Below are 57,263 nucleotides of genomic sequence, written 5' to 3'. Positions count from 1 at the left end.
CCGGCCGATCCGTACCTGCCAACCGGCCGTCCTTGCCCGTCACCCATCACCCGTCTCACCGTCTCACCGCCCGAGGAGAACCAGCAGATGTCCGCAGAGCACCCGATCCTGCCGCCGGTGCGGCTGCACTCCGACGCGGAACTCGCGCGCGACGCGCTCGCCACGCCGCTGCTGGCCCGTGCGGTGCGGCTCGCGCGCTGGGCGGGTCCCGGCACGCGGGTCGGAGCGGGTGGCGAACTCGTCGAGGAGCAACTGCAGGCCGCCGCCGAGGAGATCGGGCTCGGCGCGGACGAGGACGGCCGGGCGTACGCGAGCGAGGCGTGGCGCCTGGCGGTGGACACCGGGCTCGTGGAGGTCGGTGACGGCGGGGACGGTGCAGCCGGGGGCGGTCACGCCGAGAACGGTCACGGCGAGGGCGACGGCGTGGACGGCTTCGTCACGGCGGGCTCCGTCACGACGGGCGAGGACCTGGCTCTGGTCACCGCCGGCAGCCCGCAGGACATCCTCGACCTGTGGCTCACCGGACTGGACGCCGTACTCGCCGACGCGACCGTCCCCCCGCTCGACGACCTCGTCGACGCGATGGAGGACGGCGGTGAGGTCGACTTCAGCACACTCAACTGGGACCCGCAGGGAGAGGCCGACTTCCTGGACGGGGTGCTCGGCAACCTCTATCTGCTGACCGTCACCGAGGGCGGATCGGGGGAAGGGCCCGTACCGCTGCCCGTCCTCGCCGCGTCGATGATCATCCCCGACGACATGGGCGAGCCCACCGACGACGTCCTGGAGCAGGTCTCGGACGCGATGATGCGGCTCGACGACCAGTTCCGGCTGCTGGAACCGATCGGGCTCGTCGAGTACCGCCCCGTCGACGAGGAGTTGATGACCGAGGCGGACGAGGACTACGCCGAACCCGTCGACGAGGACGACGTCGCCCGGTACGGGATGGTCCGGCTGACCCCGCTCGGTCTGTTCGGCATCCGGGCACGCATGCTCGACGCGGGCTTCGAGGCGCCCGCCGTGGGCGACCTGGTGGACAAGGGCGCCGATGTTCTCCTCGACTCCGTCGCCCGGTTCCCGGAGACCTCCGCCCAGGCCGAGATCGAGCAGTGGCTCGCCCGCCGGGAAGTACCCGGATCGGCACGTGAGTTGCTGGCCGCCGCGCGTGGTACGGACCGGGGCGCGCCGCTGCGCCGGCTCCGCTGCCAGCAGGCACTCTCCCTGGCCGGACCGGCGGCCGAGCCCGCGCTGCGCGAGGTCCTCGACGACGCGGAGCTGGGCGGACTGGCCCGGGTCTGGCTGACCGAGCGGGGCGCGGCGGACGTACCGGCGCCGCCGGAGGCCATGGTCTTCTGGCTGACGATCGACACGATCGCGGCGCAGCTCGGCGCCGAGGGCGACTCGGCTGAGCTGCAGGGCCTGGTCGAAGGCCTGGTCGGGCAGCACAGCGGCTTCTTCGACGCGGCCTGGCGGGTGGACCACCCGGCGACGGCGGACGTCCTGGAGGCGATGGGCCGGCTGCACCCGGACAGGAAGGCGGCGAAGGAGGCCCGCAAGGCGGCCTTCAAGGCCCGCTCCAAGCGATAGGCGCGCGAACTACTGTTGGTTCGAGGACCCGGCGAAGGCGCTGTGTCGCAAGCTCGCCGGCGCGAAGGCCGCAGCAGGCCCGCTGAGCGGGCTCTGCGACAGCGCCCGCTGCCCGCAGGCCACCCACCACCTCATCCACCGGCCCGTCTGGAAGCCCGCGGCCGACAACGGCGCCGGTCCTGCTGGCCAGCGCCCGTGTCCCCGCGGGGGAGAAGAAGCGGCTACAGGCTGAGCACGAGCGCTTGATGCGCGCCCTCGAAGAGATCGACAAGGCAGCCGGAAAGGCCGGATGACATGGCACTCAGCCAGACGCCCTCGAGACCGGGATCTCCCGCGCGGCCCTCTACCGGACCCGGCCACCCAGCAAACTCGCCCGCACCAACACCGAGTTCACCCTGCTCAAGGAGCGGCATCGACTACTGCTGCCGGTGATCGCGGCCGAGGACGACGAGCTGGAACGTCTCCGCCGTGAGCGGAGTACGTTCGCCGGTACGCACGCCGCCCCGGCTCGCAACAACGGGCAGGGGGACAACGGTTAGGAGATCTTACTGACGCCGCTGGCCAAGGACACAGAACTCGTTACCTTCGGGGTCTGCCAATACAACCCACGATTGATCACCCTGGCCAATATCAACACGCTGTGCGCCATGAGCCACCAGACGAGCCACCTCGGCGTCCTGGTCATCAGGCCTGAAGTCGAGATGCAGTCGGCTCTTGGCCTTCTTGCTCTCGTCAAGCCGGACGAAGTCCAACCCCGGCAGGCGATCCGGCTCCGGGCGGATCTCGAACTCCTCATCAGAGGAGTGGACCACAACCCAACCAAGAGCCGTAGCCCACCACTGCCCCAAGGCCACCGGATCTACCGAGTGAACAACTACCTGTTCCCATTCCAAGGTCATCCGCCGAGCTTAGACCTGCCAAGGCTTCGAAAACAGGTGCGTGGGTCACGGCCGACACGACAAGGCCCGCCACCAGGCCGGACCAGGGCATCTGGAGCGGCAGAACGGCCCAGACCATCGTCAGCATCACGGCCATCACCAGGTGGTACTGGGCGACGTTCCCTTGGGTTTCAGGGGGCGTCGTGCACTGTCGCGTCACCCTGGGCGGTGAACCTGTGGCCGACAGTTCCTGAACCGGTGTCGTGGACGTCGCAGGTGTTGCTGAGATGCACCCGTTATGGAGAACAGGAAGGTGCAGTTGCGGCCGTTCGTGGTGCGGATGCCGTCGGGTGACCGGTGCTGGACGAAGACGAACTCGCGCCGATTGCCGAGGTGGATGAGTTCCTGCGGCATGTGCGGTTCGGCCGGGACCAGGCCGAGTCGACGACCGCGACGTACGCGGGCGCGATGAAGCTGTTCCTGACCTGGTGTGCCCGGTCGGGTCTCGACTGGCGGGAGTGTGCGGGTCGCCTCGGGTCGTTCATGTTCTGGCTGCGGCACGCCCGGCTGGACGGGGATCCGGTGGTCCCTGGCCCGGGGCAACAGCCGGTTCGAGGGCCCCGCCGGGTGAACACGGTCCTGGCCGGGGTGCGGGAGTTCTTCAAGCACCAGGTCGCTGTGGGCAACGCTCCGGTGGCGGTGCTGGGCATGCTCTACGAACGAGCCGGTTCACCACTTCCCTGCTCGGCAGTCCGGGCCGTCGGCGGGTCCGGGTGTCGGTCGACGACGCGCGGGGATGGGCTCGCGCCGTTGACATCGTCATCAGTGCCGAGACGGTGTGACGGAGCTGTTCTCCGTCGCTGAGCGTCGCCTCAGCACACCTCGCGCGTTCGGCCGCGTACTGATCGATTGCCTGAACAACCTGGGAGCCCACCGGTACCGACCGAGCCCGACGCGAGGGGTGTCCGGGCTGGCGAAGTGGAAGGGAACTGAGAGGTGGTCAGCCAGGGCACGACCAGCCCGCTCGGCCGCTACGGCTACGGGGTGGCGCGGGTGGCGATCCTCTTCCTCTGAGGAATTGTCAAGACTTGTGGATGAGGAGTGGTTGGCTGCTGGCAGGCGAAGGGACTTGAGTCTCCAGTAGGGGGAGACACAAAGGTGGGGGCATGGACGGCGACACGCTCTACTCGATCGGCGAGCTCGCTCGGCGGACCGGTCTCACGGTCAAGACCATTCGGTTCTACTCCGATCGCGGAATCGTGGCGCCGACGAACCGCAGCCCGGCCGGCTACCGCCTCTACAACATCGACGCCGTCGCACGCCTGGACCTTGTGCGGACCCTGCGCGAGCTGGGACTGGACCTTCCCACGATCCGCAAGGTCCTGGACCGCGAGCTCTCGCTTCCCGAGGTCGCCGCGGCGCATGCCGAAGCACTGGCAGTGCAGATCCGCGTCCTGGGCCTGCGGCGCGCGGTGCTGACGGCGGTGGCCGAGCGCGGGTCCACACCTGAGGAGACGGAATTCATGCACCGGCTGGCCCAGCTCTCCGAGGACGAACGCCGACGTCTGATCGGCGATTTCCTCGACGCCGTCTTCGGCGGTCTTGACGCCGCCCCCGCATTCGCGGGGGTCATGCGCTCGATGACCCCCGAGCTGCCCGACAACCCGGAGGCGGAGCAGGTCCAGGCGTGGGTGGAGTTGGCCGAAATGTCCCTGGACCCGGATTTCCGCGCCGTCGTGCGGCGGATGGCCGAGGACCAGGCAGCCGAGCAGGCCCGAAGCGACACGATGGGCCCGCGCCGCGACATTGCCGCAGCCGTCCGTGACCAGGCCGGCCCGGCCTTGACCGCCGGCCTCGACCCGGCCTCGCCCCAGGCCGATCCGATCGTCGCGGCGTTCACGGCGCACTACGCGCACCTCCTCGGCCGCCCCGACGACGTCGAGCTTCGCCGCCGGCTGGCGACTCGGCTGGAGAGCGTGAACGACCCTCGCAGGGAGCGATACCTCCAGCTGCTCGCAGTGGTCAACGGGTGGCCGGCCCCGGAGAGTCTGGCTCCAGTGTTCGACTGGTCCGTCCAGGCTCTACGCGTCCGGACACAGCAATGACGGGGCGGTCGCAAGGCGGCATGGGCAGGACACGGCTGGCGTCGGGTGAAAATGCCGCCGCACATGATCGGTTTATGAATGCCCCCGCCGTACTTCAGGTTGCCGCGACGCGGGCCTCTCCCGCTCTCGTTCTTCGCCCCTGGCGCATGGAGGACGTTGCCGCATTGGTCGAGGTGAGCCGGGATCCCGCATTGCGCCAGTGGGCGAGCTCTGTCGTGGACAACGATGCTGACGGGGCACGGTGGGTGCAGGCCCAGCAGCGGGGCTGGGCAGCGGGGGACCGGTTCGGCTTCGCCGTCCTTGAGGCACAACCCGGTTCAGTTCGCGAACAGTTGGTGGGCAACGTGGTCCTCAAGGAAGTCATCTCCGGCAAACCGGCGGCCGAGGTGGGCTACTGGACCGCGGCGCACGCGCGGGGGCGGGGAGTGGCCCCCCGCGCTCTGGAGGCACTCACCAGCTGGGCCTTCGACACCTTCGAAGCCGACGGGCTGGAGCGTCTCGAACTCCTGCACCAGGTAGACAACCTGGCATCGTGCCGGGTTGCGCAGAAGAGCCGGTACAACTTCGACAGCATCCTGCCCGCGGCGCCGCCCTCCTTCCCCCGCGATGGCCACCTGCACATACGGCGCACGAATGCCTGAGATCCTCCCGGCTTCTGCGGATCGGCTGAGGCTGCTCACGCCGCGAGGGTCTCGGGGCGTTCGACGAGGTGGCCGCGTTCGAAGCGGGCCCCGGCACGGACCAGAGCGACGAGGTGGGGTGCGTTCACAGCCCGCCAGCGGGCCTGGGCGGACTCGACCAGCTTGAAAACCATCGCCAGCCCGGCGGCCCGGCCGGCGGCACTGTCGCGCGGCGGTCCGACCGATCGCAGCGGTTCTCATCAGGGACGACACTCGCTGACCGATAGCTCGATCCGCCACTAACCAGATAGAAGCCACGTGTCGCAGGCACGCACCCCAGCCCCCCGCGGACTGACACCACCGGCGATCTCGGCCGCCGACGGCGCCGCCTTCCCCGCGGCCTGGCGATCGGTCTGCCCGATCACGTGGTCCGCGCGGTTGTGGCCGACAGAGAGCACGGCCCACACCGAGCCGAACCTCGCCAGGGCGGTCCTTGCTGCGATAACGCAGGAGTCCGCCACCTGATGGGCAGGCTGTTCGGGCTACCAACGTCACCTGTGGACCGGCTTCATTTGGCGAGTCTGCGGTAGCAGATGAGGCTTCAAGGCGCTTTGCTTTCGTACCGTCGGGGGAGGCTCGTGCTCCACGAACCAAGATCGCATTGACGACAGACCTAGGGAACAGGAACCCAATACGTGACGCAGAAGAACACGTCCTGGGCCAGATGGCTGCCCTCATGCGTGCACTTCGTCGGCCTCGCCTGCTTCCTCGTCGCCGAGGCGGTGCAACTGGCAGGTCACGGCTATTCACATCGATCCCTGCTTCTCAACTTCATTACCTACCTGATCGGGGTGAACGGCATCGTCACGGGAACAGGCCATCTTCTCCTGGCCAACACCGTGGCAGACTCGATCGGGTGGCCCGCCCGGACGCCGTGGCAGTGGGAAGTCGGCTGCGCCAACTTCTGCTTCGGGGTCCCGGGTGTCATGGCAGGCGGCCAGGAACGAGGATTCTGGCTTGCTGTCATCATCGCATCGAGCGTGTTCCTGCTCGGGGCGGCGGTCGGCCACGTCCGCGAGCTCATCGCATCGCGCAACATCTCGCCGGGAAACGCCGGTTTCATCCTGTACTCCGACATCGCGATTCCGGTGACTGCCATCGCGCTCTACCTCTCCTACTGACGGTGAGGGAAGAGGGCGCCGTCACGGGCGACGGCCTTGGCCGTAAAAACCCTTGGCGCACCGAACAGTTGCTCTCCTAGAGTGATCCACGTCCAGGTGCGAAGGCAGGACCTACTTCCACTCATAATGGGGCGGTCGCGGGTTCGAGTCCCGTCACCGGCTTCGGGCCGGTGTAGCTCAGTTGGTCAGAGCACCTTGTCGGTTCCGCCGAATTCGATCTCTGGACACCACAACGTCACGCACCTCCCGGTGCGCAGGCTGCGGCTACTTCCTCTAAAGAAATCACGCCGCCGCCACCTTTGATCTCGGGAGGCTCAGCACGGTGGTGCCCATCGCGGGGCACGCCTCTTTTCCGGCTGCGCCTCCCCCTGTCGAATTCGGGGGAATTCACATGGCGCGCTTCAATCTCCGTACGACCAAGGCCCAGGCCACCTCGCCCGTGAAGACGACCGGGCGCACCACCTCCACCCATCAGGGCGGCCGTGGATTCCTCCGGGACGCCCGATCCGGGCTTTTTCTGCTCGCCGTCGCCAATTTCGTCTCGCAGGACACCTTTTACGAGTCGGGCGGCGCCCGCGACGAGCGTTTCGCGGCGCTCGTGCGCACGCTCGCGGTAGAGGACCCGGAGTGGACCGCGGGGCTGCTCGGCTGGCTGCGCGGCGACGGGAACATGCGGACCGCGTCGATCGTCGGCGCCGCCGAGTACGTCAAGGCCCGCCTGGGCGCGTCCGCGGAATCGGGACCGACGAACCGTCAGGTCGTCGCGTCCGTGCTGCGGCGCGCCGATGAGCCCGGTGAGCTGCTCGCCTACTGGACCTCGCAGTACGGGCGCAACGTGCCCAAGCCGGTCAAGCGCGGTATCGCGGACGCCGTCCGGCGGCTTTACCACGGCAAGTCGCTGCTCAAGTACGACACCGCGTCCAAGGGCTACCGCTTCGGTGACATCCTCAACCTCGTCCATGCCTCGCCGGACCCGGCGAAGCCGTGGCAGGGCGAGCTGTTCCGCTACGCGCTCGACCGCCGGTACCACCCGGACACGGCCGAGCCGCCCGCTTCGGACCGGACGCTGACCGCCCACCGGGCGCTGATGGCGCTGCCGGTCGAGGAGCGGCGGGCGGTCGTCACCGCACCGGACGGCGCGCGGCGTCTCGCCGAGGCGGGCATGACGTGGGAGGCGCTGGCCGGCTGGCTGCAGGGCCCGATGGACGCCGCGGCGTGGGAGGCAGTGATTCCGTCCATGGGGGCGATGGCTCTGACCCGGAACCTGCGGAACTTCGACGAGGCGGGGGTCTCCGACGAGGTCGCCGCGCAGGTGGCCGCGAGGATCTCCGACCCGGCGGAGGTGGCGAAGTCGCGCCAGTTCCCCTTCCGCTACCTCGCCGCCTACCAGCACGCGCCGTCGCTGCGCTGGGCGTACCCGCTGGAGAAGGCGCTCGGCCACTCGCTGGCGAATGTGCCGGCGCTGCCGGGCCGGACGCTGATCCTGGTCGACCGTTCGGGCTCGATGTGGTCGCCGCTCTCGGACCGCTCGCAGCTCAACCGGGCCGACGCGGCAGCCGTCTTCGGTACGGCCGTGGCGATGCGGGCTGCCGACGCGGACCTGGTGGAGTTCGGCACCGGCAGCGCGCGCGTCAAGTACGGCAGGGGTGAGTCCGTGCTCAAGGTGCTGAAGCGCTTCGGGGAGCTGGGCGGCACGAACACAGCCGAGGCGGTGCGCAGGCACTACCGGCAGCACGACCGGGTGCTCATCGTCACGGACGAGCAGGCGGCCTACAGCCGCCACGGCCTGGCGACGGCCGACGTCCCCGAGCGGATTCCGGTCTACACCTGGAATCTGGCGGGCTACCGGGCGGGCCACGCTCCGTCCGGAACGCCTGGCCGGCACACCTTCGGAGGCCTTACGGACGCGGCCTTCCGCATCGTGCCGTTGCTGGAGGCGGGACGGCACGCCGACTGGCCCTGGAAGAGCTGATTCCGGGCCCGGCTGCCGACGGGGATGGCTTGGTGGGGCCGGGGGGCGCATACTGAAGGTAATGACTAAGTCAGCCGGAGCCCGGCGCCACCTGCCGTCCAGTCCCTTCAACGTACCGGCCCCGGCCGCCCCACCGATCGAGGTCTTCGCGGTGGGAGACCGGGTCTCACATGATCAGTTCGGACTCGGAAGAGTCGTCGGAGTCGAGGGCGATGCCGCGGTGCTCATCGACTTCTCGGGACGCCAGGGAAGGATCCTGAGTCCCTACGCCAAACTCACCAAGCTCTGAGGAAGCGGGACGACGTCCCGCACCCGACCGCATCGGGTGCGGGACGCCGTCATGTCCGGGGCCGGACGGTATGGGCCCGGCCGGGCCGGGAAAGGCTCCGGGCCGCGTCAGGCCGCGCGCTCGATCGGGCTGCCCGTGGCGGCCGCCCACTCCAGGAGCAGCACTTCGTACTCCTCGGAGGGCCATTCGCCGTCCACCCGCGTCTCGACGAGCCGGCGGATCGCCTCGTTCGCCTCGGAGGCGGAAGGGCGCTCGGGACCGGCGGACATCGGAATGGTGGACATGCGTACAAGGCTACGGGCGGGCACTGACATCAAACCGCAATCCGGTGGTGTCGTCGGTCACGTGGAGTGCCTGCCCGTCACTCTTGGGGACGGCACACGGGACGTCCAGGGTCCGGGCCTGACCTGCACTGCTGCCTCCTAGAGCGCCTGGGCGGCGGGCTTGACCATGCCGCGGACCGTGCGCGACTTCACAAAGTCGCCCATCGCCGTCATTTCCCATTCGCCGGAGAACTGCTTGATCAGCTTGGCCATCATCACGCCGGTCTGCGGCTCGGCGCCGGTCAGGTCGAAGCGGACCAGCTCCTCGCCGGTGCCGGCGTCGATCAGCCGGCAGTAGGCCTTGGCCACCTCGGTGAACTTCTGGCCGGAGAAGGAGTTGACCGTGAAGACCAGGCCGGTGGCCTCCGCGGGCAGCCGGCCGAGGTCCACGACGATCACCTCGTCGTCCCCCGCGCCCTCACCCGTGAGGTTGTCCCCGGAGTGCTTGACGGAGCCGTTCAGGATGGTCAGCTTGCCGAAGTAGCAGCTGTCGAGGTGGTTGCGCTGCGGGCCGTACGCGATGACGGAGGCGTCGAGGTCGATGTCCTTGCCGCGGAAGGCGGGTTCCCAGCCGAGGCCCATCTTGACCTGCGAGAGCAGCGGGCGGCCGCCCTTGACGAGCGAGACGGTCTGGTTCTTCTGGAGGCTGACCCTTCCCTTGTCGAGGTTGATCTTCCCGGTGGGGGCGGCCGGCGTCGCGGCCTGGGCCGGCGGGGGCACCGGAGCCGAGGCCACCGGGGCAGGGGCAGGGGCAGGCGCAGGGGCCGCCGGGACCGGTGCGGGCGGTGCGGCCGCGGCCGGGGCGGGCTCCTCCACCGAGACGCCGAAGTCGGTGGCGATGCCCGCCAGGCCGTCGGCGTATCCCTGGCCCACCGCGCGCGCCTTCCAGGCGCCGCCGCGCAGGTAGACCTCGACGACCACGAGCGCGGTCTCGGCGCCCAGCTGCGGCGGGGTGAAGGTGGCGAGCACAGTGCCGTCATCGGCGTTGCGGAGGGTGGCCGTGGGCTCGATGCCCTGGAAGGTCTGCCCGGCGGCATCGGGACTCGCGGTGACCACGATCTTCTCGATGCCGGGCGGGACGGCGGTCGTGTCCACGACGATCGCGTCAGGAGCCGTGCCGCCGCCGGACCGGTAGGTGACACCGGGGCCCGACGGCTGGTTGTAGAAGATGAAGTCGTCGTCCGTGCGCACCTTGCCGTCGGCGGTGAGCAGCAGGCCCGACACGTCGAGCCGCACCGGGGCGGCGACGTCCACCGACACGCGGGCGGCGGACAGCGGGATATTCGAGCCGGGGGTCATAGCGGTCATGCCCCCGATAACGTCCGAGGCGGCTTTGCCGTTCCCTTACCTTCGTCCAGCCGTCCGAACCTTCGGATGGACGTGTCGGCAGTCATCCGTCCATCGTGGCAAGGGTGGGGGGAGCCGGGACGTCCAATGCGTTACGCAATCAGACACCGAGGAGAGCCATGTCAGGTCAGGTCACGGGCAAGGACGCGGTACCACCAGTCGTCCCACCGGCCCGGAACATGGTCGACCGGTACTTCGGGATCACCGCCCGCGGCTCCACCTTCGTGCGTGAGGTGCGCGGCGGCTTCGCCACGTTCTTCACCATGGCCTACGTCCTGGTGCTCAACCCGATCATCCTGGGCAACGCCGAGGACAAGTTCGGCGCGCAGTTGTCCGGGCCCCAGCTCGTCACCGCCACCGCCCTGGTGGCCGCGGTGATGACCGCGATCATGGGGCTCGGCGGCAATCTGCCGCTCGCCCTCGCCGCCGGACTCGGCCTCAACGCCGTCGTCGCCTTCCAGCTCGCCCCGCTGATGAGCTGGCCGGACGCGATGGGCCTGGTCGTCATCGAAGGGCTGCTGATCTGCGTCCTGGTCGTCACCGGACTGCGCGAAGCGATCATGCAGGCCATCCCGCAGTCCCTCAAACAGGCCATCAGCGTCGGCATCGGCCTCTTCATCGCCTTCATCGGCTTCATCGACGCCGGCTTCGCCACCCGCATCCCCGGCGACACCGGCACCGTCCCGGTCCAGCTCGGCGCGGCCGGCCAGCTGTCCGGCTGGCCGGTTCTGGTCTTCTGCCTGGGCGTACTGCTCACCGTCGCACTCGTGGCCCGCAAGGTGAGGGGCGCGATCCTGCTCAGCATCGTCGCCACGACCGTCCTCGCGATCGTCATCAACGCGCTCGCGGACATCAAGCCGCTCGCGTGGGGCCTGACCGTCCCGGCGGTCCCCGAGGGTGTCATCGCGGCTCCCGACTTCGGGCTGGTCGGCGCGTTCAGTCTGTTCGGCGCGTTCGAGCAGGTCGGTGTGATCACCATCGTCCTGCTGGTGTTCACGCTCATCCTCAGCGACTTCTTCGACAGCATGGGCACCATCGTCGGCGTCTCCAACGAGGCCGGTCTGCTCGACGAGCGCGGCAGGGTCCCGAACCTCGGCCGGGTCCTGCTGATCGACGGCGCGGCGGCCGCCGCCGGCGGCGTGGCCTCCGCGTCGTCCAGCACCTCGTACATCGAGTCCGCGGCCGGTGTCGGCGAGGGCGCGCGCACCGGCTTCGCCTCGCTGGTCACCGGCGGCCTCTTCGCCGTCGCCCTCTTCCTCACCCCGCTCGCCACGGTCGTCCCGGCCCAGGCGGCGGCCCCGGCCCTCGTCGTGGTCGGCTTCCTGCTGATGACGCAGGTGCGCCACATCGACTGGGAGAGGTACGAGGTCGCGATCCCGGCGTTCCTGACCATCGCGGTGATGCCCTTCACCTACTCGATCACCAACGGCATCGGCGCGGGCTTCCTCGCGTACGTCGTCATCAAGACCGTGATGGGCCGGGCCCGAGAGGTGCACTGGCTGCTGTGGGGGACCGCGGCACTGTTCGCGGTGTACTTCGCGATCGACCCCGTCGAACAGCTCCTCGGCGTGAGGTGAGCGGCCGCCGCGCACGACGGCCTACCTCAGCGCCGCCTCCATCATCTGCTGCGCGACCGGCGCCGCCAGCCCGTTGCCGCTGACCTCGGACCGCTCCGCGCCCGAGTCCTCGATGATCACCGCGACCGCGACCTGCTTGCCGTCGTCGCCCTGCGCGTACGAGGTGAACCAGGCGTAGGGCGTCTTGCTGTTGCCCACGCCGTGCTGCGCCGTGCCGGTCTTGCCGCCGACCTCCGTACCGCTGATCCTCGCGTTGCTGCCGGTGCCGTCCTCGACGACTGTCCGCATCGCGCTGCGCAGCTGCTCAGCGGTCGAGGCGCTGACGATCCGCTCCGACTCCGGATCCTCGAAGCTCTGCAGCACACCGCCGTCGCCGTCGGTGACCTCGGAAACCATGTGCGGGGACACCAGCTCGCCGCCGTTGGCGATCGCCGCCGACACCATCGCCATCTGCAGCGGGGTCGCGGTGACCTCGAACTGGCCGATGCCGCTGTAGGCCGTGGACGGCTTGTCCATCCCGGACGGGTAGATGCTCTCGGCGGCCCGCACCGGCACGTCGAGCTTGTCGTCGTTGAAACCGAACTTCTCCGCCATCGCCCTGACCTTGTCCTCCCCGAGGTCGACCGCCAGCTTCCCGAACACGTTGTTGCAGGAGTACTGCAGGGCCGTGCGCAGCGTCGCGTTCTCGCAGGGCGCGGACCTGTTCTCGTTCACCAGGACCCTGCTGGTGCCGGACGGGGTGTACGGGTCGGGGCTGTCCGTCGGGGTGTCCACGGACGCGTACAGCCCGTCCTCCAGCGCCGCCGCCGCGACCACCAGCTTGAATGTCGAGCCGGGCGGCAGCGGCTGCCGCAGCGCCCTGTTCAGCATCGGCTGGTCCTCGTCCCCGGTCAGCCGCTGCCAGGCGTCCCCGTCCGTACTCGCGGCGATCGTGGAGGGGTCGTACGACGGGGTGCTGGCCATCGCGAGGATCTTCCCGGTGGCGGGGTCCATGGCGACGGCGGCCCCCTTCTTGCGGCCCAGCGCCTCGTAGGCCGCCTGCTGCACCGCCGGGTCGATGGTGGTGAGCACGTTCCCGGGATCGGCCCGCTCGCCGGTGAGCAGGTCGAGCGGGTTGCTCAGCCGGCTGTCGGAGCCGTCCAGCACGTCCTGGTAGATGCCTTCGAGCTGGGTGGCGCCGAAGACCTGGGAGCTGAAGCCGGTTACGGCCGCGTACAGCTCGCCGTCCGGGTAGGTCCGCTTGTACGCGAAGTCGCCGCTGTCCGTCCTCTTCGATCCGGTGACCGCTTCCCCGGCCACGATGATGTTGCCCAGCGGCTGCGCGTACTTCGCGATCGCGTTGCGCCGGTTGTGCTTGTCGTCTGCGAGGGCCTCGGCCTTGTACGCCTGCACCCAGGTGACCCGCACCAGCAGGGCGAGTATGAGCAGCAGCGAGAAGACCGAAGCGCGCCTGATCGTCTTGTTCATCCCACCGGAAGGACGAGCAGCAGCCGGGCGGCGTTCCGGTCCGTCCCGGTTCTCAGGATTTACTCATCTGCGGCCCGTCGTGGTTCGGGGTGATGAAGCCGGACTCGTACGCGGCGATCACCGCCTGGGTGCGGTCCCGGGCGCCGGTCTTGGCCAGGACCGCCGCCACATGGGTCTTCACCGTCGCCGCGCCGACCCCGAGCCGCCCGCTCATCTCCGCATTGGACAGGCCCGTTGCCATCAGCCGCAGCACATCGGCCTCCCGCTCGGTGAGCCGGGCCACCCAGGGTGCGACCGCCTGCCGCTTCCCGTACGCGGCGGCCAGGCCCCGGAGCGCGGCCGGGAACAGCAGCGAGTCGCTGCGGGCCACCAGCCGGACCGCTCCGGTCAGCTCCTCGGGCCTGGCGCGCTTGAGCAGGAAACCCGCGGCGCCGGCGCGCAGCGCGTCGTACACGTAGGAGTCGTTCTCGAACGTGGTGACGACGAGGATGCGCGGCGGATCCGGGAGTGTGCCGAGGATCTGCTCGGTGGCCCGGATGCCGTCGATCTCCGGCATCCGTACGTCCATCAGCACGATGTCCGGGCGCAGCTCCCGCACCACCGACACCGCCTCGGCGCCCGTCGCGGCCTCCCCGACGACCTCCAGGTCCGGTTCGGCGGCGAGGATGACCCGCAGGGCGGTCCGCACCATCCGCTCGTCGTCGGCGATCACGATACGGATGCCGCCGCCGTGCGGGGCGGCCGTCACGCCGCTCATCGCGGGCCCCCGAGCGCCGGGCCGCCGAGGGCCGTGCCCCCGAGCGCCGGGCCACCGATCGGCAGCCGGGCCGTCAGGCACCAGGCACCGTCCCGCGGGCCGGCCTCCGTGCGGCCGCCGAGCAGCGCGGCGCGTTCGGCCGCGCCGCGCAGGCCTCGGCCACCGGTGGCGCGGGCCGCCGCGGCCGGCCGGGCGGTCAGCGGATTGGTCATCGTGATCTCCAACTCCTCGCCGGTCACGGCGATGTCCAGGTCCACCGGTGCCGCTCCGCCGTGCCGCAGGGCATTGCTCAGCCCCTCCTGGACGATCCGGTACGCTTCGCGGGACACGACCGGAGGCAGGGCGGCCAGGCCTTCGCCGGTCCGGTCGGTGATGGTCACTCCCGCCGCCCTGGTGCGGGCGAGCAGCCCCGCCAGGTCGCCGGCGAGCGTGGGGGCCGGAGCGGTCTCCCGCGCCTCGTCGCCCTCGCGCAACAGGCCGAGCACGGTGTCGAGTTCCCCGACCGTGCGCCGCGTGGTCTCCTCGATCGCGGCCAGCGCCTCCCGTACGAAGTCCCGGTCGGCGACGCTGTCACTGTCCAGCACCCGGCGGGCCGCGCTCGCCTGCAGACTGACCGCGCTCAGCGCATGGCCCACCGAGTCGTGCAGTTCGCGGGCGAGCCGGTTGCGGACGGCCAGGTCGGCGGCGCGCTCCTCGGCGGCGGCCAGCCGGTCCGCGGGCGTCGGCCCCAGCAGTACGGGTGCCAGCCGGGCCAGCAGGGCGCCGGCGGCCGCGGCGCAGGCCGCCAGGGCCGACAGCGACGCGAGCCCGATCACCGGGGCGAGGACGAGACCGGCCGGGGTGCCGAAGAACTCGGGCAGCCCGAGCGCCGGGTCGCGCAGCCGGGGGAAGAGCGGCAGCACGATCAGTACCGCCGCCATCGGCGGCAGCGCGAGGGTCATGCCGCTGACCAGGGCGCCGAGCCCGACGTGCAGCGTGTACCAGGCGGACGTCCGCAGCCGGGCGGCCCTGGACCGGGCGGGCCCGTCGGCCAGTTGCCCGGCCGGCACCCCGCACATGGCGCGGACGGCCGCCACGGACATCGGGCGGGTGAGCGGGAAGAGGGCGCTGACGGCGGCGAGCGGCAGCGCGACGGCGTACGCGAGCATCTGGAAGCGCAGGGAGGCGAACACGTTCTGGTTCCGCAGGAACGGCCCCACCGCGACCGAGCCGACGAGGAAGTACGGCATCAACAACGCGCCGCCGAGGACCAGATGGACCCAGCGCAGCCGGGCCCGCGCCCCGAACAGCGACCTCATGGTTTCGGCCGGGCCGCCGCGGCCCGCTCCGCGAAGAAGTAGGCGCCGATGGTGACGACGAGCATCCCGGCGATCATCTGCACAGAGTAGGTCAGGTTCATCAACTGGGTGGGGTTGTTGGCGGCGTCGTCGCCGCCGACCACGGATGCGGTGAGCATCCAGCCGCCCCAGCAGGCCAGGGCACTGGAACCCAGCCAGGCCATCGCCAGCGGCGCCTTCAGCGGGAGGGCGCGGCCGCGGCGGAACGCGACCATCAGGACGCCCGCGACGGTGAGGACGGCGAAGAGCACGTACACCGCTTCGAGGGCGTAGAAGCCGCTGGTCCGCTCCTCGGTCCGGGCCTCGCCGAGACCGGCGGTGACGCCGCACGCCCCCAGCAGGTGCATGACGCCGGAGAGCACCGCGAGCAACGCCGCCGCGACGGCGGCCGCTTGCTGGGCGGGGCGGGTGGGGCTGGTGTCCGGCAGGTCCCGGACCGTGCCGCGCCAGAGGTGGCCCCAGCGGTCCCGGGCGTACAGCAGGAACAGCGTTCCCAGTGCGACGCCCTGGACGATGAAACCGGTGTAGACGACGGTGAAGACCCAGGGGTCGAGGAAGGGTTCGCGGCTGTTGTCCGACGCGATGGCGACGCTGCCGCCGAAGGCCTGGACCAGCAGCTGGAGCGGGTAGCCGACCATGATCGGGGCGAGCAGCCCGGTCGCGCACCACAGGGGAAGCGTCAGCAGCCAGGCCGGGGTGCGCCGGCCCCAGGCCTGGGTGAGCAGCAGCGCGAGGACGATGACGCACGCGTCCATGAGGACGGTGACGCCGTTGGCGACGATCATGACCGCGCGGTTGTCCAGCAGCACACTGCCGTCGGGGATGCCGATGCGGCTGCCGCCGATCCAGGCGGCCTTGAGCGACAGGTACGGCACGCAGGAGGCGATGGCGACGACGCGCATGAGCGCGCGGACCCGGGTGCTGCGGGGCCGCTCGGCGCCGGTGCCGCGAGTCGGCGCCGCCGGGTCCGGGGTGGGCGGCGCGGTGGCGGGCGGCGCGGTGGCGGGCGGCTCGGTGGTGGAGTGGCGGGGGCGGGAAACGCCGGGCTGGGTCATGGCTCCAGCCTCCCCGGCGGAGCCGCGGCGCACGTCCTGCCCGGCGACGATCCCCCTCCGCCGTGCGGCGGAGGCGGCGCTCCGCTCAGAGCCGCCGGGTCGCGAGGGTGAGGCGGTCGCGCGCGTCGAACAGCGCATCCTTGATCGTCTGCTCATGGGCGGGCGTCAGCCGGGCCACCGGCACCGAACAGCTGATCGCGTCCCGGGCCGGGGTGCGGTAGGGGATCGCGAGACCGAAGCAGCGCAGGCCGAGGGTGTTCTCCTCGCGGTCCACGGCGTAGCCCTGCTCGCGGACCGTGTGCAGTTCCTCGATGAGCTGCTCGCGGTCCGTGAGGGTGTGCTCGGTCAGCGGGTGCAGGGTCTCCGGCAGCATGGTGCGGACCTGCTCGTCGGTGCAGGTGGCCAGCAGCGCCTTGCCGAGCGCGGTGGAGTACGCGGGCAGCCGGCGGCCGACCCGGGTGAAGGGCCGCAGGTAGTGCTGGGACTGGCGGGTGGCGAGGTAGACCACGTTCACACCGTCCAGCCGGGCGAGATGGATGGTCTCCGTGGTGTCGTCGGAGAGCCGGTCCAGGGTGGGGCGGGCGGCCGCGACGACCTCGTCGCCGTCGATGTACGAGGTGCCGACCAGCAGCGCGCGCACCCCGATGCCGTACCGCGTGCCCGTCCCGTCCGTCTCCACCCAGCCCAGCTCGACCAGGGTGCGCAGCAGCATGTAGAGGCTGGACTTGGGGTAGCCGACGGCTTCCTGGACGGCCGCGAGACTGTGCATGCCGGGCCGGCCGGCGAAGTACTCGAGCAGCTTCACCGTCCGCACCGCGGACTTGACCTGCGCCCCACCCGTATCCGCAGCCGTCATCGCCCTTGCCGCCCCTCTTGTCACGCAGAAATCGCAAAAACGCCCGGACCTGGAAGGCCCCAGCATATTCACGGCCGTGCAACCAGCCGCGCGGGGCCGACGTCTCCCCCCGCATGATCAGAACCGCCACCCCGGCCGACCTCGACGCCATTGCCGCCCTGCACGCGCGGGCGCGTGCCACGTACTACCGCGGGCACATCCCCGAGGAGCGGTACGCCGGTCCCGGCGAGCTCGCCCGCACCCGGGAGGGCTGGCAGCGGGCCGTCGCGCGCGGTGACGGCGGCGTGCTCTGCGCCGAGCGGGACGGGACCGTCGTGGGTGTGGCCGCGTTCCGCCCGGTCGACGGCGCGATGACCCTCACCCAGCTTCACGTCGACCCCGGCCACTGGAGTCGGGGGCTCGGCGGCGCGCTGCACACTGCCTGTGTCGAGGCGTGGCGGCGGGCCGGGGTTCGTACCGTGCGGCTGGAGGTGTACGAGCACAACCTTCGTGCCCAGGCGTTCTACGCCAGGCACGGCTGGGAGCCGGACCCCGACGCCCCGTGGCCCGCGGACTCCGCCCATGTGATGCTGCGGCTGGCGGTCGGGCAGGTCAGCGGCCATGCATAAGCAGTGCTTGGAGGTTGCCGCCAATTATTCGCAATGGACGGGGAGTCGGCCAGGCAGCAGAGTGGCTGCATGGATCCGATTTCTCTGCATGACGTGGCAGCCACCGAGTTCGCATCCGACCGGACCTACCTGAACACCGCGAGCTGCGGGCTGCTGCCGCGGCGCACCGCCGCGGCGGTGCGGGCGTTCGCCGACGACGCCGTGGCCGGCGTGCCCGCCGCCCTTGGCAGCTTCGAGTCCGTGACCGCCGCGCGAGAGGCCTTCGGCCGGCTGATGGGCGTCCCGGCCGCGCGGGTGTCCACGGGGTCGGCGGTGGCCACCCATGTCGGGCTGGTCGCCGCCTCGCTGCCGGAGGGGGCCGAAGTCCTCGCCGCGGAGGGCGACTTCAGCTCGGTGATCAACCCGTTCGTGGTGCGCCGCGATCTCAAGGTGCGGCTGGTGCCGCTGGAGGCGCTGGCCGAGTCGGTCCGTCCGGGTACCGCGCTGATCGCGGTCAGCGCGGTGCAGTCGGCCGACGGGCGGATCGCCGACCTGCCCGCGATCCGGGCCGCGGCGGCCGCCCACGGGGCCCGTACGCTTCGGCGCGCGGCCTTCCACCTCTACAACTCGGCCGCCGATGTGGACCGGCTGCTGGACGTGCTCGCCGACCAGGACGCCCAGGACTAGGGCATGTCCGGTCCGGCTGACCGGACGTCGCGCAGGTCCGGGCAGCCGCTGGTCTCAGTGCAGAGGTTGCCCTCGACCTTGGCCAGCAGCCGGGCCAGTTCGCGGCGCTCGCCGTCGTCGAGGCCCGCGAGGGTGAGTTCCTCCAGCGCGCTCCAGGCGCGCTCGACGTCGGCGAGCAGGGTGCAGCTGGCGTCGGTGGCCTCGACCAGTACGGCCCGGCGGTCCGAGGGGTCCGGGCGGCGCCGGACATGGCCGGTCTGCTCCAGACGCTGGAGCATCTTGGTGACGGTCGAGGGATCGAGTTCGAGCGCCTTGATGAGATCCGACTGGCGGACCGCTCCGGCCTCCCACAGGCGCATCATCAGCAGCTCCTGGCCGGGGTAGAGGCCGAGCTTCCTGAGCTGCTTCCCCGCGGCGATCCGGTGCAGCCGGGCCACCCGCGACACGGCATGACTGACCGGGCCGCCGCGGGCGGCGCCCGGCAGGCCCGTACAGGCGGGATCGTCCTGCGGTGCCTTGGCGTCGGTGGGGCCGGTCATGGCGGACTCCTCGGGGCGGTGCGGTGACTGCCGATCGGGCAGCTGTCCAGAATTTTACCTTGGTCGGCCAAGCAATGCGTTACAGTGGCACTCGGCGCAGATACTTGGCCGACCAATACTTTGCCGACCACATTCTTTGGGGCTTCCATGACCACCGCATTCGACCCGATCGACCTGGCAGGCACGGCCCTCTCCAACCGCATCGCCATGGCCCCGATGACCCGCTCCAGGGCCTACGGACCGGGTCTCTCCGTGACCGACTCCACCGTCGAGTACTACGCCCAGCGCGCCTCGGCCGGCCTGATCATCACCGAGGGCATCCAGCCCTCCGTGGGCGGCCAGGGATACCCCGACACCCCCGGGCTGCACAGCGACGAGCAGATCGCCGCCTGGCGCAAGGTCACCGACGCCGTGCACGCCAAGGGCGGGAAGATCTTCGCCCAGGTCATGCACACCGGCCGTATCGGCCACCCGGTACTGCTGCCGGACGGCCTGGTTCCGGTCGGTGTCTCGCCGGTCGCCGCGCAGGGGCAGGTGTACACGCACGAGGGGCCGAAGGACTTCGTCACGCCGCGCGAGCTGTCGGACGCCGAAGTACGCCAGACCATCGGCGACTTCGTGGCCGCGGCCCGCAACGCGATCGAGGCCGGTTTCGACGGGGTCGAACTGCACGGCGCCAACGGCTATCTGATCCACCAGTTCCTCGCGCCCAACACCAATCTGCGCACAGACGCGTGGGGCGGCTCGACCGAGGGCCGGATCCGGTACGCCGTCGAGCTGGCGAAGGCCGTCGCGGCGGAGATCGGGCCGGAGCGTACGGGTCTGCGGCTCTCGCCCGGGAACCCGTACAACGACATCGACGAGCCCGAGCCGGCGCCGGTCTACACCGCGCTGGTGAAGGAACTCCAGCCGCTGGGACTGGCCTACCTGCACCTGGTCGAGACGTCTCCCGCGAGCCGGGACCTGGTGTCCGACCTGCGCAAGGAGTTCGCCGGCACCTTCATCCTCAACCCGCTGAGCGAAGGCCCCACCGGCCACGACGCGCTCGGGCTTATCGAGGACGGCACCACGGACATCGTCGCCTTCGGCGCGCTGTTCCTGGCCAACCCGGACCTGCCGGCCCGGCTCGCGACCGAGGGTCCGTACAACACCCCCGACCCGGCCACCTTCTTCGGCGGTGACGACAAGGGCTACCTCGACTACCCGACGCGCTGAGGAAGACGTACGGCGGCCCGGCACCCACGGGGGAGTGCCGGGCCGTAGTGCACCAGCGGACTACCGGACGGGGGTGAAGTCCCGCGCGCCGATGAAGTCCGGCCGCCGCACGGGCGCCGCGAACGGTTCCACCGCCGTGTTCTCGACGCTGTTGAAGACGATGAAGACGTTGCTGCGCGGATACGGGGTGATGTTGTCGCCCGAACCGTGCATGCAGTTGCAGTCGAACCAGGTCGCCGAGCCCGCCTTGCCCGTGAACAGCCGGATGCCGTGCTGTCCCGCCATCGCCGTGAGCGCCTCGTCGGACGGGGTGCCCGCATCCTGCATCTGCAGCGACTGCTTGTAGTTGTCCTTCGGCGTCTCACCCGCGCAGCCGAGGAACGTCTTGTGTGACCCCGGCATGATCATCAGACCGCCGTTGGTGTCGTGGTTCTCGGTCAGCGCGATCGAGACGGACACGGTCCGCATGTTCGGCAGGCCGTCCTCGGCGTGCCAGGTCTCGAAGTCGGAGTGCCAGTAGAAACCGGAAGCACCGAAGCCCGGCTTGACGTTGATCCGGGACTGGTGCACGTACACGTCGGAACCGAGGATCTGCCGGGCCCGGTCCACCACGCGCGGGTCGCGCACCAGGTTCGCGAACACCTCGCTGATCCTGTGGACCTCGAAGACCGACCGGACGTCCTGGGACTTGGGCTCGATGATGGAGCGCTGGTCCGCACGCACCGCCGGATCGGCGATCAGTCGCTCCAACTCGGCGTGGTACAGCTCGACTTCATCGGGCCTGATCAGCTGGGGCACGGCGGCGAAACCGTCCCGCTCGAAGCCGGCCAGCTCGGACGGCCGGAACGGCCCCGGGGTGCCCGGACCCTGCCACACCACCGGGTCCTGGCGGGGCATGGTCACCTCGGTGGCACCACGGGTCGGGTAGAGGTCGGTCAGTACGGTGCTCATGATCAGCCCTCCTCGGACTCGGTCAGCAGGGGATAGACGCCGTTCTCGTCGTGGTCCTCCCGTCCGGTGACGGGCGGGTTGAAGACGCAGACGCAGCGGAAGTCGGTCTTGGGGCGCATGGTGTGGCGCTCGTGACCGTCCAGCAGGTACATGGTGCCGGGCTCGATCCAGTGCGTCTCACCGGTCTCGTCGTTGGTGAGTTCGGCCTCGCCCTCCACGCACAGGACGGCCTCGATGTGGTTCGCGTACCACATCGACGTCTCGGTACCCGCGTACAGCGTGGTCTCGTGCAGCGAGAATCCGACCCGCTCCTTGGCGAGCACGATGCGCTTGCTCTCCCAGGTGCCGGACGCCGCCTTCACATGGCGCTCGGTCCCTTCGATGTCCTTGAACGATCGGACGATCACGGTGAGTTACTGCCTTTCTCTTTCTTGACTCTGACGCTCTTGGCTCTTCGCTCCCCGCCCGGTTACGCGGTCTCGCGGACCGAACGGGCCAGGATCCGCAGGCCCTCGTCCAGCTCCTCGGCGGTGATGGTGAGCGGCGGCAGCAGCTTCACCACCTCGCTCTGCGGGCCGGAGGTCTCCAGCAGCAGACCGAGTTCGAACGCGCGGGCGCAGACGGCCGTCGCCCGGGACTTGTCGGTGAACTCCATGCCCCACACCAGGCCGCGGCCCCGGAACTCCGCGCCGAGGCGGGTGTGCTCGTCGCAGATCGCCAGCAGCGCCTGCTCCACCTGCTCCCCGCGGGCGAGGGTCTGCTTCTCCATCTGCCCGTCGGCCCAGTAGGCGTCGAGCGCGGCCGCGGCGGTGACGAACGCCGGGTTGTTGCCGCGGAAGGTGCCGTTGTGCTCGCCGGGCTCCCACACGTCCAGCTCCGGCTTGAACAGGCACAGCGACATCGGGAGGCCGTAGCCGCTGATGGACTTCGAGAGCGTGACGATGTCCGGGGTGATGCCCGCCTCCTCGAAGGAGAAGAACCCGCCGGTACGGCCGCAGCCCATCTGGATGTCGTCGACGATCAGCAGCATGTCGCGGCGGTGGCACAGGTCCGCGAGCGCGCGCAGCCACTCGGGACGGGCCACATTGATGCCGCCCTCGCCCTGCACCGTCTCGACGATGACGGCGGCGGGCTGGTTGAGCCCGGAGCCCTGGTCCTCCAGCAGCCGCTCGAACCACAGGAAGTCCGGCGTCCGGCCGTCAAGGTAGTTGTCGAACGGCATCGGCGTGCCGTGCACCAGCGGGATACCGGCGCCGGCGCGCTTGAAGGCGTTGCCGGTGACGGCGAGCGAGCCCAGCGACATGCCGTGGAAGGCGTTGGTGAACGAGACGATCGACTCGCGCCCCTTGACCTTGCGGGCCAGCTTGAGCGCCGCCTCGACGGCGTTGGTACCCGTCGGGCCCGGGAACATCACCTTGTACGGCAGGTCGCGCGGGCGCAGCACCACGTTCTGGAAGGACTCCAGGAAGGCGCGCTTCGCGGTTGTGGCCATGTCCAGGCCGTGCGTGATGCCGTCGCGCTCCAGGTAGTCGATCAGGGCGCGTTTGAGTACCGGGTTGTTGTGCCCGTAGTTGAGTGAGCCGGCGCCGGCGAAGAAGTCGAGGTAGGTATGGCCGTCCTCGTCGTGGAGGCGGCTGCCCTGCGCACGGTCGAACACGGCCGGCCAGCTGCGGCAGTAGCTGCGCACCTCCGACTCCAGGGTCTCGAAGACGCTGAGGGCGGGCGGGGTGATGGTCACCAGATTCTCCTGTTCGTGGGGGGTGTCACGCGCGGGGGTCGGCAGGCTGTCGAGAGGGGTCAGGCGGCGATCGGGCCGATGCGGTACAGCACCTCCGACTCGTGCTCCCCGTCGGGGAACAGCTCCCCCTCGAAGAGGACCTCACGGCTTACGGATGCGCCGCGGCGCTCGGCGTACGAGGTGAACAGGCGCTCGGAGGCGGCGTTGTCCGGGGTGATCGTGGTCTCGATCCGGTCCACCCCGTGGGTGCCGGCGACCTTCGTCGCCAGGTCCTCCAGCAGGGTGCCGGCCAGGCCGCGTCCGCGGTGCTCGCGGTCCACGGCGACCTGCCACACGACCAGGGTCTGCGGGCTCTCGGGCCGCACGTAGCCGGTGATGAAGCCAACCGGCCGGCCGTCCTCACGACGTGCCACCGCGGAGGTCGCGGCGAAGTCGCGGCACCACAGCAGATAGCTGTAGGAGGAGTTGAGGTCCAGGGTCACGGAGTCGCGCGCGATTCGCCACATCGCGGCGCCGTCTTCAACCTTCGGAGTGTCGATATGCGCTGCGGTCGTCATGGGGTGCGAATTTACCGAGCGAATTCGCACATCGCATCCGGCCAAGGGGTTACATGAGAATGCCTGGTGTGTTATCACGCGGGCGTGAGGCAAGGGCGATTTGCCCGGTAATATCCGGGCAAATCGCCCTCGATGTGGAGTCGGTCACATGCCCGTGGACGTTGCCGAAATCCGGGTGTTTAGGGTTGGAAAACGGGGGCAGGCGAGAACGGGGAAGCTGCTTGGAATTTCCCCTTTTCCTTCTCTCGGGAATTCATCGATTCGAAGCGTTCAGCCAGGTTTTCGAAATTGCCTTACGGGCAGACTCGAGCGGGTGGTCCGGGCTGCTGAGCCGAGGGTACCCACGGCCTCGTACAGTGCCTCACATGAGCGATCAGCCTGTGCTGCATGTGAGGGGTCGGGTGCTGGTGGGCCCCGAGGAGGTCCGGGACGAACTCTGGGCCGTCGGCGGCCTGATCTCGTACGAGCGGCCGGCCGGCGCGCGCGAAGTGACGACCGTCGAGGGCTGGGCACTGCCGGGCCTGGTCGACGCGCACTGCCACGTCGGCCTCGACCAGCACGGTCCGGTCGACGACGCGACCAGCGAGAAGCAGGCGCTCACCGACCGGGACGCCGGCACGCTGCTCATCCGCGACGCCGGGTCGCCCTCCGACACCCGCTGGATCGACGACCGCGAGGACCTCCCGAAGATCATCCGGGCCGGCCGGCACATCGCCCGTACCCGCCGTTACATCCGCAACTACGCGCACGAGATCGAGCCGGACGACCTGGTCGCGTACGTCGCCCATGAGGCGCGGCGCGGCGACGGCTGGGTCAAGCTCGTCGGCGACTGGCTCGACCGGGAGAGCGGCGACCTCGGTGCCTGCTGGCCCCGCGGCGCGGTCGAGGCGGCCATCGCCGAGGCGCACCGGCTCGGCGCCCGGGTCACCGCGCACTGCTTCGCCGAGGACTCGCTGCGCGACCTCGTGGAGGCGGGCATCGACTGCATCGAGCACGCCACCGGCCTCACCGAGGACACCATCCCGCTCTTCGCCGAGCGCGGCGTCGCGATCGTCCCGACGCTGGTGAACATCGCGACGTTCCCCCGGCTCGCGGCTGGCGGAGAGGACAAGTTCCCGCGCTGGTCGGTCCATATGCGCCGGCTGCACGAGCGCCGCTACGACACGGTCCGCGCGGCGTACGACGCGGGCATCCCGGTCTTCGTCGGCACCGACGCGGGCGGCTCGCTCGCGCACGGCCTGGTCGCCGCGGAGGTCGCGGAGCTGGTGAAGGCGGGCATCCCCGCGCTGGAGGCACTGTCGGCGACCGCTTGGGGCGCGCGCGAGTGGCTGGGCCGCCCGTCCCTGGAGGAGGGCGCTCCAGCCGACCTGGTGGTGTACGAGACGGACCCGCGGGCGGACGTCCGGGTGCTGGCGGCGCCGCGGGCGATCGTGCTCAACGGACGTGTGATCGGCTGATGTTCGCCGAGCGCGCTGAGTGCGCCGGGTGCGCCGAGTGCGCCGGAGAGGTCGACCGGCGCACTCCGTACGGTCCGTGAAAACGGGTGACGTAAGGGAACCCGCGTGCCACCGGATTCGAATACAGGGACGGATACGCCACGTTGGAGTGAACTCACGTCAGGTTGCTGACCGTTCACTCTCCGTGCGTGAAGATTCCGGAGTCGAGGTCGTCGGCGCACGCGATGTCCCCCATCGGCGGCGCCGGCGGCTCCATGTCTCCTGTGAGGGTTCCACCACCTTGAACAGCAACACCTTCCGCATGCCCGCACGCCGCTGCGCCTCCGCCGTCGCGGCCGCCGCCCTGCTCGCCGGACCGGCCGCCCTGCTGGCCGCGTCCCCCGCGCAGGCCACCGGCACCACCGGCGGTGAGGGCCGGGCGAGTGCAGTCGTCCTGCGTACCGGGCTCGATGTCGCCCTGCTCAACAAGACCGTCCACGTCCCGCTGAAGGCCACCCTCAACGAGGTACAGGCGCCGGCGAGTGCCGAGGAGACCGCCCTGACGGTCACGTTGGACGGGGTCGACCGGGGCAGGCCGTTCCAGGTGCTGCGCGCGGACGTCGCCACCGCCGAGGCGACCGCCGACCGGCAGCGGGCGGAGGGCCACAGCAACCTCGCCCGGGCGAGGGTCCATGTCCCGGGGCTGCCGCTGCTGTCCCTGATCGAGGTCGAGAAGGTCACCTCGAAGGCCGTCTGCGAGGCGGGCGGGCAGCCGGTCGCGGAGTCGAACGTGCTGGGTGCGGTGACCGTGCTCGGCAAGCGGACGACACTCACCACGGGCGGTACGACGCGGGTGGCGGTGCCGGGGATCGGTGAGGTACGGCTCGACCTGTCGAAGACGGAGACCACGTCCTCCACCGCCGCCGCCACCGCGCTGCGGCTGAAGGTGTCGCTGAACCCGCTCAAGCTGAACGTCGCGGAAGTCGAGGGCGAGATCACGCTGGCGGAGGCGACGTGCGCCTCGCCCAAGGCCCCGGCCGCAGCCCCGGCCGAGATCCCCGCCAAGCAGGAGCCCGTGGGCCTGGAGGCCCAGTCCGGCGGCACCGAGCCCGCCGAGGAGTCCCTGGCCAAGACGGGCGGCAGCTCCACGACCCCGTACGTCGCGGCCGGAGCGATCGCACTCGTAGCGGCAGGAGCGGCCTCCCTGATCCTGGCCCGAGGCCGATCCCGCTCCTGACGCCGTCCGTCGGGACCGGGTGCCCCCCCCGGCGCACCGCGCCGGGGCGGTGTCGGCGCCTTCCGGTTCCCGTAGGGGGCGGCGCGCGCCCGGCCCGGCGCACGGAACGGTGACGGTCCCGGCCGCGCGCCGGGCCGCATCGCCGGGCGGGTCAGCGGGTAGTCAGGGTCAGGGCCTGGTCGAGGGCCTGGAGGAAGCGGCCCGTTGTCGACCGGTCCCGTACGGCCAGCCGGAGCCACTCCGGGCCCAGGCCCGGGAACGTGTCCCCCCGCCGGGCCGCGAAGCCCAGGCCGCGCAGCCGCTCGCGTACCTCGTCCGCCCGTTCCATCCGGACCAGGACGAACGGTCCCGCCGCCCGCTCCACCACCCGCACCTCGTCGAACTCGGCCAGTCCGGCCAGCAGATGGGCCCGGTCGGCCGCGATCCGGTGCGCGGCGTGCCCGGCCTCAGCGAGTGCCGCCGTGGACACACACGCCTCGGCGGCCGCCAGCGCCGGCGCCGAGACCGGCCACAGCGGCTGCGCCCGCTCCAGCGCGGCGACGGTCGCCGGCTCGGCCAGGACGTAACCGATCCGCAGGCCCGCCAGCCCCCACGTCTTGGTCAGGCTGCGCAGCACCACCAGTCCGGGCACGTCCACGCGCCCGGCCAGCGCCTCGCGCTCACCCGGCACCGCGTCCATGAACGCCTCGTCGACGACGAGCGTGCGCCCGGGGCGGGCCAGCCGGGCCAGGACGTCAGCGGGATGCAGTACGGACGTCGGGTTCGTCGGGTTCCCGACCACCACCAGATCCGCGTCCTCGGGGACGGCGGCGGGGTCCAGCCGGAACCCGTCCTCCTCGGCCAGCAGCACCCGTCGCACCTCGTGCCCCGCGTCCCGCAGCGCCGCCTCCGGCTCCGTGAACTGCGGGTGCACGACCACCGGCCGCCGCACCCGCAGAGCGCGCGCGAGCAGCACGAACGCCTCCGCCGCGCCCGCCGTCAGCAGCACCCGGTCCACCGGCAGCCCGTGCCGCCCCGCGACCGCCGCCCGCGCCGCCCGCCCGTCGGGGTAGGCGGCGAGTGAGTCCAGGGACGCGGCGATGCGCGCCTTGAGCCAGGCCGGGGGAGTCCCGGCTCGTACGTTCACCGCGAGATCGGTGAGATCCCCGCCGCGCACCTCCGCGTCCCCGTGGTGACGCAGATCGTGGGCACCCGCTTCAGTGGGCGTGTGCATGGCCGCTGTGGTGGTGATGGTGGTGCCCACCGTGCCCATGCCCGCCGTGACCGTGTCCATCGTGTCCGTCGTCGTCCGGGTGGAAGTGCGGCTGCTGCGGCAGGCCCACCTTGTCCTCGAACCCGGGCAGCGCGATCCGGTAGACGCACGAGTCGCAGTTCATCCGCAGATCCCCCCGCACCGCCTCCCGGTAGCGCTCCATCACCAGGCCGAGCAACTCCTCCGTCGGCCCGATGACATCGGCCGACAGCACCTCGGTCCCCGGGTGCGCCGCCGCCCAGTCCGCCGTCTGCGAACGGACCCGGTCCGGAAGGATGCCGGTGAACAGGAAGTACGGCAGGACGACGACCCGCCCCGCGCCGAGCTTCACGCACCGGTCCAGCCCCGAGGGCACGTCGGGCGCCGCGAGCGACACGAACGCGGTCTCCACCCCCGCGTAACCGCGCCCCTCCCACAGCAGCCGGGCCGCCTTGTGCACCTCGGCGTTGGCGTCCGGGTCGGTCGAACCGCGGCCCACCAGCAGCACGGTCACGTCCGAGCGGTCCGTCTCGCCGATCACCTCGTCGATCCGCCGCTCCAGCACGGACAGCAGCGCCGGGTGCGGGCCGAGCGGACGGCCGTAGGAGTACGAGATGCCGGGGTGCCGTTCCTTCTCCCGTGCCAGCGCCGCCGGGATGTCGCCCTTGGCGTGCCCGGCCGACACCAGCATCAGGGGGACCGCCGCGAAGCGCCGTACCCCCTGCTGGACCAGTTCGGTCACGGCCTCGCCCAGCGGCGGCGGGGACAGCTCGATGAAGCCGCCCGCGACGGGCAGTTCGGGGTTGCGGCGGCCGAGCTCCCGGACGAAGTCGCGGAAGGCCTCGGCTCCCGCTTCGTCCCGGGTGCCATGGCCTGCGACGAGCAGAGCGGGGGGCGGGGTGGGGTGCGGGGTGGTCACGCGTTCTCCTTGGTACCGAGGGAGGTGAGGGGGGTGTAGAGCAGGGCGTTGAGCGCGGCCGCGGCGACCGCGGAACCGCCCTTCTCGGAAACGTTGCTGACGGCGGGCAGGCCGCTCTCGCGCAGCGCGGCCTTCGACTCGGCCGCCCCGACGAAGCCGACCGGCAGGCCGATCACGAGCGCGGGCGCGGCATCGAGGATGAGCAGCTCCTCCAACGCGGTGGGTGCGCAGCCGATCACCCAGACCGCGCCGGGCCCGACCTGCTCGTACGCGAGCCGGACCGCGTGCGCGGACCGGGTCAGGCCGCCGGGACCTGCCGTGGCGTCCTTCAGCCGGCACACGCTCTCGCGGCGCGTGATGCCCGCCGCGACCATCTCGACGTCCGCGACCACGGGCGCACCGGCGTGCAGCGCGGTGTGCGCGGTACGCAGGGTGGCCTCGTCGCAGACGAGGTCGTCCGCGTACGCGAGGTCCGCGCTGGAGTGGATGACCCGCTCCACCACCGCCCGGGTGAGCGGCGGGAAGTGCGAGGTGTCGAGCCGGGTCCGCAGCCTGCGGAACGACTCCTGCTCGATGGGGTGGACGACCCTGGTCACCGTGCTCCCTCCGACTGCCACCGGTATCCCCGGGGTGTCACCATCCGGCCCGCGATCTCCCGCGTGGCCGTGTTGCCGACGGTCACCACCGTCATCATGTCCACCGTCGCCGGATCGAGTCCCGCGAGCGTCGTCAGCCTGCTGCTCTCGTCCCCGCGGGAGGCGTTGCGTACGACACCCACCGGCGTGGCCGGCGCGCGGTGCTCGGCGAGAATCCCCAGCGCCTTGGGCAGTTGCCAGTCGCGGCCGCGGCTGCGCGGGTTGTAGAAGGTCACCACGATGTCCGCCTCGGCCGCTGCGCGCACCCGGCGCTCGATGACCTCCCACGGCGTGTGCAGGTCCGAGAGGCTGATCGAGACGTGGTCGTGGCCGAGCGGCGCACCGAGGATGGCGGCGGCCGCGAGAGCGGCGGTCACCCCGGGCACCCCGACCACGTCGATGTCGTCGGCCGCCTCGGCGAGCGCGGGGGAGGCCATGGCGTACACGCCCGCGTCGCCCGAGCCGATCAGCGCGACGGCGTGGCCCCTGCGTGCCTCGGCGACGGCGGTCCGCGCCCGCTCCTCCTCGGCGCCGAGCCCGGACTCCAGGATCGTCGTCCCGGGCCGCAGCAGGTCCCGGATCTGGTCGACGTACTGGTCGAGCCCGACCAGCACCGAGGCGCGCCGCAGCTCCTCCCGAGCCCGGGGGGTGAGCAGGTCCCGCGCGCCCGGACCGAGCCCGACGACGGCCAGCCGCCCGCGCGGCGCCCGCCGCACGACGGCACAGGTGGCCATCGCGGCGCGGCCCTCGGGGGCGGACTTCCGCTTCGGTACGAGGAGTTCGCCCCCGCCGGCGAGGGCCGCGGCCTCCGCGACGGAGGGCGTCCCGACGGCGGCGAGTGGAGCCCCGGACGGGTTCGGCACCGCGATGCCGGCCAGCGTCCCGGCGTCGTACGTCCGCACGGGCACCCCGAGCCGGGCGGCGGCCCCGACGATCCCGGCCTCGCCGGCCTTGGCGTCCACGGTCGCCAGCTCCACGACGGACCCGGCGGAGAGCCCGGCGTCCCGCAGGGCACCCTCGATGAGCCCGAGCACCTCGTCGACGGGCGCGCCCTTGCTGGCGCCGACCCCGACCACGAGCGAAGGCGGCCGCACCACGGCGTCCCGCTCCCCGAGCGCGACGATCCGGTCGGTGACGAGAACGGCGGCCGGCTCGCCGGGAGCCTCGGCGGCCGTAGGCACCGGTTCCGGTACCACGTTCGGGGGCAGCGGGGGCAGGGGCCAGACCTCGTCCGCCCGCAGCGCCACCCGCTCGCCGTCCAGGATCGCTCGCGTCACCGCGGCCACCGCTCCCTCCACCGGGCGGCCCAGCGTGTCCAGTCCAGGGATGTCCGTGGCGTCCGTAGCCGTCGTCACCACCGGGGCGCAGCCGAGGATGTCCGCGACCGCGTGGGCCAGGGCGTTGGCCCCGCCGCCGTGGCCGCCCAGCAGGGCCACCGCGTGGCGCAGCGACTCGTCCACCGTGACGACGCCCGGGTCGGACGCCTTGTCCGCGAGCAGCGGCGCGATCAGACGGACCGTCGCCCCCGTCGCGAGAAAGCACACCAGCTGCTCGCACTCCGCGAACGCGCGCTCCACGGCCTCCCGCACCGGGCCCTCGTAGACCCGGGTGCGGCCGGGCCAGGCCGCGGCCAGCCGGTCGCGGGCGGCAGCGCCCGCCGCCGTGGCGGAAATCAGGCCGATCACTCGACTGCTCCTTCAATTGCCGTGTCCGAGGGGCGGTTGCCCCACAACAGGAAGACGGGGTTCGTGGCGGCGAGCCGGTGCACATCGCCGGGCAGCGGCGCGAGCCGCGAGGACTGCAGCAGTACGCCGTCGGGCACGAACCCGGCAGCCGACAGCGCGTCCCGTACCGCGGGCACCCGGTCCAGCGCCGCCATCGCGACGACCACACTGCGCCGCGCCCGCCGGGCGCACGCCGTGACGATCGCGGGCAGTTCCCGGCCGCCACCGCCGATGAACACCGCGTCCGGGTCCGCGAGATCGGACAGCACCGTGGGCGCCGCGCCGTGCACGATCCGGACGTCCACCTCGTGGGCGGCCGCGTTGGCCCGGATACGCCCGATGCCGTCCGCGGTCTTCTCGACCGCGACCACCGCCGCACCGAACCGCGCGCACTCCACGGCCACCGAACCGGACCCGGACCCTATGTCCCACACCAGGTCACCCAGGCGAGGCCCCAGCCGGGCCAGCGCCAGCGCGCGCACCTCGAACTTGGTGATCATCGAGTCCCGGTGGCTGAAGTCGTCCTCCGCCAGGGCCCATTGGGACGGGGTGGGCCGCGGGCCCGCGACCGTCCGTACCGGTGAGAGCGCCCGCGACTCGTCCAGGCACACCACCACGCTCACCGCACCCCACGCGCGGCCCGCCGCCTCGGCCGGTGACACCCGCTCCAGGCGCTCGTGCTCCGGATCCCCCAGCGCCGACGCCACCACCAGGGTGCGGTCCACCATCCGGCGGGCCAGTTCCGCACCCAGCTCCGCGGGCCCGGCGCCCGGACCGGTGAGCACCGCGGTCTTGGGATGGGCCCGGCACACGTTGACCGCCGTCCGCAGGTCCCGCCCGTGTGCGCTGACCACCACCGCGTCGTCCCAGGGCAGTCCGAGCCGTGCGAAGGCCACCGCCACCGACGCGACACCGGGCCGGACATCGAGTGCGTCCGCCCCGAAGCGCTCCGCCAGCGCCCGCACGATCCCGAAGAACCCGGGGTCGCCGGAGGCCAGCACGACCACCCCCGCGGGGCTGTCCGGGCCGTCCGGGCCGTCCTTCGCGAGGTGCGCGTCGATCGCGTCGAACGCGGGGGCCAGCGGCCCGAGCACCACGCGCGCCGCGCCGGCCGGCACCGCGGCGGCGTCGAGATGCCGCTGCCCGCCGACCACCAGCGTGGCGGCGTCCAGCGTGGCGCGGTCACGGGCGGCCGGCGGGGCGCCCGTTCCCGTACCGATGACGGTGATCACGAACCGGCCCCCTGCGCTCCCGCACCCTGGGCCCCCGCACCCTGCGCGCGCAGCGACCTGCGGGCAGCCGGGTCGGCCTTGCGGAAGCCGTGGAAGTGGCCGGGGTGGTACAGGTGCGAGCGCGTACCGGACGCGGACAGGGCCGGGCCGACGAGGAAGAGCGTGTGCTTCCAGAGCTTGTGCTCCTTGACGGTCTCCTCCAGCGTGCCGATCGTGCAGCGCAGCACCAGCTCCTCCGGCCAGGTCGCCTGGTACGCGATGACGACCGGCGTGTCCGTCGGATACCCGCCCTCCAGCAGCTCCGCCGTCAACTGCCCCGACCGCGCGGCTGACAGGAACACGGCCATCGTCGTACCGTGCCGCGCGAACTCCCGTACCTCCTCACCGGGCGGCATCGGCGTCTTGCCGCCGCCGAGCCGGGTCAGGATCACCGACTGCGCGACCTCGGGGATGGTCAGCTCCCGCTGGGCGATCGCCGCCACGGCCGAGAACGACGAGACGCCGGGCACGATCTCGACCTCGAGACCGAGCTCCGCGCAGCGGTCGACCTGCTCCTGCGTACCGCCCCACAGGGCCGGGTCACCGGAGTGCACCCTGGCCACCCGCAGGCCGTCCCGTACCGCCCGCTCGTACACCGCGACGACGTCCTCCAGCGACATCGCCGCCGAGTCCAGCACCTCCGCGCCCTCCCGGGCGTGCTCCAGGACCTCGGTCTGCACCAGGCTCGCGGCCCAGATGACGACATCGGCGTCGGCGATGGCCTTGGCGGCCCGGAACGTCAACAGGTCGGCGGCGCCGGGTCCGGCACCGACGAAGGTCACCTTGCCGGTGGGGGCAGCGGCCATGAGTAGGGGTCCTCTCGGGTCAACGGGGTGGAACTCGGGTGGAACTCGGATGTGCGCAAGGATCGGATGTGCGCGATGTGCGCAAGAAGGGGCGTCAGGTGAGCAGTGGGGCGTGGCGGCGGCCGTCGCGGGCCGGCCTCACAGCTTCCCGCCGCGGCCACCGTCGCGCCGCGCGGGTGCGATGAGCGTGGAGAGGTACGGCAACGGTCCGTCCGCCAGCTCGGCGGCCGGACGGATCGACTCCTCGTCCAGCCCCAGCGCCGAACCCCACACCGCGCCCTCGGTCCGGCCGGTCTCGCGCAGCGCGGTCGCCACCTCGTGGGCCAGCCGCCCGAACTTGTACGCCACGACCGTGCCCGGCCCTTCGAGCGCGTCCTTCAGCACGGCCGAGCCCGCCGTGACGGGGACGAGCGTCAGCGGCTCGGTCCCCTCGGTGAGCACCGCCCCGCTGCGCGCGGCCAGATCCTGCATCGCGGTGATCCCCGGAACGGTCTCGACGGCCGTCCCCGGCACCAGCTCCCCGATGGTCTGCGCGAGGTAGGTGAAGGTCGAGTACACGTTGGGATCCCCGATGGTCGCGAAGGCCACCGAGCCGTGCCGGCCCAGCAGCTCGGCGACCCGGGCACCCGCGGCGTCCCAGGCGGCCTCCCGCCGGCCGCGGTCGCTGCGCTCGTTGAGCGCGAAGACGACCCGGACCACCTTCGCCGCGTCGACGTAGTGCAGCACGGTCGCCTCGGCCCTGCCGCGCTCCCCACTGTCCATCACGGGTACGACGACGACATCGGCCTCCCGGAGCTCCCTGACCCCCTTGACGGTCACCAGCTCCGGATCGCCGGGACCCACCCCGACACCGACCAGCCTGCTGCTCATTGCGCACACCTCTCGACGAATCTCCGTGCCATGCCGGGCGTGGCCGCCCAGTGCGTATGCAGATAGCTCGCATGCACGCCCTGCTGTACGAATCCCTCCACCCGGCGCTCCGGGTGCACCAGCCCCCAGGCGGGCGCCGGGCCGGCGGCCGGTTCCAGCACGGTGCGGTGGAACTCGTGCCCCCGCAGCCGGGTACCGGCCTGTGCCAGGACACTGTCCGAGACGGCCACGGCCTCGCGGTAGCCCAGTGTCAGCCGTTCCGACATCCGCGCATCCGCGTCCAGCACTCCGCACATGGGCTTGCCGTCGAGCGACCGCGCGAGGTAGAGCAGCCCGGCGCACTCGGCGGCCAGGGGCGCGCCGCTGTGGGCCAGTTCGGCGACGGCCTTCCGGAGCGGCTCGTTGGCCGACAGCTCGGGCGCGTACACCTCGGGAAACCCCCCGCCGATGACCACCCCCGCGGTCCCGTCGGGCAGCTGCTCGTCCCGCAACGGATCAAAGGCGACGACCTCGGCCCCGGCGGCGCCAAGCAACTCGGCATGCTCGGCATAAGAAAACGTAAACGCGGCCCCCCCGGCAACAGCAACGACAGGCCGCCCCCGCCCCCGAACCCCGCCCGGCTCCATCCCGCCCGGCGCACCCTCCAGCCCGCCCGCCGCACCCCTCAGCCCGTCCTGGGGGCACCTCCCAGCGGTAGCTGGGGGAGATTGAGGACCGGGGTCTGGGGCGGAGCCCCCCCGCGGCGGAGCCGCATGTCGACGGAGCCGGGAAGGGGCGGGGTGGGGAACAGGCCCGCCGCAGGCGACCGCGACCGCTGGGTCCCACGCCTCGCCCAGCAGAGCCGGCGCGGACCGAGCCAGCGCCAGCAGCGCATCCAGATCACACCCCACCCGCACAAGCTCCGCCAACGCGGCGACAGCCGCCACCGCATCCACACGCCGCTCGGCAACCGGCACCAGCCCAAGGTGCCGCGAAGGCGCCGCTACCTGCCCCGCACGCCGCAACACCCCCAGCACCGGCACCCCAGACGCATCCAGCGCCTCGCGCAACAGCACCTCGTGCCGGTCCGAGCCCACCTTGTTCAGGATCACGCCGCCGATCCGGACCTCCGGATCCCACGACGCGAACCCGTGCACCAGCGCCGCCACCGACCGCGACTGCGACGACGCGTCCACCACCAGCACCACGGGCGCCCGCAGCAGCTTCGACACCTGTGCCGTCGAGGCCAGTTCACCGCACCCGCTCGCCCCGTCGTACAGCCCCATCACGCCCTCGACCACGGCCACATCACACCCCGCCGCGCCGTGCGCGAACAGCGGCGCGACCAGGTCCGTACCGCACATGTACGCGTCGAGATTCCGCCCCGGACGCCCGGTGGCCAGCGCGTGATAGCCCGGGTCGATGTAGTCGGGCCCGGCCTTGTGCGGGGACACCGAGAGCCCCGCCGAGGCGAAGGCCGCCATCAGGCCCGTCGCGACGGTGGTCTTGCCGCTGCCGGAGGCCGGCGCGGCGACGACCAGGCGCGGGATCGTCACCACTCGATGCCCCTCTGGCCCTTCTGGCCGGTGTCCATCGGGTGCTTGACCTTGGACATGTCCGTCACCAGGTCCGCGAAGTCCACCAGCTTCTCGGGCGCGTTGCGCCCCGTGATCACCACGTGCTGCGTGCCGGGCCGGTCGCGCAGCACCTCGATCACCTCGTCGGTGTCGACCCACCCCCAGTGCATGGGGTAGGCGAACTCGTCCAGCACGTACACCTTGTACGTCTCGGCCGCCAGGTCACGCTTGACCTGCTCCCAGCCCTCCCGCGCCGCTTCCTCGTTGTCGAGCTGCGCGTCACGCTGCACCCACGACCAGCCCTCGCCCATCTTGTGCCAGGCGACGGTCCCGCCCTCGCCGCTCGCGCCCAGCACCTTCAGCGCGTTCTCCTCGCCGACCTTCCACTTCGCGGACTTGACGAACTGGAACACCCCGATCGGCCAGCCCTGGTTCCAGGCGCGCAGCGCGAGCCCGAAGGCCGCCGTCGACTTGCCCTTGCCGATGCCCGTGTGGACCACGACGAGCGGACGGTTGCGGCGCTGGCGGGTGGTGAGCCCGTCGTCCGGTACGACGGACGGCTGTCCCTGTGGCATTACGCGGCCCTCCCGGTCCGACTTCCCTGTACGTCCCTGACCAGCCCGGCGATGCTGTCGGCCCGCAACTCGTCGAGCGTGACGGCGGTGCCGCCCAGCTCCCGGGCGAGCGCGCCCGCGAGCCCGAGCCGTACCGGCCCCGACTCGCAGTCCACGACCACCGAGGCCGTGCCCTCCACCTCGTGCAGCCGCGCGGCACGCGCCCCGAGCGCCACCGGATCCACGCCGCCGGTCGCGCGCCCGTCGGTCACGACGACGAGCAGCGCCCGGCGCGACGGATCGCGCAGCCGCTCGACGCGCAGCACGTCGTGCGCCTTGAGCAGGCCGGCCGCGAGCGGGGTCCGGCCGCCCGTCGGCAGCTGCTCCAGCCGGGCGGCGGCCGCGTCGACGGACGAGGTCGGCGGCAACGCCAGCTCGGCGTCCTTGCCCCGGAAGGTGATCAGGCCGACCTTGTCGCGCCGCTGGTACGCGTCCAGCAGCAGCGACAGCACCGCCCCCTTCACCGCGCTCATGCGCTGCCGCGCAGCCATCGAACCGGAGGCGTCCACGACGAACAGGACCAGGTTGCCCTCGCGGCCCTCCCGGGTCGCCTGCCGCAGATCGTCCCGCCGGACGACCAGACCCGGCCCGCTGCGCCCGCGCGCCCGCTGATGCGGGGCCGCGGCCTGCACGGTCGCCGCCAGGTGCAGCTTGGTGAGCGCCCCGCGGGGCCGCCGGGCCCCGGTGGTCCGGCCGTGCTCGGTACGGGCACGGGACCTGCGCCCCGCCGCCCCCGTACCCAGCCCCGGCACGCTCAGCATCTTCGTACGGAACGGCTCGCCCGCCTGCGCGGCGGACCGTTCACCGCTGCCCGCGGACGCGCTGCTCTCGCCGCCCTCGGACGGCTCGGGCTGCGCGGGGTCGGTGTCCTGAGCTCCGTCCGATCCGTCGTCCGGTCCGTCACCCTGGGGCGGCTGACCACCCCCGTCCGGCCCGCCGTCCGGGTCGGGATCGTCGTCGTCCTCCCCGCCGAACTGCTCCAAGGTCTCGTCGAGCTTGTCCTCGTCGAGTCCGGGCGCGTCGAAGGGATTGCGCCTGCGCCGGTGGGGGAGCGCGAGCAGCGCGGCCTGCCGTACATCCTCGGCGAGTACGTCCGTTCGCCCCGCCCAGGCAGCCAGCGCGGTGGCTGTCCGGGCCATCACGATGTCGGCGCGCATGCCGTCCACCTCGAAAGCGGCGCACGTGGCCGCGATCTGCCGCAACGCGGCGTCCCCGAGGCGCACCTCCGGGAGCAGCGCCCGCGCCGCGACGATCCGCGCCCGCAGGGCGTCCTCCTCGGCGGCCCACTTGGCCGCGAAGCCCACCGGATCGTCGTCGTACGCGAGCCGCCGACGCACGACCTCCACGCGCTGGTCGGGCTCGCGCGAGGCAGCCACCTCCACCGTCAGCCCGAACCGGTCGAGCAGCTGCGGCCGCAGCTCGCCCTCCTCAGGGTTCATGGTCCCGACGAGCAGGAAGCGGGCGGCGTGCCGTACGGACACACCCTCGCGCTCCACGTACGACGCACCCATGGCGGCGGCGTCCAGCAGCAGATCGACCAGATGGTCATGAAGAAGATTGACCTCGTCGACGTACAGGATCCCGCGGTGCGCATCGGCCAACAAGCCGGGCTCGAACGCCTTCACGCCCTCCGCGAGCGCCCGCTCGATGTCGAGCGCGCCGACGAGCCGGTCCTCGGAGGCACCGACGGGCAGCTCGACCATCCTGGCCGGCCGGGCGGTCCCGCCGGCCTCGTGCGGTCCATCCGGGCACGCGGGATCGGGCGCACCCGGCGCACACGAAAAACGACACCCGGCAACGACCGCGACCTCCGGCAAGAGCGCCGAAAGGGCCCGCACGGCCGTGGACTTGGCCGTCCCCTTCTCGCCCCGGACCAGCACGCCACCCACGGCGGGCGACACCGCGTTCAGCAGCAGCCCGAGCCGCAGATCGTCCATCCCGACGATCGCTGTGAACGGATAGGGAACACTCATGCGTCGTCACCCTCCAGATCGCCCTCGAGTTCGAGGTAGGTCTGCCGGAGCCGGTCCAGGGTGTCCTGGTCCGGTTCCTCCCAGAGCCCGCGGTCGGCTGCCTCCAGCAGGCGCTCGGTGATGCCCCGCAGCGCCCATGGGTTGGACTTCTGCATGAACTCCCGGTTCTCCGGGGCGAAGACGTACTCGGACGCCAACTTCTCGTACATCCAGTCGTCGACCACGCCCGCCGTCGCGTCGTACCCGAAGAGGTAGTCCACGGTCGCGGCCATCTCGAAAGCGCCCTTGTAGCCGTGCCTCCTCATCGCGCTCATCCAGCGCGGGTTGACCACCCGGGCGCGGAAAACTCGGTGCGTCTCCTCGCCCAGCGTGCGCGTCTTCACCTGGTCCGGGACCGCCGAGTCACCCACATAAGCCTCAGGGGAGGCACCCGTCAGATGCCGCACCATCGCGACCATCCCGCCGTGGTACTGGAAGTAGTCGTCCGCGTCGACAAGATCATGTTCCCTCGTGTCGACATTCTTCGCCGCCACCGCGATCCGCCGGAACGCCGTCTCCATGTCCCCGCGCGCCCCCCGCCCGTCCAGCCCGCGGCCGTACGCGTATCCGCCCCAGACCGCGTACACCTCGGCCAGGTCCGCGTCCGAGCGCCAGTTCCGCGCATCGATCAGCGGCAGCAGACCCGCCCCGTACGCACCGGGCTTGGAGCCGAAGATCCGGGCCGTGGCACGCCGCCGGTCACCGTGTTCCGCCGTGTCCTCGTCAGCGTGGGCGCGCACGTAGTTCGACTCGGCCGGCTCGTCCAGCTCGGCCACCGCCCGTACGGCGTCGTCGATCAGGCCCACCACATGCGGGAAGGCATCCCGGAAGAAGCCCGAGATACGGACGGTGACGTCGATGCGCGGCCGGCCCAGTTCCGCCACCGGTACGACCTCGAAGCCGGTCACCCGGCGCGAGGCGTCGTCCCACACCGGCCGGCAGCCCAGCAGCGCGAGGATCTCGGCGATGTCGTCGCCCTGGGTGCGCATCGCGGACGTGCCCCAGACCGTCAGGCCGACCGACTTCGGGTAGTCGCCGGTGTCCGCGAGGTAACGCGCCACGAGCGAGTCGGCGAGCGCCTGGCCCACCTCCCACGACAGCCGGGACGGGATCGCCTTGGGGTCGACGGAGTAGAAGTTGCGCCCCGTCGGCAGGACGTTGACCAGCCCGCGCGTCGGTGAACCGGACGGCCCGGCGGGGACGTAACCGCCGTCGAGCGCGTGCAGGACGTTGCCGATCTCGTCGGTCGTACGGGCCAGCCGCGGCACCACCTCCTCGCACGCGAAACCCAGCACGGCCACGGCAGAAGGGAGTTCGTCACCGAGGACCTCATCGACCAGCCCGGCCACCGCCGAGACGTCCCAGCCGCGCTCCTCCATCCCCTCCGCGAGCCGCCGGCACAGTTGCTCCAGCAGGTCGATCGCGTCGGCGCCGGTACGCGCCGGCCCGTCGACCAGCGCGGTCAGTTCCACCGGCACCTTCACGGCCGCGCCCGGCTCACCGAGCAGTGCCTTCTCCTCCAGCCCGAAGTGCTCGGCGAGAGCCGCCCTGAGCCCCGGCAGCGCGTTCGCCGTCCCGCCCCACACCTGCGAGGCCCGCAGCACCGCCAGGACCAGGTTGACCCGGGCCTCGGCCTCGGGGCCACCGCCCAGGATGTGCAGGCCGTCGCGGATCTGGACGTCCTTGATCTCGCAGAGGTAGCCGTCGATGTGCATGACGAACTCGTTGAAGTCGCCGTCGTCCGGCTGCTCGTCGACATGCAGGTCGTGGTGGAGCTCGGCGGCCTTGACCAGCGTCCAGATCTGCGCGCGGACGGCCGGCGCCTTCACCGGGTCGAGGTCGCTGACGAGCGCGTACTCGTCGAGCAGCTGCTCCAGCTTGGCCAGGTCGCCGTACGTGTCGGCGCGCGCCATCGGCGGCACCAGATGGTCCACGACCGTGGCGTGGCCGCGGCGCTTGGCCTGCGTGCCCTCGCCCGGGTCGTTGACGATGAACGGGTAGATCAGCGGCAGTTCGCCCAGGACGGCGTCGGGGCCGCAGCCCGCCGACAGTCCGAGGCCCTTGCCCGGCAGCCACTCCATGGTGCCGTGCTTGCCCATGTGGACGATCGCGTCGGCGCCGAATGAATTGTCCAGCCAGCGGTACGCCGCCATGTAGTGGTGCGAGGGCGGCATGTCCGGGTCGTGGTAGATCGCGATCGGGTTCTCCCCGAAGCCACGCGGCGGCTGGATCATCACCACGACATTCCCGAACTGCAGGGACGCCAGCACGATGTCGTCGCCGTCCACGTACAACTGGCCCGGCGGCTCGCCCCAGTGCTCCAGCATGCCGTCGCGCAGGCCGGGCTCCAGCCGGTCGAACCAGGCCCGGTAGTCGGCGAGCGGCACGCGCGCCGGCGCGGCCGCGAGCTGCTCCTCCGTCAGCCACTCCACGTCGTGACCGCCGGCGTTGATCAGCCGGTGGATCAGCTCGTCGCCGTTGTCCGGGTGGCCTTCGACCAGGTAACCGGCGTCACGCAGGGCGTCCAGCACCCGTACCGCGGACGCGGGTGTGTCCAGCCCCACCGCGTTGCCGACGCGCGAGTGCTTGGTCGGGTAGGCGGTGAAGACAAGCGCGAGCTTCTTCTCGCCGTTGGGCTTGTGCTTCAACGCGGCGTGGCGTACGGCGATCCCGGCGACCCGCGCGGCCCGTTCGGGGTCGGCGACGTACACCGGTACGTCGTCGGGACCCTGCTCCTTGAAGGAGAAGGGGACCGTGATGAGCCGCCCGTCGAACTCGGGGATCGCGACCTGCATCGCGGCGTCCATGGGGGAGAGGGCCGCGTCCGACTCGTCCCACGCGGCGCGCGAGGACGTCAGGCACAGGCCCTGCAGTACGGGTACGTCGAGGTCGGCGAGCGCGCCGATGTCCCAGGCCTCGTCGTCGCCGCCGGCGGAGGCGTCCGAAGCGCGCGTCCCGCCCGCCGCCAGGACGGTGGCGATCAGCGCGTCGGCCCGGCCCAGCAGCTCGTACAGTTCGGGTTCGGCGCCGCGCAGTGAACCGCAGTACACGGGCAGGGCGTTGGCGCCCTTCGCCTCGATCGCGTCGCACAGCGTGTCGACGAAGGCCGTGTTCCCGGAGAGCTGGTGCGCCCGGTAGAAGAGCACGCCGACGGTCGGCCGCCCCGCCACCTGCGCACGCTCACCGTGCAGCCCCCACTCGGGCATCCTCCGCGGCTCCTCGCTGTGCCTGGTCTGCGCGCCTCCGGCGCGGCCGTGCCCGGCGAGCAGCACGTCCTCGGTCAGGAACCGGGCCAGCTGGACCAGGTTCGCCGGGCCGCCCTCGACGAGATACCGCAGCGCCTCCGCGACGGCGCCCGCGTGCACCGACGACTCGGCCATCAGTTCCGCGTCCGGTACGGCCTCGCCGCCCAGCAGAACGGTCGGGATCCCGGCCGCCTTCAGCGCGGCGAGACCGTCCTCCCAGGCCCGCTTGCCGCCCAGCAGCCGTACGACGGCCACCGAGGAACCCTCGATCAGCGCGGGCAGCTCGGCCGCGACGTCGATCCGGGTCGGGTTGCCGATGCGGTACGGCGCGCCGGAGGCCCGGGCCGCCAGCAGGTCCGTATCGGCGGTGGACAGCAACAGCACGGTGCTCATGGCGCTCCAGGTGCGATGAAGGGAAGTCCTGACGGTGCGCCCGACTCGATCAGCCGCAGCAGCGCACCCGTGTCCGCGTGTTCTTCGATCAGATCGCCCAGCAGGTCCAGCTGCTCCTCGCGCAGCGTCCCGAACGACGTGTCCGGCGCGGGTACGAAGCGGCGTCCCGCGGCGGCGGCCACCTCCCGCAGGAACGCGCGCCGGAAGCCGTCGCTCTCCAGCGATCCGTGCCAGTGGGTGCCCCAGACGTCGCCGGCCCGGCAGCCGTCCAGGAAGGGGGTGCCGCCGAGAACTTCGGCCACCCCGTGGTGGATCTCGTATCCCTCGACGGGCTCGCCGAGCGCCTCCCCGACGGGCCGGGCGAGCGTCTTCTCGACGGCGAACCGGACCCGGACCGGCAGCAGTCCGAGCCCCGGGACGTGGCCCGCCCGTGACTCGACCTCGTCCTCGATGTGTGCGCCGAGCAGCTGGAAGCCGCCGCAGATGCCCAGTACGGGCCGGCCCTCGGCGGCGCGCCGCGCGATCGCCTCCGCGAGACCGCGCTCCCGCAGCCACTCCAGCGCCCGGACGGTGCCGCGCGTTCCCGGCACCACCACCAGGTCGGCGTCGGCGAGTTCCTCGGCGCGGTCCACGAACCGCACGACGACGCCGGGCTCGGCGGCCAGCGCGTCGACGTCCGTGAAGTTGGACATCAGCGGCACCGCGCACACCGCGACCCGCAGCACGTCCTCGCCGACCGGCGGGGCGACGACGGACTCGCGTACGGCGCCCCGTAGCGAGACCCGCAGCCCGTCCTCCTCGTCGATGCCGAGCCCGTGCCGGAACGGCAGCACACCGTACGTCTGACGTCCGGTCAGCCCCCGGAGCATCTCCAGGCCGGGCTCCAGCAGTGACACATCGCCGCGGAACTTGTTGACGAGGTAGCCCGCGATCAGCGACTGGTCCTCGGCGCTCAACAAGGCGGTCGTGCCGAAGAAGGAGGCGAAGACGCCCCCGCGGTCGATGTCTCCCACCACGACCACCGGGAAGTCCGCCGCCCGGGCGATGCCCATGTTGACGATGTCCGTACGCCGCAGGTTGATCTCGGCAGGACTGCCGGCCCCCTCACAGATCACGGCGTCATACGTGCCCCGCAGTTCCTCCAGGCACGCCGTGACGGTCCCGAGAAGTGCCTCCTGCCGGCCGCCATGCAGCGTTTTTCCGGGGGACACTGCGTCTGATTGCGGCTCCGCCGCGGGCCCAGGCCCCCCGAAGAACCCACGCGCGCTCATCTCACCCACCGGCTTCCCCATCAGCACCACCTGGCTGCTGCGGTCGCTGCCGGGCTTGAGCAGTACGGGATTCATCAGCGCGCTCGGCTCGACCCGTGCCGCCTGGGCCTGCATCGCCTGGGCCCGCCCGATCTCCGCGCCCTCGCGCGTGACGAACGAGTTCAGCGACATGTTCTGCGCCTTGAAGGGCGCGACCTTCACCCCGGTGCGTACCAGCCACCGGCAGATCCCGGCCGTGACAACGCTCTTGCCGGCGTCCGACGTAGTGCCGGCGACCAGCAGTCCACCCCCGCGCGTGCGGTTCATGCGGTCCTCCTCCGTCCAGCGATCAGCCGGCCGGCGACGAGCCGGCCCGCGACGCACACCCCCAGGGCCACCCCGGTGACCACGCGCGACAGCTTCACGGCGCGGTCGATGTCGGCCACCTCGACCGGCCGGCCACCGGCGTTCAGCACCGGCCGGTGTTCGACGCGGCCGGCGTACGAGAGGGTGCCGCCGAGCCGTACGCCCAGCGCTCCGGCGAACGAGGCCTCCACCGGCCCGGCGTTGGGGCTCGGGTGTTTTGCCGCGTCCTGCCGCCAGGCCCGTACCGCCCCCCGGCGGTCGGGCCCGGCCAGTACGGCGGCGGCCGCGGTCAGCCGGGAGCCCGGCCCGCCCGCCACGTCGTCGAGCCGGGCCGAGGCCCAGCCGTACCGCAGGTACCGGGGTGACTTGTGCCCGACCATGGCGTCCAGGGTGTTCACCGCGCGGAACGCGAGCAGGCCGGGGACGCCCGCGACGGCGCCCCACACCAGGGCCCCCACCACCGCGTCGGAGGTGTTCTCGGCGACGGACTCCACGACGGCGCGGGCGATCTGACGGCCGTCCAGGGACTGCGGGTCGCGCCCGCACAGACGGGGCAGCCGTTCCCGGGCGACGTCGAGGTCGCCGGCCGCCAGCGCGCCGCCGATGGCCCGGGCCTCGCGGCCCAGCGACGTCCCGCCCACCACGGCCCAGGTCGCCGCGGCGGTCAGCGCGGCATGGGCGGCGGGACGGGAGCGTACGGCGCGGGCGGCCAGCGCGCCGGCGGCGGCCGCGCCCCCGGCGCACACCACGGCGTGCAGCGCGCCCCACCCGCGGTGGTCATGCCACAGGACCTTCTCGACGGCGGTGGCGGCCCGCCCGAACGCGGCGACCGGATGCCCGCGGCGGGGATCGCCGAGGACGAGGTCGCCGAGCAGGCCGGCGGTCACGCCGTATGCACATACGCGATCGGCACGCATGGGTTCAGCCGGCCGATACGCCTAGGCCCTGTCCGGGCGATCTTCTCGGGCCCGCGGCGCCAGCTACGGCACCTCGCCGCGTTGTCGGAGTAGCCCAAGTACATCCAGTACGAGGGCGATCCTCCGCCTTGCGATGCACCGCATCTGACGCCGCGGGCTGATCCTCAAAGATCGCCCGGACAGGACCTCGGCGGGACCCCGTACTCGTACTCACATGGACAACTGAACCGCAGCCCGGCATGGCGAAAGTCCTCACTCAGGGTCCGCGCCCTGGTTCGACGTGACCGGCGGTGAGAGTCTCCTGGCTCCCGGATCGGCAACTCCCCCGGCCTTCCAGCCCGTACGCACGGGCCGTGACTTCCGGTGTGGGGGAGTGCTCCCCGGTGACAGTGGCGGGACCGCGCCGGATTCGCACCGGACTTCCTCTCCTGCCGCCGTTTGGCTCCGGAAGTCCACCACGCCCCGCGAACGCCCGTCAACTCGCCGTTGACCTGCGGCGGGACAGTGTGCGAAGCCCCACACCGGCGGGAACGCGAACGCCCCCGGCAGGAGTCCGTGAGGGACCCGCCGGGGGCGGTCGGCTTGCCGGTGCGGTCGGCTGCCGGGTTGGGTCAGACGACGATCAGATAGATCCCGTACGCCACCGCCGCCGCGCAGAGCGCGAAGCAGGCGTACGCGCCGGTGCGGGCCAGGGCCGCGGCGCCGGCGGAGCCTCCCTGCGCGGTGGCGGACTCCTGCTTGGAGAGGCCGACGATGCCGAGGGTGAACAGGCCCACCAGGGCGACGGTGGCCGTGAGGCTGACTCCGAAGACGGAGCCGAGAGCTGCCCAGTCGATCTTCATACTGCTGATTCCTTCACTCGTCGAGTGCGTCGAGCGCGTCGAGCTGGTCAGACGGTCGCGGGCTGCGGCGGTTCGGGGGACGCGGGCGCCGGGGCGGGGATGGTGGCCTTCAGTTCGCCGGTGGTGGCGGTGGTGACGCCGGCCGGCGGCGGGGTGACGGCGGCCATCGCGGCGGTCACGACGCCCGCGGGCTCGCCGTCGGCGCCGGTCTCGTTGACGTTGGTGTGGTCGACGACCTGGCGGCGGGAGACCAGCCAGATCGCGAGGCAGGAGCTGACGAGGAAGACCGCGACGGCGGCGACACCCCAGTTGCCCTGCCTGGTGACGAGCTCCGCGCCCGCCGCGACAAGGCCGGCCGCCGGCAGGGTCAGGCCCCAGGCGATGAACATGCGGGTCGCGGTGGACCAGCGGACCACACCGCCCTTGCGTCCGAGACCGGAGCCCATCACCGCGCCGGAGCACGAGTGGGTGGTGGAGAGGGAGAAGCCGAGGTTCGAGGAGGCCAGGATGACGCTCGCCGCGCTGGTCTGGGCGGCGAAGCCCTGCTGCGGCTGGAGGTCGGTGAGACCCTTGCCCATGGTGCGGATGATGCGCCAGCCACCGAGGTAGGTGCCGAGGGCGATCGCGACACCGGCCGAGAGGATGACCCACAGAGGCGGGTTCGAGCCGGGGGCGAGAGCGCCGCCGGCGACCAGGGCGAGGGTGATGATGCCCATGGTCTTCTGCGCGTCGTTGGTGCCGTGCGCCAGCGAGACGAGGCCCGCGGAGCTGATCTGGCCGACGCGGTAGCCCTTGGCCGACGCCTTCTCGTTGGTCTTGCTGCTCAGTTTGTACGTGAGCCGGGTGGCGAGCATCGCGGCGACACCGGCGACCAGCGGGGCGGCGATCGCGGGGATCAGCACCTTGGTGACGACGACGTCGCCGTTGACTCCGCCGAAGCCGACCGAGGCGACGGTGGCGCCGACCAGGCCGCCCATCAGGGCGTGCGAGGAACTGGACGGCAGGCCGACCAACCAGGTCAGCAGATTCCACAGGATGGCGCCGACGAGCGCCGCGAAAATGACTTCGGGCCTGATGCCCTCTTCGTTGACGAGTCCGCTGGAGATCGTCTTGGCGACTTCCACCGAGAGGAAAGCGCCGACGAGGTTGAGCACGGCGGACATGGCCACCGCCGTCTTGGGCTTGAGAGCGCCGGTCGAGATGGTCGTCGCCATCGCGTTGGCTGTGTCGTGGAAACCGTTCGTGAAATCGAACACGAGGGCGGTGACGATCACAATCCCAAGCAGAATCATGGCCTCATGTGCCATCAGGGGTCATCCGTTTCCGTATGCGGCTGGCGGCCTGAGAAAAGCCGAGGCGTCCATACGTCTCGGCTCTGGCCGAACGTACGTTGACTTGGTGAACGGAAGATGAACTGACACGGGACCCCAGGTAACCTGACCTGCGGGTTACCAAGCCACTACGGAGAGCCCCCGCTAGGTCGCGACCTGTTCGGCCTGGTGGATGGCGCCGGCGGCATTGATCAGCCCGATGTGGCTGAAGGCCTGGGGATAGTTGCCGAGCGCCTCTCCGGTGGCTGAGGAGACCTCTTCGGCAAGGAGACCGACATCGTTGGCATGATCGAGGGCGGTCTCGAAAACGTCTCGCGCACGGGTCGCTTCACCGATCAGGGCCAGAGCGTGAGCGAGCCAGAACGTGCACAGGAGGAACGATCCTTCCTCGGCCGCGATGTCGTCGCTGAGGTAGCGGCGTACCAGGCCGTGGGCATCGGTGAGCCGGGCCGCGATCGCCTCCACGGTGGAGCGGACGCGGGCGTCGTGGCCCGGGAGGAATCCGACGAGCGGAAGCATGAGCGCCGAGGCGTCGAGCTCGTCACTTTCGAATGACTGGGTGAATGCGCCCAGGCGGGCGTTCCATCCGCGGGTTTCGATGGCCGTGCGGATCTGGGCGCGGGTTCGCTTCCATTCGGTGACGCGGTCGGAGGTGGCAGCCAGCGCGGGGGCCATGTCGATGGCCCGGTCCAGCGCGACCCAGCACATCAGTTTGGAGTGCAGGAAGTGCCGGCTGGGCCCGCGTACCTCCCAGATGCCCTGGTCGGGTTCGCTCCAGCGGCGTGCAGCCGCCTCGGCCGCTTGCAGCAGCAGGGTGCGGGTGTGTGGGTCGAGCTGCTCGCCGGAGGGAAGCGTCTGGTGGGCCGCGTCCAGCAGTTCCCCGTAGACGTCGAGCTGACGTTGTTGCCAGGCGCCGTTGCCGACGCGCACCGGCGCGTTCCCGCGCCAGCCGCTCAGATGCGGCACGATGCGTTCGCTCAGGTCTCTCTCGCCGCCGATCCCGTACATGATCTGCAGGTCCACTCCGCGTTCCAGCTGAGTGGCCGCGGCGCGGGCGAGAAAGCCGAAGAATGCCGCCTTCTCCTTCTGGCAGGCGGTGGTTGCCAGTGCCTGGAGGGTGAAGCTGGCGTCGCGCACCCAGGAGTAGCGGTAGTCCCAGTTGCGGTCGCCGCCGATGCTCTCGGGCAGTGATGTGGTGGCCGCCGCGACGATGGCACCGGTGGGAGCGAAGGTCAAGGCCTGCAGCACGCGTCCGCTGTGGCCGACGTGTTCCTGCCAGGGACCACGGTAGCCCTGGTGGGCCTGCGACCACGAGCGCCAGGCCTTGATGGTGTCGTTCAGACGGCGCCGGATACGCCGTGCGCGCCAAGGCGCCGGCTCGGCACCCCAGGGTGACCCGGCGTGCAGGGCGAAGCCGACCTGCTGTCCTGCCGTCAGCGACACCTCGCCATGCGCGGTGGACCTGCCGACCTCCAGGGCGACAGGGGAAGACAGCATCAGAAGATGAGCGCCGCCGTAAGCCGTCAGCCCGCCGCGCACAGGCGTCATCACGGGGTGGACGAGACCGTACTCCGGACGCGGCGCATAGCTGATCTCAACGTTCACCGAACCGGCCGTGCAAGTGATCTGACGCAGCAGGACGCCGGGCGAGGAGGCGCCCAGCTCATGTCCGCGTTCGCGGTCTCCCATCGCGAGCGCGTCGAGCAGGACCACCGTCCCCGTCGGTGCGCGGAAGGTCGTCTCGAGCACGAGTGTCTCTCGCGCATACCGGCGGCTGACGTCAGCGGGCCCGCTGGGTCGGATTGACCAGTGTCCGGCGTCTTCGTCAAGCAGCCGGCCGAAGATCGCGGGGCTGTCGAACCGGGGAATGCACAGCCAGTCGACCGAGCCGTCGGTGCCGACCAGGGCCGCCGAACGACGGTCCGACAGCACAGCGTAATCATGAATCGGACGTGTACTCACCACACCACCTGCCCGGTCACGGAGCGGGCTTTTCGTGCGGTTGCGGTTGCGGTTGTGGCCGGGGCTTGGGGCGCGGTGGGCGGGAGGACCACATGCGGACCAGCAGCCACAGGGCCGACAGGCCGAAGAGTGCGGCGGTGATCAGCAGCCAGCGTCCCAGGAAGACGTCGTCCGGCAGGCCGGTGTACGCCGTGTAGCGGCCCACCTGGCCCAGGATCAGGGGAAACCAGGTCAGCAGCAGCACCCCCGAGATGAAGGCCGGCACCCGGACATAGTTGATCCGTCCCCTCGTGGGAGAAGGGCGGTCGCGGTGAGCGGCGTCACGGTGAGCGGCTTGCCCGCGACCGCCCAGCACGGCCTGGGCGGCGCGGTCGGTGAGCGTGTAGAGGGGCAGCAGGACCAGATCGTGCAGGAGTGCGGCTCCGACGAACCACACGAGAACGCCGATCGTGTCGCCGTCGAGCAGCCGGATCCCCGCGTACAGGGTGAGGGCGAAGGAGAACAGCACCAGCAGCAGGTGCAGCGGTGACGAACCGTAAACCTCGCGGAGCCCTTTCATACCCTCTCCCCGAAGGTGAGACGAGTGACCCATTTGGTGTTGTGCACCCCGGGGTTGGCCGGCACGATCACCCGCGCCGGGTATCCGTGATCCGTCGAAAGGTCGGCTCCATTGACCCGGAGCGCCAGCAGCGAGCGCGGGTCACGGACCTGGTTGTCGCGCAGCGCGGCCGAGCGGAACGAGCCCCTGCGCTGTGCGGATTCGACGAACACCCCCGGTGGCGGGCCGGCGAACCCGACGAGTGCGGCCAGGTCGGCCAGCCGCACTCCGCTCCACTCCTGGTCAGCGGTGGACCAGCCCTCCACACAGGCGATGGGCAGCGCTGCACGGTACTGCGGCAACGCCAGGACCTGGTCCCGGGTGAGAATCTGCTGACGGCCGCCGCCCCGCACGACCAGACGCCACTCGGGGCCGATGTCCCGGGCGCGGATGCCCACGGCGGCCGCCGTCTTGTTGATCTGGAACCCGTTCGGGCCCGGGCCGGGGTCCTGTCCGTGCGGAGCCAGCAGCGCAGTGCCCCGCAGCCACCCGCCGATGCTCTGACCCGCCGTCACCCCCAGCAGCACCAGCGAACCGGCGCCCACCATCGCCAACGCTCCCCGCCGCGACATGGTCGGCTCCGCCGGGCGCGGGGAGACCAGACCTGTCTCGTCGGCCGGTTCCGGCCTCGTACGGCTGACCGGCGTGCGCAGTTCCCGCCACAGACCGCCCGAGCGCAGCGTCCGGACGACCAGGGGGACACGGAAGGCGACGTGGACGACGAAGGCGCCGATGAACACCCAGGACCCGTAGAAGTGCAGGACGTAGAACGAGCCGGGGAAGATGTAGTCCAGCTGAACGTTGAGCATCCCGGTGGCGAAGACGAACAGCACGCCGCCGACGAGCAGCAACAGAGACAGCCGCTCGAATGCCTGGCTGACCGACTTCGCCGGCGGCCAGGCGAACAGCCGGGGAATCACCGACCACAGCTTCGCCAGCAGTACCGGGATCAGCACGATGCCGAGCGTGACGTGGACGCCCTGGGTGAAGCGGTACAGCCAGTACGGGCTGGTCGGCCAGGGGAAGAGGTAGAAGCCGAGCCACCCCTTGTCGGGGGTCTGGTCGTTGGTCGGCGCGAGATCCGGGTTGTAAGCGGCATAGGAGAGCAGCCCGGTCACGAACAGCACCGTGATACCGACGAGCAGGACCGCGCCCAGAACCGACGTCAGCCACGGCCCCCGCAGCGGACTGCGCCAGAACTCCGGCCGCGACGGACCGGGCGGCGGCCTGTCCGCGAGTGCGGACCGCCACCCGGTACGGGCACCGGTGGGGGCAACGGTGGGGGCGCCGGTGCGGGGGCCGGGGCGAGCCGGTTGAGACCCACTGTCGGCTCGGTCACTTTGCGGCGCCTTGACCGGCTCCGCGGCATCCCGGCCCGGCGGCGGCCGGTGCCCGGGATCCGGGGTGCCATCGGGTCGGCCTGTTACCGGCGGATGCTCAGTCGGCGGGCCAGGCCTCTCCTGACCATGCGGAGCGGCGGCATCCTGGTCCCGCGGTGACCGGTCCTGCCCTCCCGGCCCCGGGGGTTCCTCACGTTCGTCCATGACCATCCTTTGGCGGCGTCATCGACGGACCGGAAGAACGGACCGTCGCCAGGTCGACCGTATGCAGAGGTGGTCGGCCGATGAGCGATGCGACACATGACGAATGGCTGACGTCCACCCGAGGCCGCCCGCACGCACGCCGGAGTGATCCGCTGGAGCCGCGCAGTCGGTGCGGGCCGCAAACGGCACATCGTGACGGCTCGGCGGATTCCGGCCGTCCCGCTGACTGGCAGCCGTCCGCATACGCACCGACACTGGGACGGTGCGCCCGGCTACAGCGGCGGCAGCGGCCGTCACCACACTTCTCGGTGCCGGCGCGGTCGCGGTCGCGGCCGGCCGGTACGCCAGTGACGTCGCGCTCAAGGCGTCGCCGGAACGGCCCGTCTCCCTCGGCCCCCGCCTCAGTGTCCACGCCACCGCGGCGGGACAGGTCACCCTGACCCGCTCGCTGGCCTCGCTGCGTCCCGGTACGTACGGGCTGCACGGGAACCGGGTGCACGCCGTCGTCGGACCCGTCCTGGAGGACGCGCAGCACGCCGCGGACACCGTCGTACGCCGGCTGGAGCGTGTCACCCACGGCACGCTCAGGACCGGCGCGAAACTCCGGCTCACGCCGCAGGTCCACATCGGCGATCCGCACTCCGCGCTGGGCCTGGAACACGCCGATGTCGACATTCCCGGTGAACTCGGGGCCCTGCCGGCCTGGTTCGTGCCAGGCGCCCGCGACACCTGGGTGATCACCGTGCACGGCCTCGGCACCACGCGCGAGCACCCGATGGTCGTCATGCCGTTCCTGCACGAGCACCGGTTCCCCGTGCTCGACCTGGCGTACCGCAACGACCTGGGCGCGCCGCGCTCCCCGGACGGCCTCGGCCACCTCGGCGACTCGGAGTGGCGCGACCTGGACGCGGCCATCCGCTATGCCGTGCGGTACGGCGCCGAGCGCATCGTGCTGCACGGCTGGTCCACCGGCGCGTCGATGGCGCTGCACGCCGCCGCCAACTCGGCGATGCGCGACCGGATCACCGGCCTGGTGCTCGACTCGCCGGTGCTCGACTGGCAGACCACCCTGCGCGCCCTCGCCTCCGCCCGCCGGACCCCGGCGCCGCTGCTGCCGCTCGCGGTACGGGCGGCCCAGGGCAGGACCGGGCTGGACAGCGAACGCCCGGCCCCGGCCGACGCGGACGCCGTCCGCGTTCCCACGCTGATCTTCCACGGCCCGGACGACGTACTGGCCCCCTGGCGGTACTCGCGCGACTTGGCCGCCCTGCGCCCGGACCTGGTCACCCTGCACACGGTGCCGGGCGCCCCGCACGCAGCGATGTGGAACGCCGACCCGGCGGCCTACGAGGAGGCTCTGCGCCGCTTCCTCACGCCCCTGATGTAGGCGGGCGGGAGAGCGGTCGGAGGGCCGTCGGAGGGCGGCCGGAGAGCGGCAACCCCCGGTTCCGTTTGGGCTTTCGGCCCGTCAGAGGCAACACTGCTCCCGTGACGTCCCGTAACCCGCGCGACTCCAGGCTCCGACTCGTCCGTCCGCGTCAGCTCGCCGCCGCCCGCAAGGCCGTGACGAACCGGCGCACCCGGCCCGCGCCGCGCCCTCCCGAGGGCACGCCGGCGGCCGCCGAGCTCGCCGGTCAGGCCAGGACGGGCCTCGCCGACGCCGTACGGATCGCCCGCTGGGCCGACCAGCAGCGCGGCGCGGCCGCCGCAGTACGCCCCGGGCAGTCCGGAGCGCTCTCCGCGTCCGCCGTCGAACGGGCCACCGCCGCGCTGGAGCTGACGCCGGTCCAGGTCCGGGCCGGCTGGGACCGGGCCCGGCTCGCGGGACTCGTCGAGGTGCACGGCGACACCGCCCGCCCCGGCTGGCGGCTGCGTGCCTGGGACCGCGACGACGCGGCCGTGCTGCGCGGCTGGGTGGCTCTGTTCGACGCCTGGTCACTGGTCCACCCCGCGCCGGCCGATGTCGCCCCGGCCGCCGTGGCCGAGGTCGTGGAGGCCGTACCGCAGCTCCTCTCCCTGCTCCAGCTCTCCGCCGGCCCCGTCCCCGTCCCCACCCTGCTCGACCTCCTCGAACAGCGCGTCGCCGAACTGCGCGACGAGCGCTGCGAGGTGCCGTACGGGCCGCAGCCGCTCCCCGCCGTACCCGCGCAGGCGTCCGGGCCCGCTGCCGTCCCGCTCTCCCTGCTCCTCGGCTGGGCCCTGGAGGGCCTCGCCGCTGTGGGCGCGCTGACCCTCGGCGAGGGCCAGGCGACCCTGACGCCGCTCGGCAACTGGGCGGTGTGGGTCAAGCTCGAGCAGATCTGCGTGGCCGCGCAGAGCCCGGCGGGCAACATCGAGCAGGCCGCCGAGGCGATGCTGCACGGCTGCGCGCGCCTGAGCCCCGGCTCGGCGCGGGCGGAGTACCGGGCCTGGCTGGCCGCACGGACCGTCGGCAGCGCGGTCGCCGAGCTCCTCGGCGTCGCCCGCGGCGAGGACGCGCTGCTGCGCGGGCTCGCCTTCGAGGCGCTGCGCGTGGTCGGAGCCCCGGCCGAGCCCGAGGTGCGGGCCGCGGCCGCCGAGAGCGCGCTGCGCCCGTACGCCCTGCTGTGGCTGGCGGAGCACGACGGCGTGGACGCGGAGGACGCGGCCGAGGTGCTGACCCGGGAGGAGTCCACCTGGCTCTGGGTGGACACCGCCGCGGCCGTCGCCGACCACGGCGAGACCGACCTGCTGGTCCGCCACCTCGATTCCGCGGTGCAGGGCACGGTGCCCGCCCTGCTCGACGAGGTACGGGCCATCGGCCACCCCCGCACCGTGCAGGTCCTGGTGGCCCTGGCCGCGGCGCACCCCGACCCGGCCCTGGCCAAAGCAGTCCGCCGAGCGGCCTTCCAGGTCCACACCGGAGGAGCCTGACCCCCGGGCAGGCCCCGGCCGCGCCCGCCCCGGCCGCGCCCCCGCCGCTACGCCCCTCCCGGGGCGTACGTGCCGAAGCTCCAGATGTTGCCTTCCGCGTCCCGGGTCATGTAGTCCCTGGAGCCGTAGTCCTGGTCGGTGGGTTCCATCAGGATCTCGACTCCGTGCTCGACCGCCCGCCTGTGGTGCGCGTCGACGTCCTCCACCACCACGTACACCCCCGCCGGTCCCGCGTTCCCCATCGCCTTGTCGAAAACCCCGCCCTTGCCCTTGCTGCCCAGCATGACCATGCCGTTGCCGTACGTCAGCTCCGCATGCAGCACGCTGCCGTCCTCGCCCTCGTACAGCGCGGCCTGGGTGAAGCCGAACGCCTCGGTCAGCAGCTTGATCGCCGCCTTCGCGTCCGCGTACACCAGCGTCGGGCAGATGCTCGGTCCGCCTGCCATGTCGATCACTTCCTCTCGGTCGGGGGGTCTGGACGGCCCGCGTATGTGATCCAGGACACAGTCTGGCAGGGGGGTCTGACAGTCCCCGGCAGGACGAGCTCCCCCGGCCGCATCGGAAAAGTGGTTGCGGGCCACCGGTAGACTGACTCGTATGGCAAATCTCCTTGTGCATTAGCGGCGTCGAAGAATCTCCGCCCGCACCCTTCCGCCGCCCATACCGCCCTGGAGTATTTCCGTGATCACCGCCACCGGCATCGAGCTGCGCGCCGGCGCCCGAGTCCTGATCGAGTCCGCCTCCTTCCGTATCGCCAAGGGCGACCGTGTCGGCCTCGTCGGCCGCAACGGAGCCGGCAAGACCACCCTCACCAAGTGCCTCGCGGGCGAGGGCATCCCCGCGGCCGGCGCCATCACCCGCTCCGGCGAGGTCGGCTACCTGCCGCAGGACCCGCGCACCGGAGACCTCGACACCCTCGCGCGTGACCGCATCCTGTCCGCCCGTGACCTGGACTCCGTCCTGCGCAAGATGCGCGAGAACGAGGAGCGGATGGCGAACGGCCAGGGCGCCACCCGCGAGCGGGCGATGAAGAAGTACGAGCGCCTGGAGACGGAATTCCTCACCAAGGGCGGGTACGCCGCCGAGGCCGAGGCCGCCACCATCGCCGCCGCGCTCGGCCTGCCCGACCGCGTGCTCGGCCAGCCGCTCCATACGCTCTCCGGTGGTCAGCGCCGCCGCGTCGAGCTGGCCCGGATCCTCTTCTCGGACGCCGACACCCTGCTGCTCGACGAGCCGACCAACCACCTCGACGCCGACTCGATCGTCTGGCTGCGCGACTACCTCAAGACCTACCGCGGCGGCTTCATCGTGATCTCCCACGACGTCGACCTCGTCGAGACCGTCGTCAACAAGGTCTTCTACCTGGACGCGAACCGCTCGCAGATCGACGTCTACAACATGGGCTGGAAGCTCTACCAGCAGCAGCGCGAGGCCGACGAGAAGCGGCGCAAGCGCGAACGGCAGAACGCCGAGAAGAAGGCCGCCGCCCTGAACTCGCAGGCCGACAAGATGCGCGCCAAGGCGACCAAGACCGTCGCCGCGCAGAACATGGCCAAGCGGGCCGAGCGGCTGCTCTCCGGCCTGGACGCGGTGCGGGTCTCCGACAAGGTGGCGAAGCTGCGCTTCCCCGAGCCCGCGCCGTGCGGCAAGACCCCGCTCACCGCCGAGGGGCTGTCCAAGTCCTACGGCTCGCTCGAAATCTTCACCGATGTGGATCTCGCCATCGACAAGGGCTCCCGCGTCGTCATTCTCGGCCTCAACGGCGCGGGCAAGACCACCCTCCTGCGTCTGCTCGCCGGCGTAGAGAATCCGGACACCGGTCAGGTGAGCCCGGGCCACGGGCTCAAGCTCGGCTACTACGCCCAGGAGCACGAGACGCTCGACCCGGACCGCACGGTCCTGGAGAACATGCGCTCCTCCGCGCCCGACCTCGACCTCGTCGAGGTCCGCAAGACGCTCGGCTCCTTCCTCTTCTCCGGCGACGACGTCGACAAGCCGGCCGGTGTGCTCTCCGGTGGGGAGAAGACCCGGCTGGCGCTGGCCACCCTGGTCGTCTCGTCCGCCAACGTGCTGCTGCTCGACGAGCCCACCAACAACCTCGACCCGGCCAGCCGCGAGGAGATCCTGGGCGCGCTGCGCACCTACAAGGGCGCGGTCATCCTCGTCACCCACGACGAGGGCGCAGTCGAGGCACTGGAGCCGGAGCGGATCATCCTGCTGCCCGACGGCGTCGAGGACCTCTGGGGCGCCGACTACCGGGACCTGGTGGCGCTGGCCTGAGGCCCTGATCATCCCTCGCTGGATCATTCGGCTGAGGCGTGATCCTTCATCTGAGTGAGTGGGTCTCGTACCACGGTGTGGCGTCCGGCCATTCCGGCATGGGCGCCTGCCGGGCCGCCCCGACCGCCCGGCTGATCATTTCGCCGGGCTGACCAGCTCATTCGTTCATGGACCGGGCCGGCCCCTGCCCCGGGCTGAAGCGGAACGAGTTCCTCCGCTCGTGAGGGCGGGGAGCGCTCGGGCAAACCTTGTGGGACGGACCTTGCCGAATGGGTGGCCAGGAAGCCCGGAAGGGGTGATCATGAGAAGTCCAGAGCGCACTTCCATGAGGAGGCACGGGTGGCCGAGACTCTGAAGAAGGGCAGCCGGGTGACCGGCCCCGCGCGCGACAAGCTCGCGGCAGACCTGAAGAAAAAGTACGACTCCGGTGCGAGCATCCGGGCGCTGGCCGAAGAGACCGGTCGCTCGTATGGCTTCGTCCACCGGATGCTCAGTGAGTCCGGAGTCACGCTGCGGGGACGCGGCGGTGCGACACGCGGCAAGAAGGCGGTCACGGCCTGATCGCAGGCCGGCTTCTGTCGTTCCACCGGTTCGGTGGCCCCCGGTCGGTCGTGAGGTCGGCCGGGTGGTTACTGTTGAGTAGCTTGAGTGGCAGACTGCTCTGAACCGGAGGCGCACATGGCTTCGCCCGACCACGTCCTCGTCCTCGACAAGGACGGCGTACAGCTCACCGTCGACGATTCGGTCGCCACGGTGACCCTGGCCAACCCGGCCAAGCGCAACGCCCAGTCTCCCGCTCTCTGGCGGGCGTTGGCCGAAGCCGGGCGGGCACTGCCGGGCACCGTCCGGGTGGTCGTGCTGCGTGGTGAAGGCAAGTCCTTCTCCGCCGGACTCGACCGGCAGGCATTCACGCCCGAGGGCTTCGACGGCGAGCCGTCGTTCATCGACCTCGCGCGCGGCTCCGACGCGGAACTCGACGCGGTCATCGCCGAATACCAGGAGGCGTTCACCTGGTGGCGGCGCAACGATCTCGTCACCATCGCCGCCGTCCAGGGGCACGCGATCGGGGCCGGCTTCCAGCTCGCCCTCGCCTGCGATCTGCGCGTCGTCGCCGACGACGTGCAGTTCGCCATGCGGGAGACGAGCCTCGGCCTGGTCCCCGACCTCGCCGGCACGCACCCGCTGCTGTCCCTGGTGGGATACGCCCGTGCCCTGGAGATCTGCGCCACCGGGCGTTTCGTCCACGCGGCGGAGGCCGAGCGGATCGGCCTGGCCAACCTGGTCGTGCCGGCCGCCGAACTCGGCGCCGCGGTCCAGGACCTCACCTCCGCCCTGCTGGCCGCGCCGCGTGACGCGGTCGTCGAGACCAAGGCACTGCTGCGCGAGGCGTCCGGCCGTACGTACGAGGACCAGCGCACCGCGGAACGAGCCGCCCAGGCCCGCCGCCTCCGCGACCTCGCCGGCATCGCGGACTGACGCTCCGCGAGGCGGCGCTACACCACCGCCGTGACGACGATCGTGACGGCCGGCCGGTCCTCCCGGCCGGCCGTTACCGCGTTCCGGACCGCCACCGCCACGTCCAGCGCGCGGTGGTCCCGGGCCGTCGCCAGCTCGATACGGATGCGCCCCTCCGCGTCATGGACGGGAGCGCCCAGGACACCGGTCAGGGCGGCCACCCCCGGGACCCGCACCGCCGCCTCCGCGACG

49 protein-coding genes, 1 tRNA gene, 2 pseudogenes and 1 riboswitch (1 of these 53 only partly in view) are annotated in these 57,263 nt (G+C 71.7%); of the genes and pseudogenes, 18 read left to right on the top strand and 34 right to left on the bottom strand.

Features of this window, described 5'->3' with window-relative positions; all coding sequences use genetic code 11:
* The first annotated feature begins 87 nt into the window (after positions 1-87).
* Entirely contained in the window at positions 88-1,587 is a 1,500-nt protein-coding gene (locus tag ACWV17_RS21405; protein ID WP_455361007.1) for a hypothetical protein, read from the top strand.
* Positions 1,588-2,132: 545 nt separating this feature from the next.
* On the opposite strand, the gene ACWV17_RS21400 is transcribed toward ACWV17_RS21405, so the two are convergent.
* Positions 2,133-2,486, bottom strand: coding sequence for a VOC family protein (locus ACWV17_RS21400; protein ID WP_405882685.1), 354 nt, complete (start codon positions 2,484-2,486; stop codon positions 2,133-2,135).
* 1,145 nt (positions 2,487-3,631) lie between these two features.
* Here ACWV17_RS21400 and ACWV17_RS21395 point away from each other — a divergent pair.
* Both ACWV17_RS21395 and ACWV17_RS21390 read left to right on the top strand, forming a co-directional pair.
* Positions 3,632-4,570: a MerR family transcriptional regulator gene (locus tag ACWV17_RS21395; protein ID WP_455361006.1), complete on the top strand. Its 939-nt coding sequence runs from the start codon at positions 3,632-3,634 to the stop codon at positions 4,568-4,570.
* Positions 4,571-4,644: 74 nt separating this feature from the next.
* Positions 4,645-5,211 carry a GNAT family N-acetyltransferase gene (locus ACWV17_RS21390; protein ID WP_455361005.1) on the top strand — a complete coding sequence of 189 codons (567 nt, stop codon included), beginning with the start codon at positions 4,645-4,647 and terminating at the stop codon, positions 5,209-5,211.
* 35 nt (positions 5,212-5,246) lie between these two features.
* On the opposite strand, the pseudogene ACWV17_RS21385 reads toward ACWV17_RS21390, so the two are convergent.
* A pseudogene (locus ACWV17_RS21385) lies at positions 5,247-5,402 on the bottom strand (IS256 family transposase); the annotation flags it as partial.
* Between the two features lie 483 nt (positions 5,403-5,885).
* Here ACWV17_RS21385 and ACWV17_RS21380 point away from each other — a divergent pair.
* From ACWV17_RS21380 to ACWV17_RS21365, 4 genes are all read left to right on the top strand, one after another.
* On the top strand, positions 5,886-6,371 hold the full coding sequence (locus ACWV17_RS21380) for a DUF6790 family protein (protein WP_455355865.1): 486 nt from the start codon (positions 5,886-5,888) through the stop codon (positions 6,369-6,371).
* Positions 6,372-6,460: 89 nt separating this feature from the next.
* A tRNA-Met gene (locus tag ACWV17_RS21375) sits at positions 6,461-6,530 on the top strand.
* A gap of 232 nt (positions 6,531-6,762) precedes the next feature.
* Positions 6,763-8,343, top strand: coding sequence for a TROVE domain-containing protein (locus tag ACWV17_RS21370; protein WP_455361004.1), 1,581 nt, complete (start codon positions 6,763-6,765; stop codon positions 8,341-8,343).
* Between the two features lie 61 nt (positions 8,344-8,404).
* Positions 8,405-8,632 (top strand): hypothetical protein, encoded by a 228-nt coding sequence (locus ACWV17_RS21365; protein ID WP_455355863.1) that lies wholly within the window; start codon positions 8,405-8,407, stop codon positions 8,630-8,632.
* 107 nt (positions 8,633-8,739) lie between these two features.
* On the opposite strand, the gene ACWV17_RS21360 is transcribed toward ACWV17_RS21365, so the two are convergent.
* On the bottom strand, positions 8,740-8,916 hold the full coding sequence (locus ACWV17_RS21360) for a hypothetical protein (RefSeq protein WP_455355862.1): 177 nt from the start codon (positions 8,914-8,916) through the stop codon (positions 8,740-8,742).
* Positions 8,917-9,054: 138 nt separating this feature from the next.
* Positions 9,055-10,263, bottom strand: a complete 1,209-nt coding sequence (locus ACWV17_RS21355; protein WP_455361003.1) for a TerD family protein — start codon at positions 10,261-10,263, stop codon at positions 9,055-9,057.
* A gap of 158 nt (positions 10,264-10,421) precedes the next feature.
* Between ACWV17_RS21355 and ACWV17_RS21350 the strand changes: the two genes are divergently transcribed.
* On the top strand, positions 10,422-11,879 hold the full coding sequence (locus tag ACWV17_RS21350; protein ID WP_455361002.1) for an NCS2 family permease: 1,458 nt from the start codon (positions 10,422-10,424) through the stop codon (positions 11,877-11,879).
* Positions 11,880-11,900: 21 nt separating this feature from the next.
* Here the strand turns inward: ACWV17_RS21350 and ACWV17_RS21345 are convergent, their stop codons facing one another.
* From ACWV17_RS21345 to ACWV17_RS21325, 5 genes are all read right to left on the bottom strand, one after another.
* Positions 11,901-13,346, bottom strand: coding sequence for a peptidoglycan D,D-transpeptidase FtsI family protein (locus tag ACWV17_RS21345; RefSeq protein ID WP_455361001.1), 1,446 nt, complete (start codon positions 13,344-13,346; stop codon positions 11,901-11,903).
* A 52-nt stretch (positions 13,347-13,398) separates the two neighbouring features.
* Positions 13,399-14,103, bottom strand: a complete 705-nt coding sequence (locus ACWV17_RS21340) for a response regulator (protein ID WP_455361000.1) — start codon at positions 14,101-14,103, stop codon at positions 13,399-13,401.
* On the bottom strand, positions 14,100-15,401 hold the full coding sequence (locus ACWV17_RS21335) for a sensor histidine kinase (protein WP_455360999.1): 1,302 nt from the start codon (positions 15,399-15,401) through the stop codon (positions 14,100-14,102). Before ACWV17_RS21335 ends, ACWV17_RS21340 begins: the two co-directional genes overlap by 4 nt.
* Positions 15,398-16,495 carry a hypothetical protein gene (locus ACWV17_RS21330; protein WP_455360998.1) on the bottom strand — a complete coding sequence of 366 codons (1,098 nt, stop codon included), beginning with the start codon at positions 16,493-16,495 and terminating at the stop codon, positions 15,398-15,400. The genes ACWV17_RS21335 and ACWV17_RS21330 overlap by 4 nt, the downstream gene beginning before the upstream one ends.
* A gap of 85 nt (positions 16,496-16,580) precedes the next feature.
* Positions 16,581-17,351 (bottom strand): IclR family transcriptional regulator, encoded by a 771-nt coding sequence (locus ACWV17_RS21325; RefSeq protein WP_455355852.1) that lies wholly within the window; start codon positions 17,349-17,351, stop codon positions 16,581-16,583.
* 113 nt (positions 17,352-17,464) lie between these two features.
* Between ACWV17_RS21325 and ACWV17_RS21320 the strand changes: the two genes are divergently transcribed.
* Together ACWV17_RS21320 and ACWV17_RS21315 are read left to right on the top strand one after the other, a co-directional pair.
* Positions 17,465-17,959, top strand: coding sequence for an N-acetyltransferase family protein (locus ACWV17_RS21320; protein WP_455360997.1), 495 nt, complete (start codon positions 17,465-17,467; stop codon positions 17,957-17,959).
* Positions 17,960-17,992: 33 nt separating this feature from the next.
* Positions 17,993-18,538: pseudogene (locus ACWV17_RS21315) on the top strand (aminotransferase class V-fold PLP-dependent enzyme); the annotation flags it as partial.
* An 83-nt stretch (positions 18,539-18,621) separates the two neighbouring features.
* On the opposite strand, the gene ACWV17_RS21310 reads toward ACWV17_RS21315, so the two are convergent.
* Positions 18,622-19,164 (bottom strand): MarR family winged helix-turn-helix transcriptional regulator, encoded by a 543-nt coding sequence (locus ACWV17_RS21310; RefSeq protein ID WP_455360996.1) that lies wholly within the window; start codon positions 19,162-19,164, stop codon positions 18,622-18,624.
* 147 nt (positions 19,165-19,311) lie between these two features.
* Here ACWV17_RS21310 and ACWV17_RS21305 point away from each other — a divergent pair, with 147 nt between their 5' ends.
* Positions 19,312-20,379, top strand: coding sequence for an alkene reductase (locus ACWV17_RS21305; RefSeq protein WP_455360995.1), 1,068 nt, complete (start codon positions 19,312-19,314; stop codon positions 20,377-20,379).
* Positions 20,380-20,439: 60 nt separating this feature from the next.
* Here ACWV17_RS21305 and thpD read toward each other — a convergent pair whose 3' ends face one another.
* The 4 genes from thpD to ectA form a co-directional block, all read right to left on the bottom strand.
* A complete protein-coding gene (gene thpD / locus ACWV17_RS21300) occupies positions 20,440-21,330 on the bottom strand; it encodes an ectoine hydroxylase (RefSeq protein ID WP_455360994.1) in 891 nt (296 codons plus the stop codon).
* A 2-nt stretch (positions 21,331-21,332) separates the two neighbouring features.
* Positions 21,333-21,737, bottom strand: a complete 405-nt coding sequence (locus tag ACWV17_RS21295; protein ID WP_455355846.1) for an ectoine synthase — start codon at positions 21,735-21,737, stop codon at positions 21,333-21,335.
* Between the two features lie 62 nt (positions 21,738-21,799).
* On the bottom strand, positions 21,800-23,068 hold the full coding sequence (ectB, locus tag ACWV17_RS21290) for a diaminobutyrate--2-oxoglutarate transaminase (protein ID WP_455355845.1): 1,269 nt from the start codon (positions 23,066-23,068) through the stop codon (positions 21,800-21,802).
* Between the two features lie 59 nt (positions 23,069-23,127).
* Positions 23,128-23,625 (bottom strand): diaminobutyrate acetyltransferase, encoded by a 498-nt coding sequence (gene ectA / locus ACWV17_RS21285; RefSeq protein WP_455360993.1) that lies wholly within the window; start codon positions 23,623-23,625, stop codon positions 23,128-23,130.
* Between the two features lie 365 nt (positions 23,626-23,990).
* On the opposite strand from ectA, the gene ACWV17_RS21280 reads away from it, so the two are divergent.
* Positions 23,991-25,082: an amidohydrolase family protein gene (locus ACWV17_RS21280; RefSeq protein ID WP_455360992.1), complete on the top strand. Its 1,092-nt coding sequence runs from the start codon at positions 23,991-23,993 to the stop codon at positions 25,080-25,082.
* 280 nt (positions 25,083-25,362) lie between these two features.
* Positions 25,363-26,298: an SCO1860 family LAETG-anchored protein gene (locus tag ACWV17_RS21275; RefSeq protein ID WP_455360991.1), complete on the top strand. Its 936-nt coding sequence runs from the start codon at positions 25,363-25,365 to the stop codon at positions 26,296-26,298.
* 151 nt (positions 26,299-26,449) lie between these two features.
* Here ACWV17_RS21275 and cobC read toward each other — a convergent pair whose 3' ends face one another.
* The 18 genes from cobC to ACWV17_RS21185 form a co-directional block, all read right to left on the bottom strand.
* On the bottom strand, positions 26,450-27,511 hold the full coding sequence (gene cobC, locus ACWV17_RS21270) for an Rv2231c family pyridoxal phosphate-dependent protein CobC (RefSeq protein ID WP_455361018.1): 1,062 nt from the start codon (positions 27,509-27,511) through the stop codon (positions 26,450-26,452).
* Positions 27,495-28,448: a sirohydrochlorin chelatase gene (locus ACWV17_RS21265; protein WP_455360990.1), complete on the bottom strand. Its 954-nt coding sequence runs from the start codon at positions 28,446-28,448 to the stop codon at positions 27,495-27,497. Before ACWV17_RS21265 ends, cobC begins: the two co-directional genes overlap by 17 nt.
* Entirely contained in the window at positions 28,445-29,044 is a 600-nt protein-coding gene (locus ACWV17_RS21260; RefSeq protein ID WP_455360989.1) for a precorrin-8X methylmutase, read from the bottom strand. The genes ACWV17_RS21265 and ACWV17_RS21260 overlap by 4 nt, the downstream gene beginning before the upstream one ends.
* A complete protein-coding gene (gene cobJ / locus ACWV17_RS21255; protein ID WP_455360988.1) occupies positions 29,041-30,768 on the bottom strand; it encodes a precorrin-3B C(17)-methyltransferase in 1,728 nt (575 codons plus the stop codon). The genes ACWV17_RS21260 and cobJ overlap by 4 nt, the downstream gene beginning before the upstream one ends.
* Positions 30,765-32,039 carry a precorrin-6y C5,15-methyltransferase (decarboxylating) subunit CbiE gene (cbiE, locus tag ACWV17_RS21250; protein ID WP_455360987.1) on the bottom strand — a complete coding sequence of 425 codons (1,275 nt, stop codon included), beginning with the start codon at positions 32,037-32,039 and terminating at the stop codon, positions 30,765-30,767. Before cbiE ends, cobJ begins: the two co-directional genes overlap by 4 nt.
* Positions 32,036-32,884: a precorrin-4 C(11)-methyltransferase gene (gene cobM / locus ACWV17_RS21245; protein ID WP_455360986.1), complete on the bottom strand. Its 849-nt coding sequence runs from the start codon at positions 32,882-32,884 to the stop codon at positions 32,036-32,038. Before cobM ends, cbiE begins: the two co-directional genes overlap by 4 nt.
* A gap of 138 nt (positions 32,885-33,022) precedes the next feature.
* Positions 33,023-33,754: a precorrin-2 C(20)-methyltransferase gene (gene cobI / locus ACWV17_RS21240; protein WP_455355835.1), complete on the bottom strand. Its 732-nt coding sequence runs from the start codon at positions 33,752-33,754 to the stop codon at positions 33,023-33,025.
* Positions 33,751-35,292 carry a cobyrinate a,c-diamide synthase gene (locus tag ACWV17_RS21235; RefSeq protein WP_455360985.1) on the bottom strand — a complete coding sequence of 514 codons (1,542 nt, stop codon included), beginning with the start codon at positions 35,290-35,292 and terminating at the stop codon, positions 33,751-33,753. The genes cobI and ACWV17_RS21235 overlap by 4 nt, the downstream gene beginning before the upstream one ends.
* Positions 35,286-35,885 (bottom strand): cob(I)yrinic acid a,c-diamide adenosyltransferase, encoded by a 600-nt coding sequence (gene cobO / locus ACWV17_RS21230; RefSeq protein ID WP_455355833.1) that lies wholly within the window; start codon positions 35,883-35,885, stop codon positions 35,286-35,288. The genes ACWV17_RS21235 and cobO overlap by 7 nt, the downstream gene beginning before the upstream one ends.
* The gene (locus tag ACWV17_RS21225) at positions 35,885-37,897 is read right to left on the bottom strand and encodes a putative cobaltochelatase (RefSeq protein WP_455360984.1); all 2,013 of its coding nucleotides are present in this window, start codon (positions 37,895-37,897) and stop codon (positions 35,885-35,887) included. Before ACWV17_RS21225 ends, cobO begins: the two co-directional genes overlap by 1 nt.
* A complete protein-coding gene (gene cobN / locus ACWV17_RS21220; protein ID WP_455360983.1) occupies positions 37,894-41,574 on the bottom strand; it encodes a cobaltochelatase subunit CobN in 3,681 nt (1,226 codons plus the stop codon). Before cobN ends, ACWV17_RS21225 begins: the two co-directional genes overlap by 4 nt.
* A complete protein-coding gene (locus ACWV17_RS21215; RefSeq protein WP_455355830.1) occupies positions 41,571-43,151 on the bottom strand; it encodes a cobyric acid synthase in 1,581 nt (526 codons plus the stop codon). Before ACWV17_RS21215 ends, cobN begins: the two co-directional genes overlap by 4 nt.
* Positions 43,148-44,107, bottom strand: coding sequence for a cobalamin biosynthesis protein (locus ACWV17_RS21210; RefSeq protein ID WP_455360982.1), 960 nt, complete (start codon positions 44,105-44,107; stop codon positions 43,148-43,150). Before ACWV17_RS21210 ends, ACWV17_RS21215 begins: the two co-directional genes overlap by 4 nt.
* Before the next feature lie 294 nt (positions 44,108-44,401).
* A riboswitch (cobalamin riboswitch) is annotated at positions 44,402-44,533 on the bottom strand.
* 185 nt (positions 44,534-44,718) lie between these two features.
* Positions 44,719-44,949 carry a hypothetical protein gene (locus ACWV17_RS21205; RefSeq protein ID WP_455355828.1) on the bottom strand — a complete coding sequence of 77 codons (231 nt, stop codon included), beginning with the start codon at positions 44,947-44,949 and terminating at the stop codon, positions 44,719-44,721.
* A 47-nt stretch (positions 44,950-44,996) separates the two neighbouring features.
* Positions 44,997-46,241, bottom strand: a complete 1,245-nt coding sequence (locus ACWV17_RS21200; RefSeq protein WP_455355827.1) for an anion permease — start codon at positions 46,239-46,241, stop codon at positions 44,997-44,999.
* Between the two features lie 183 nt (positions 46,242-46,424).
* Complete coding sequence (locus ACWV17_RS21195; RefSeq protein ID WP_455360981.1) at positions 46,425-48,242, bottom strand: glycoside hydrolase family 15 protein; 1,818 nt, start codon at positions 48,240-48,242, stop codon at positions 46,425-46,427.
* 16 nt (positions 48,243-48,258) lie between these two features.
* Entirely contained in the window at positions 48,259-48,801 is a 543-nt protein-coding gene (locus ACWV17_RS21190; protein ID WP_455360980.1) for a hypothetical protein, read from the bottom strand.
* Positions 48,798-50,024 carry a molybdopterin-dependent oxidoreductase gene (locus tag ACWV17_RS21185; protein WP_455361017.1) on the bottom strand — a complete coding sequence of 409 codons (1,227 nt, stop codon included), beginning with the start codon at positions 50,022-50,024 and terminating at the stop codon, positions 48,798-48,800. The genes ACWV17_RS21190 and ACWV17_RS21185 overlap by 4 nt, the downstream gene beginning before the upstream one ends.
* Before the next feature lie 622 nt (positions 50,025-50,646).
* Between ACWV17_RS21185 and ACWV17_RS21180 the strand changes: the two genes are divergently transcribed.
* Positions 50,647-51,771 (top strand): alpha/beta hydrolase, encoded by a 1,125-nt coding sequence (locus tag ACWV17_RS21180; protein ID WP_455360979.1) that lies wholly within the window; start codon positions 50,647-50,649, stop codon positions 51,769-51,771.
* Positions 51,772-51,872: 101 nt separating this feature from the next.
* A complete protein-coding gene (locus ACWV17_RS21175) occupies positions 51,873-53,276 on the top strand; it encodes a hypothetical protein (protein WP_455360978.1) in 1,404 nt (467 codons plus the stop codon).
* A gap of 47 nt (positions 53,277-53,323) precedes the next feature.
* Here the strand turns inward: ACWV17_RS21175 and ACWV17_RS21170 are convergent, their stop codons facing one another.
* Entirely contained in the window at positions 53,324-53,722 is a 399-nt protein-coding gene (locus ACWV17_RS21170; protein WP_455355822.1) for a VOC family protein, read from the bottom strand.
* Positions 53,723-53,957: 235 nt separating this feature from the next.
* Here ACWV17_RS21170 and ACWV17_RS21165 point away from each other — a divergent pair, with 235 nt between their 5' ends.
* The 3 genes from ACWV17_RS21165 (at position 53,958) to ACWV17_RS21155 (ending at position 57,032) form a co-directional block, all read left to right on the top strand.
* Positions 53,958-55,556 carry an ABC-F family ATP-binding cassette domain-containing protein gene (locus tag ACWV17_RS21165; RefSeq protein WP_455355821.1) on the top strand — a complete coding sequence of 533 codons (1,599 nt, stop codon included), beginning with the start codon at positions 53,958-53,960 and terminating at the stop codon, positions 55,554-55,556.
* 339 nt (positions 55,557-55,895) lie between these two features.
* Positions 55,896-56,117 (top strand): helix-turn-helix domain-containing protein, encoded by a 222-nt coding sequence (locus ACWV17_RS21160; RefSeq protein ID WP_455355820.1) that lies wholly within the window; start codon positions 55,896-55,898, stop codon positions 56,115-56,117.
* Between the two features lie 117 nt (positions 56,118-56,234).
* Positions 56,235-57,032: an enoyl-CoA hydratase/isomerase family protein gene (locus ACWV17_RS21155; RefSeq protein ID WP_455360977.1), complete on the top strand. Its 798-nt coding sequence runs from the start codon at positions 56,235-56,237 to the stop codon at positions 57,030-57,032.
* A gap of 17 nt (positions 57,033-57,049) precedes the next feature.
* Here the strand turns inward: ACWV17_RS21155 and ACWV17_RS21150 are convergent, their stop codons facing one another.
* A protein-coding gene (locus ACWV17_RS21150) for a hypothetical protein (protein WP_455360976.1) crosses the window boundary here: on the bottom strand, positions 57,050-57,263 show its 3' portion. The gene runs 458 nt beyond the window's last position; only the last 214 of its 672 coding nucleotides appear in the window; the start codon falls outside the window, past its right edge; its stop codon occupies positions 57,050-57,052.

Source organism: Streptomyces mabaensis (genome assembly GCF_053763515.1).
The sequence above is the reverse complement of the archived record's forward strand: the minus strand, read 5'-3'. Positions and strand labels throughout refer to the sequence as shown.

Excerpts from the sequence above, each read along its gene's own strand:
- ectA (WP_455360993.1), bottom strand. The coding sequence starts at position 23,625 with ATGACGACCGCAGCGCATATCGACACTCCGAAGGTTGAAGACGGCGCC.
- ACWV17_RS21360 (WP_455355862.1), bottom strand. The coding sequence starts at position 8,916 with ATGTCCACCATTCCGATGTCCGCCGGTCCCGAGCGCCCTTCCGCCTCC.
- cobC (WP_455361018.1), bottom strand. The coding sequence starts at position 27,511 with ATGCACACGCCCACTGAAGCGGGTGCCCACGATCTGCGTCACCACGGG.
- ACWV17_RS21330 (WP_455360998.1), bottom strand. The coding sequence starts at position 16,495 with ATGACCCAGCCCGGCGTTTCCCGCCCCCGCCACTCCACCACCGAGCCG.
- thpD (WP_455360994.1), bottom strand. The coding sequence starts at position 21,330 with ATGAGCACCGTACTGACCGACCTCTACCCGACCCGTGGTGCCACCGAG.
- cobI (WP_455355835.1), bottom strand. The coding sequence starts at position 33,754 with ATGAGCAGCAGGCTGGTCGGTGTCGGGGTGGGTCCCGGCGATCCGGAG.
- ACWV17_RS21395 (WP_455361006.1), top strand. The coding sequence starts at position 3,632 with ATGGACGGCGACACGCTCTACTCGATCGGCGAGCTCGCTCGGCGGACC.
- ACWV17_RS21155 (WP_455360977.1), top strand. The coding sequence starts at position 56,235 with ATGGCTTCGCCCGACCACGTCCTCGTCCTCGACAAGGACGGCGTACAG.
- ACWV17_RS21355 (WP_455361003.1), bottom strand. The coding sequence starts at position 10,263 with ATGACCGCTATGACCCCCGGCTCGAATATCCCGCTGTCCGCCGCCCGC.
- ACWV17_RS21200 (WP_455355827.1), bottom strand. The coding sequence starts at position 46,241 with ATGATTCTGCTTGGGATTGTGATCGTCACCGCCCTCGTGTTCGATTTC.
- ACWV17_RS21370 (WP_455361004.1), top strand. The coding sequence starts at position 6,763 with ATGGCGCGCTTCAATCTCCGTACGACCAAGGCCCAGGCCACCTCGCCC.
- ACWV17_RS21310 (WP_455360996.1), bottom strand. The coding sequence starts at position 19,164 with ATGACCGGCCCCACCGACGCCAAGGCACCGCAGGACGATCCCGCCTGT.
- ACWV17_RS21205 (WP_455355828.1), bottom strand. The coding sequence starts at position 44,949 with ATGAAGATCGACTGGGCAGCTCTCGGCTCCGTCTTCGGAGTCAGCCTC.
- ACWV17_RS21325 (WP_455355852.1), bottom strand. The coding sequence starts at position 17,351 with ATGACGGCTGCGGATACGGGTGGGGCGCAGGTCAAGTCCGCGGTGCGG.
- ACWV17_RS21405 (WP_455361007.1), top strand. The coding sequence starts at position 88 with ATGTCCGCAGAGCACCCGATCCTGCCGCCGGTGCGGCTGCACTCCGAC.
- ACWV17_RS21305 (WP_455360995.1), top strand. The coding sequence starts at position 19,312 with ATGACCACCGCATTCGACCCGATCGACCTGGCAGGCACGGCCCTCTCC.
- ACWV17_RS21340 (WP_455361000.1), bottom strand. The coding sequence starts at position 14,103 with ATGAGCGGCGTGACGGCCGCCCCGCACGGCGGCGGCATCCGTATCGTG.
- ACWV17_RS21225 (WP_455360984.1), bottom strand. The coding sequence starts at position 37,897 with ATGAGTGTTCCCTATCCGTTCACAGCGATCGTCGGGATGGACGATCTG.
- ACWV17_RS21320 (WP_455360997.1), top strand. The coding sequence starts at position 17,465 with ATGATCAGAACCGCCACCCCGGCCGACCTCGACGCCATTGCCGCCCTG.
- ACWV17_RS21215 (WP_455355830.1), bottom strand. The coding sequence starts at position 43,151 with ATGAACCGCACGCGCGGGGGTGGACTGCTGGTCGCCGGCACTACGTCG.
- cobO (WP_455355833.1), bottom strand. The coding sequence starts at position 35,885 with ATGCCACAGGGACAGCCGTCCGTCGTACCGGACGACGGGCTCACCACC.
- cobM (WP_455360986.1), bottom strand. The coding sequence starts at position 32,884 with ATGGCCGCTGCCCCCACCGGCAAGGTGACCTTCGTCGGTGCCGGACCC.
- ACWV17_RS21390 (WP_455361005.1), top strand. The coding sequence starts at position 4,645 with ATGAATGCCCCCGCCGTACTTCAGGTTGCCGCGACGCGGGCCTCTCCC.
- ACWV17_RS21345 (WP_455361001.1), bottom strand. The coding sequence starts at position 13,346 with ATGAACAAGACGATCAGGCGCGCTTCGGTCTTCTCGCTGCTGCTCATA.
- ACWV17_RS21365 (WP_455355863.1), top strand. The coding sequence starts at position 8,405 with ATGACTAAGTCAGCCGGAGCCCGGCGCCACCTGCCGTCCAGTCCCTTC.
- ACWV17_RS21280 (WP_455360992.1), top strand. The coding sequence starts at position 23,991 with ATGAGCGATCAGCCTGTGCTGCATGTGAGGGGTCGGGTGCTGGTGGGC.
- cobN (WP_455360983.1), bottom strand. The coding sequence starts at position 41,574 with ATGAGCACCGTGCTGTTGCTGTCCACCGCCGATACGGACCTGCTGGCG.
- ACWV17_RS21350 (WP_455361002.1), top strand. The coding sequence starts at position 10,422 with ATGTCAGGTCAGGTCACGGGCAAGGACGCGGTACCACCAGTCGTCCCA.
- ACWV17_RS21210 (WP_455360982.1), bottom strand. The coding sequence starts at position 44,107 with ATGCGTGCCGATCGCGTATGTGCATACGGCGTGACCGCCGGCCTGCTC.
- ACWV17_RS21400 (WP_405882685.1), bottom strand. The coding sequence starts at position 2,486 with ATGACCTTGGAATGGGAACAGGTAGTTGTTCACTCGGTAGATCCGGTG.
- ACWV17_RS21170 (WP_455355822.1), bottom strand. The coding sequence starts at position 53,722 with ATGGCAGGCGGACCGAGCATCTGCCCGACGCTGGTGTACGCGGACGCG.
- ACWV17_RS21335 (WP_455360999.1), bottom strand. The coding sequence starts at position 15,401 with ATGAGGTCGCTGTTCGGGGCGCGGGCCCGGCTGCGCTGGGTCCATCTG.
- ACWV17_RS21190 (WP_455360980.1), bottom strand. The coding sequence starts at position 48,801 with ATGAAAGGGCTCCGCGAGGTTTACGGTTCGTCACCGCTGCACCTGCTG.